At 71.9% G+C, this 57207-nt stretch carries 47 protein-coding genes, 1 pseudogene and 1 riboswitch (1 of these 49 only partly in view); of the genes and pseudogenes, 21 read left to right on the top strand and 27 right to left on the bottom strand.

Translation table 11 applies throughout. The features are described 5' to 3' along the window. Nucleotides 1-848, bottom strand: partial view of an alkaline phosphatase D family protein gene (locus ACH4DZ_RS04895; protein WP_398285526.1) — the 5' portion only. 826 nt of this gene lie to the left of the window's left edge; only the first 848 of its 1674 coding nucleotides appear in the window; it begins with the start codon at nt 846-848; the stop codon falls past the left edge of the window. A gap of 99 nt (nt 849-947) precedes the next feature. Continuing rightward, complete coding sequence (locus tag ACH4DZ_RS04890; RefSeq protein ID WP_398285525.1) at nt 948-1592, bottom strand: HNH endonuclease family protein; 645 nt, start codon at nt 1590-1592, stop codon at nt 948-950. A gap of 422 nt (nt 1593-2014) precedes the next feature. On the opposite strand from ACH4DZ_RS04890, the gene ACH4DZ_RS04885 reads away from it, so the two are divergent. Next, nucleotides 2015-2695: an HAD family hydrolase gene (locus ACH4DZ_RS04885; protein WP_398285524.1), complete on the top strand. Its 681-nt coding sequence runs from the start codon at nt 2015-2017 to the stop codon at nt 2693-2695. A 170-nt stretch (nt 2696-2865) separates the two neighbouring features. Here the strand turns inward: ACH4DZ_RS04885 and ACH4DZ_RS04880 are convergent, their stop codons facing one another. After that, entirely contained in the window at nt 2866-3834 is a 969-nt protein-coding gene (locus ACH4DZ_RS04880; protein WP_398285523.1) for a peptidoglycan-binding protein, read from the bottom strand. Between the two features lie 167 nt (nt 3835-4001). Here ACH4DZ_RS04880 and ACH4DZ_RS04875 point away from each other — a divergent pair, with 167 nt between their 5' ends. The 3 genes from ACH4DZ_RS04875 (at nt 4002) to ACH4DZ_RS04865 (ending at nt 7779) form a co-directional block, all read left to right on the top strand. Then, nucleotides 4002-6191: a DHA2 family efflux MFS transporter permease subunit gene (locus ACH4DZ_RS04875; RefSeq protein WP_398285522.1), complete on the top strand. Its 2190-nt coding sequence runs from the start codon at nt 4002-4004 to the stop codon at nt 6189-6191. A gap of 125 nt (nt 6192-6316) precedes the next feature. Then, entirely contained in the window at nt 6317-7006 is a 690-nt protein-coding gene (locus ACH4DZ_RS04870; protein WP_398285521.1) for a hypothetical protein, read from the top strand. Between the two features lie 5 nt (nt 7007-7011). Then, complete coding sequence (locus tag ACH4DZ_RS04865) at nt 7012-7779, top strand: hypothetical protein (RefSeq protein WP_398285520.1); 768 nt, start codon at nt 7012-7014, stop codon at nt 7777-7779. A 528-nt stretch (nt 7780-8307) separates the two neighbouring features. Here the strand turns inward: ACH4DZ_RS04865 and ACH4DZ_RS04860 are convergent. After that, nucleotides 8308-8712, bottom strand: a complete 405-nt coding sequence (locus tag ACH4DZ_RS04860; RefSeq protein ID WP_398285519.1) for a DUF1992 domain-containing protein — start codon at nt 8710-8712, stop codon at nt 8308-8310. A gap of 234 nt (nt 8713-8946) precedes the next feature. On the opposite strand from ACH4DZ_RS04860, the gene ACH4DZ_RS04855 reads away from it, so the two are divergent. Beyond that, the gene (locus tag ACH4DZ_RS04855; protein ID WP_398285518.1) at nt 8947-9351 is read left to right on the top strand and encodes a hypothetical protein; all 405 of its coding nucleotides are present in this window, start codon (nt 8947-8949) and stop codon (nt 9349-9351) included. A 94-nt stretch (nt 9352-9445) separates the two neighbouring features. Here the strand turns inward: ACH4DZ_RS04855 and ACH4DZ_RS04850 are convergent, their stop codons facing one another. After that, the gene (locus tag ACH4DZ_RS04850) at nt 9446-10117 is read right to left on the bottom strand and encodes an O-methyltransferase (RefSeq protein ID WP_398285517.1); all 672 of its coding nucleotides are present in this window, start codon (nt 10115-10117) and stop codon (nt 9446-9448) included. Between the two features lie 319 nt (nt 10118-10436). Between ACH4DZ_RS04850 and ACH4DZ_RS04845 the strand changes: the two genes are divergently transcribed. After that, nucleotides 10437-12572, top strand: a complete 2136-nt coding sequence (locus tag ACH4DZ_RS04845; protein ID WP_398285516.1) for a bifunctional glycosyltransferase 87/phosphatase PAP2 family protein — start codon at nt 10437-10439, stop codon at nt 12570-12572. On the opposite strand, the gene ACH4DZ_RS04840 is transcribed toward ACH4DZ_RS04845, so the two are convergent. Both ACH4DZ_RS04840 and ACH4DZ_RS04835 read right to left on the bottom strand, forming a co-directional pair. Continuing rightward, entirely contained in the window at nt 12526-14088 is a 1563-nt protein-coding gene (locus ACH4DZ_RS04840; RefSeq protein WP_398286202.1) for a hypothetical protein, read from the bottom strand. The two genes, ACH4DZ_RS04845 and ACH4DZ_RS04840, sit on opposite strands and share 47 nt — an antisense overlap. Nucleotides 14089-14343: 255 nt before the next feature. Further along, the gene (locus ACH4DZ_RS04835) at nt 14344-15588 is read right to left on the bottom strand and encodes a cytochrome P450 (protein ID WP_398286201.1); all 1245 of its coding nucleotides are present in this window, start codon (nt 15586-15588) and stop codon (nt 14344-14346) included. A 327-nt stretch (nt 15589-15915) separates the two neighbouring features. Between ACH4DZ_RS04835 and ACH4DZ_RS04830 the strand changes: the two genes are divergently transcribed. Beyond that, a complete protein-coding gene (locus ACH4DZ_RS04830; protein ID WP_398285515.1) occupies nt 15916-17085 on the top strand; it encodes a steroid 3-ketoacyl-CoA thiolase in 1170 nt (389 codons plus the stop codon). Nucleotides 17086-17234: 149 nt separating this feature from the next. Next, on the top strand, nt 17235-17747 hold the full coding sequence (locus ACH4DZ_RS04825; RefSeq protein WP_398285514.1) for a pyridoxamine 5'-phosphate oxidase family protein: 513 nt from the start codon (nt 17235-17237) through the stop codon (nt 17745-17747). Here the strand turns inward: ACH4DZ_RS04825 and ACH4DZ_RS04820 are convergent. After that, entirely contained in the window at nt 17730-18542 is an 813-nt protein-coding gene (locus tag ACH4DZ_RS04820) for an acyl carrier protein (protein WP_398285513.1), read from the bottom strand. The genes ACH4DZ_RS04825 and ACH4DZ_RS04820 overlap by 18 nt on opposite strands. 499 nt (nt 18543-19041) lie before the next feature. Between ACH4DZ_RS04820 and ACH4DZ_RS04815 the strand changes: the two genes are divergently transcribed. After that, nucleotides 19042-20217, top strand: coding sequence for a PucR family transcriptional regulator (locus ACH4DZ_RS04815; RefSeq protein WP_398285512.1), 1176 nt, complete (start codon nt 19042-19044; stop codon nt 20215-20217). Nucleotides 20218-20303: 86 nt separating this feature from the next. Here the strand turns inward: ACH4DZ_RS04815 and ACH4DZ_RS04810 are convergent, their stop codons facing one another. The 7 genes from ACH4DZ_RS04810 to ACH4DZ_RS04780 form a co-directional block, all read right to left on the bottom strand. After that, the gene (locus tag ACH4DZ_RS04810) at nt 20304-20729 is read right to left on the bottom strand and encodes a transglycosylase SLT domain-containing protein (RefSeq protein ID WP_398285510.1); all 426 of its coding nucleotides are present in this window, start codon (nt 20727-20729) and stop codon (nt 20304-20306) included. Between the two features lie 340 nt (nt 20730-21069). Further along, the gene (locus ACH4DZ_RS04805; RefSeq protein ID WP_398285509.1) at nt 21070-21951 is read right to left on the bottom strand and encodes an ECF transporter S component; all 882 of its coding nucleotides are present in this window, start codon (nt 21949-21951) and stop codon (nt 21070-21072) included. Continuing rightward, the gene (locus tag ACH4DZ_RS04800; RefSeq protein ID WP_398285508.1) at nt 21948-23702 is read right to left on the bottom strand and encodes an ABC transporter ATP-binding protein; all 1755 of its coding nucleotides are present in this window, start codon (nt 23700-23702) and stop codon (nt 21948-21950) included. Before ACH4DZ_RS04800 ends, ACH4DZ_RS04805 begins: the two co-directional genes overlap by 4 nt. Next, the gene (locus tag ACH4DZ_RS04795; protein ID WP_398285507.1) at nt 23699-24991 is read right to left on the bottom strand and encodes an energy-coupling factor transporter transmembrane component T; all 1293 of its coding nucleotides are present in this window, start codon (nt 24989-24991) and stop codon (nt 23699-23701) included. Before ACH4DZ_RS04795 ends, ACH4DZ_RS04800 begins: the two co-directional genes overlap by 4 nt. 16 nt (nt 24992-25007) lie before the next feature. Beyond that, nucleotides 25008-25715 carry an SCO2322 family protein gene (locus ACH4DZ_RS04790; RefSeq protein WP_398285506.1) on the bottom strand — a complete coding sequence of 236 codons (708 nt, stop codon included), beginning with the start codon at nt 25713-25715 and terminating at the stop codon, nt 25008-25010. Continuing rightward, entirely contained in the window at nt 25712-27082 is a 1371-nt protein-coding gene (locus ACH4DZ_RS04785; protein WP_398285505.1) for a prenyltransferase/squalene oxidase repeat-containing protein, read from the bottom strand. The genes ACH4DZ_RS04790 and ACH4DZ_RS04785 overlap by 4 nt, the downstream gene beginning before the upstream one ends. Nucleotides 27083-27255: 173 nt before the next feature. Next, nucleotides 27256-27334, bottom strand: a riboswitch (cobalamin riboswitch). Between the two features lie 302 nt (nt 27335-27636). Further along, nucleotides 27637-28641, bottom strand: a complete 1005-nt coding sequence (locus tag ACH4DZ_RS04780) for a PP2C family protein-serine/threonine phosphatase (protein WP_398285504.1) — start codon at nt 28639-28641, stop codon at nt 27637-27639. Nucleotides 28642-28905: 264 nt separating this feature from the next. Between ACH4DZ_RS04780 and ACH4DZ_RS04775 the strand changes: the two genes are divergently transcribed. Next, nucleotides 28906-31041, top strand: a complete 2136-nt coding sequence (locus tag ACH4DZ_RS04775; RefSeq protein ID WP_398285503.1) for an ATP-binding protein — start codon at nt 28906-28908, stop codon at nt 31039-31041. Nucleotides 31042-31048: 7 nt separating this feature from the next. Here the strand turns inward: ACH4DZ_RS04775 and ACH4DZ_RS04770 are convergent, their stop codons facing one another. Beyond that, a complete protein-coding gene (locus tag ACH4DZ_RS04770; protein WP_398285502.1) occupies nt 31049-32071 on the bottom strand; it encodes an MBL fold metallo-hydrolase in 1023 nt (340 codons plus the stop codon). 150 nt (nt 32072-32221) lie between these two features. Here ACH4DZ_RS04770 and ACH4DZ_RS04765 point away from each other — a divergent pair, with 150 nt between their 5' ends. The 3 genes from ACH4DZ_RS04765 (at nt 32222) to ACH4DZ_RS04755 (ending at nt 34698) form a co-directional block, all read left to right on the top strand. After that, a complete protein-coding gene (locus tag ACH4DZ_RS04765) occupies nt 32222-33679 on the top strand; it encodes an aldehyde dehydrogenase (protein WP_398286198.1) in 1458 nt (485 codons plus the stop codon). Between the two features lie 2 nt (nt 33680-33681). Continuing rightward, the gene (locus ACH4DZ_RS04760; RefSeq protein WP_398285501.1) at nt 33682-33915 is read left to right on the top strand and encodes a ferredoxin; all 234 of its coding nucleotides are present in this window, start codon (nt 33682-33684) and stop codon (nt 33913-33915) included. A 147-nt stretch (nt 33916-34062) separates the two neighbouring features. Further along, nucleotides 34063-34698 carry a hypothetical protein gene (locus ACH4DZ_RS04755; protein WP_398285500.1) on the top strand — a complete coding sequence of 212 codons (636 nt, stop codon included), beginning with the start codon at nt 34063-34065 and terminating at the stop codon, nt 34696-34698. A gap of 15 nt (nt 34699-34713) precedes the next feature. Here the strand turns inward: ACH4DZ_RS04755 and ACH4DZ_RS04750 are convergent, their stop codons facing one another. Then, on the bottom strand, nt 34714-35385 hold the full coding sequence (locus ACH4DZ_RS04750) for a TetR family transcriptional regulator (RefSeq protein WP_398285499.1): 672 nt from the start codon (nt 35383-35385) through the stop codon (nt 34714-34716). 231 nt (nt 35386-35616) lie between these two features. On the opposite strand from ACH4DZ_RS04750, the gene ACH4DZ_RS04745 reads away from it, so the two are divergent. From ACH4DZ_RS04745 to ACH4DZ_RS04735, 3 genes are read left to right on the top strand one after another with little or no spacing between them, the layout of a single operon-like run. After that, complete coding sequence (locus ACH4DZ_RS04745; RefSeq protein ID WP_398285498.1) at nt 35617-37053, top strand: glycosyltransferase family 4 protein; 1437 nt, start codon at nt 35617-35619, stop codon at nt 37051-37053. Beyond that, nucleotides 37047-37790 carry a class I SAM-dependent methyltransferase gene (locus tag ACH4DZ_RS04740; RefSeq protein ID WP_398285497.1) on the top strand — a complete coding sequence of 248 codons (744 nt, stop codon included), beginning with the start codon at nt 37047-37049 and terminating at the stop codon, nt 37788-37790. The genes ACH4DZ_RS04745 and ACH4DZ_RS04740 overlap by 7 nt, the downstream gene beginning before the upstream one ends. After that, a complete protein-coding gene (locus ACH4DZ_RS04735) occupies nt 37787-38857 on the top strand; it encodes a prenyltransferase (RefSeq protein WP_398285496.1) in 1071 nt (356 codons plus the stop codon). Before ACH4DZ_RS04740 ends, ACH4DZ_RS04735 begins: the two co-directional genes overlap by 4 nt. Nucleotides 38858-38888: 31 nt before the next feature. Here the strand turns inward: ACH4DZ_RS04735 and ACH4DZ_RS04730 are convergent, their stop codons facing one another. Next, complete coding sequence (locus ACH4DZ_RS04730) at nt 38889-39179, bottom strand: hypothetical protein (RefSeq protein WP_328496654.1); 291 nt, start codon at nt 39177-39179, stop codon at nt 38889-38891. Between the two features lie 300 nt (nt 39180-39479). Between ACH4DZ_RS04730 and ACH4DZ_RS04725 the strand changes: the two genes are divergently transcribed. From ACH4DZ_RS04725 to ACH4DZ_RS04715, 3 genes are read left to right on the top strand one after another with little or no spacing between them, the layout of a single operon-like run. Beyond that, the gene (locus ACH4DZ_RS04725) at nt 39480-40715 is read left to right on the top strand and encodes a hypothetical protein (RefSeq protein WP_398285495.1); all 1236 of its coding nucleotides are present in this window, start codon (nt 39480-39482) and stop codon (nt 40713-40715) included. After that, nucleotides 40712-42304 carry a substrate-binding domain-containing protein gene (locus ACH4DZ_RS04720; RefSeq protein WP_398285494.1) on the top strand — a complete coding sequence of 531 codons (1593 nt, stop codon included), beginning with the start codon at nt 40712-40714 and terminating at the stop codon, nt 42302-42304. The genes ACH4DZ_RS04725 and ACH4DZ_RS04720 overlap by 4 nt, the downstream gene beginning before the upstream one ends. Next, on the top strand, nt 42291-43094 hold the full coding sequence (locus ACH4DZ_RS04715; protein ID WP_398285493.1) for a hypothetical protein: 804 nt from the start codon (nt 42291-42293) through the stop codon (nt 43092-43094). The genes ACH4DZ_RS04720 and ACH4DZ_RS04715 overlap by 14 nt, the downstream gene beginning before the upstream one ends. A 395-nt stretch (nt 43095-43489) precedes the next feature. On the opposite strand, the gene ACH4DZ_RS04710 is transcribed toward ACH4DZ_RS04715, so the two are convergent. The 5 genes from ACH4DZ_RS04710 to ACH4DZ_RS04690 all read right to left on the bottom strand — a co-directional run bounded on the left by ACH4DZ_RS04710 (nt 43490) and on the right by ACH4DZ_RS04690 (nt 49971). Then, on the bottom strand, nt 43490-44497 hold the full coding sequence (locus ACH4DZ_RS04710) for an LLM class F420-dependent oxidoreductase (protein ID WP_398285492.1): 1008 nt from the start codon (nt 44495-44497) through the stop codon (nt 43490-43492). Between the two features lie 126 nt (nt 44498-44623). Next, complete coding sequence (locus ACH4DZ_RS04705; protein WP_398285491.1) at nt 44624-45490, bottom strand: hypothetical protein; 867 nt, start codon at nt 45488-45490, stop codon at nt 44624-44626. Nucleotides 45491-45648: 158 nt separating this feature from the next. Further along, the gene (locus ACH4DZ_RS04700) at nt 45649-46629 is read right to left on the bottom strand and encodes an N-acetylmuramoyl-L-alanine amidase (protein ID WP_398285489.1); all 981 of its coding nucleotides are present in this window, start codon (nt 46627-46629) and stop codon (nt 45649-45651) included. 98 nt (nt 46630-46727) lie between these two features. Further along, entirely contained in the window at nt 46728-47402 is a 675-nt protein-coding gene (locus ACH4DZ_RS04695) for a class I SAM-dependent methyltransferase (RefSeq protein ID WP_398285487.1), read from the bottom strand. A gap of 811 nt (nt 47403-48213) precedes the next feature. Further along, nucleotides 48214-49971 carry an MFS transporter gene (locus ACH4DZ_RS04690; RefSeq protein ID WP_398285486.1) on the bottom strand — a complete coding sequence of 586 codons (1758 nt, stop codon included), beginning with the start codon at nt 49969-49971 and terminating at the stop codon, nt 48214-48216. Nucleotides 49972-50230: 259 nt separating this feature from the next. Here ACH4DZ_RS04690 and ACH4DZ_RS04685 point away from each other — a divergent pair, with 259 nt between their 5' ends. Next, entirely contained in the window at nt 50231-51427 is a 1197-nt protein-coding gene (locus tag ACH4DZ_RS04685) for a lipid-transfer protein (protein WP_398285485.1), read from the top strand. Nucleotides 51428-51546: 119 nt separating this feature from the next. Beyond that, nucleotides 51547-53052 (top strand): MFS transporter, encoded by a 1506-nt coding sequence (locus tag ACH4DZ_RS04680; protein WP_398285484.1) that lies wholly within the window; start codon nt 51547-51549, stop codon nt 53050-53052. A gap of 239 nt (nt 53053-53291) precedes the next feature. On the opposite strand, the gene ACH4DZ_RS04675 is transcribed toward ACH4DZ_RS04680, so the two are convergent. The 4 genes and pseudogenes from ACH4DZ_RS04675 to ACH4DZ_RS04660 all read right to left on the bottom strand — a co-directional run bounded on the left by ACH4DZ_RS04675 (nt 53292) and on the right by ACH4DZ_RS04660 (nt 57128). Further along, nucleotides 53292-53924 carry a response regulator gene (locus ACH4DZ_RS04675; protein WP_398286197.1) on the bottom strand — a complete coding sequence of 211 codons (633 nt, stop codon included), beginning with the start codon at nt 53922-53924 and terminating at the stop codon, nt 53292-53294. A gap of 127 nt (nt 53925-54051) precedes the next feature. After that, nucleotides 54052-55302: a sensor histidine kinase gene (locus ACH4DZ_RS04670; protein WP_398285483.1), complete on the bottom strand. Its 1251-nt coding sequence runs from the start codon at nt 55300-55302 to the stop codon at nt 54052-54054. 109 nt (nt 55303-55411) lie between these two features. Beyond that, nucleotides 55412-56131 carry an ABC transporter permease gene (locus ACH4DZ_RS04665; RefSeq protein WP_398286196.1) on the bottom strand — a complete coding sequence of 240 codons (720 nt, stop codon included), beginning with the start codon at nt 56129-56131 and terminating at the stop codon, nt 55412-55414. Nucleotides 56132-56133: 2 nt separating this feature from the next. Then, a pseudogene (locus ACH4DZ_RS04660) lies at nt 56134-57128 on the bottom strand (ABC transporter ATP-binding protein). Between the last annotated feature and the right edge of the window lie 79 nt (nt 57129-57207).

The raw sequence follows: 57207 nt of genomic DNA, 5'->3' as shown, positions 1-57207 counted from the left end.
GCGAAGGCGCGCAGGGCGTCCGTGCCGTCGGGCGTGCCGCGGACCTCCTCGTACAGCGGGTCCTCGGCGAGGCGGTCGGGGGAGAGGTTGCCGAGGTGCTGGTGGACCCAGTACGACATCAGGCCGCTGAGCACGCGCTCACGCCACCAGGGGGTGTCCCGCATGTCGGAGACCCAGGCCTCGCTGGTGTTCCAGTCGTCGATGACGTCGTGGTCGTCGAAGATCATGCAGCTGGGCACGGTGGAGAGCAGCCAGCGGACCTCGGGGTCGAGCCACGATTCGTAGTAGAGGTGCGTGTACTCCTCGTAGTCCGCGACCTCGGCGCCGGGCGGCTGGTCCAGGCCGCGGCGGGTCTGCAGCCAGTGGCGGGTGGCCTTGGACACCTCGTCCGCGTACACCTGGTCGCCCAGCAGCAGGAGGACGTCCGGGCGCTCGCCCTGCGGGTCCGCGGCGATCCGGGCCGCGAGGGTGTCCAGGGCGTCCGGGCCGACCGGGTCCTTCTCGCCCTCGGGCGGTGAGGCCCAGCGGCAGGAGCCGAAGGCGACGCGCACGGTCTCGTGGTCGTCCACGGGGGCGTGGATGGCCGAGGGCGGGAAGGGGGAGTCGGGGAGGGGCCAGACCCGCTCCCCGTCGAACAGCACCTCGTACGCGGTGGTCGTGCCCGGTGTCAGTCCGGTGACCGGGACCAGGGCGTAGTGGTGGCCCGACACCTGGAAGGTACGGGACTCACCGCCCGAGCCGTCCGCACAGCGCACCTCGGCGGTGGCCGGACGGCTCGCCTCGACCCATACGGTCGCGGACGAGCCGTCGACATACCTCAGCAGTGGACCCAGGCGCAGGCTCGCCACGTGATCACCCTCCTCCGTCGCCCCGTACGGTACGGAACGACGGAGGCCGGTGGGGAGGTTCCGGCGAGAGATCGCGTGAGAAACGGGTCCCGGGTCAGGTCAGCAGCCGCTGAGGACCGAGGTGAGCCTGCTCTTCTCCGCGGAGTCGACGGAGAGGTCGTAGTAGTACTTCACCTGGACCCAGGCACGGACGTACGTGCAGGCGTAGGCCGTGCGGGACGGCATCCACTCGGCCGGGTCCTGGTCGCTCTTCGACTGGTTCACGTTGTCCGTGACGGCGATGAGCTGCGGGCGGGTCAGGTCGTTGGCGAAGGCCTGGCGCTGGGCGGTGGTCCAGCTGTCGGCGCCGGAGTCCCATGCCTCGGCCAGCGGCACGAGGTGGTCGATGTCGAGGTCGGAGGCGGCGGTCCAGGTGGCGCCGTCGTAGACGGAGTACCAGGAGCCGCTGGTGGCCGCGCAGGCGGAGCTGGTGACGACGTTCGTACCGTCACGCTTCAGCACGGTCTCGCGGGTGTTGCAGGTGCCGCTGATGGTGATCCAGTGCGGGAAGAGGTCGCGGTCGTACCCGGTGCGGTCCTCGGTCGACACGGTGAGCGAGGCGAGGTAGGTGCGGGCCGTGGCGGCGCTGACCGGGGTGGGCAGGGCGGCGGAGGCGGCCGGGCCGTTGAAAAGCCCGACCATGGCTATCAAACCGGCGAAGGCGGCCACTAGACTCAGCCGTCGACGCGCGTAGACCTTCGGCATGCGAACTCCCTAGGGGTGGGGGGAAGTTGACCTGCGAGCGACTGAATGCTCGCGGGGGTCGGTTTCCGGGAGGTGTGCGTCAGGTGAGAAGTTAGTGACGTGTTCATGACACGACAAGGGGCCGAGCGGGATTCGGTGGGATTCAGCGGGGGTTCGCGGGGTTCCGGTGGGGTTCGGTGGGGTCTCGGCGGGGCTTCGGGGTTTCGGGTGACTTGTTCGCTTTGTTCCGCACTTGCGTGGAGCTGGTGCGGGGTGGGGGCGGAACGGGTGCGCGGGGTGGGTAGCGGGATTACCGTTTTGTTTTGTACCGTGGATGAACAAAGTGGTCCCCGCTCGCACTCCCTGACCGGCGGGCGGGGCCACCTTGTCTCTCGGAGGCGTGCGGGGTCCCACCTCCGCGCCTTGATTCCACGCTTTGGAGCATGCCGATGACGGCCTCGACCGTGTTGACCGCCCGCGCCCTGCTGCTGGACATGGACGGCACCCTCGTCAACTCGGACGCCGTCGTCGAGCGCGTCTGGCGCCGCTGGGCCGACCGGCACGGGCTCGACGGGGGCGAGGTCATGAAGGTCGTCCACGGGCGGCAGGGGTACGCGTCGATGGCCGTGCTGCTGCCGAGCCGGCCCATGGAGCAGAACTACGCCGACAACGCGCGCATGCTCGCCGAGGAGACCGCCGACATGGACGGGGTCGTGGCGATCGAGGGGGCGGCGGAGTTTCTGGCGTCCTTGCGGGAGCTGGGGGTGCCGCACGCGCTCGTCACGTCGGCGGATGTGGGGCTGTCCGCCGCGCGGATGGGGGCGGCGGGGCTTGCGCTGCCCGGTGTGCGGATCACCGCGGAGTCCGTGGGGGCGAGCAAGCCGGATCCTGAGGGGTTCTTGAAGGGGGCGGCGGAGTTGGGGGTCGCGCCTGGGGAGTGTGTGGTGTTCGAGGACTCGGGGGCGGGGATCTCGGCGGGGCGCTCCGCGGGGATGCGGGTGGTGGGGGTTGGGCCTCGGGCCGGGGTTCATCGGCCTGATGCGGTTGTTCGGGATCTTCGGGGGGTTTCGGTTGAGGGGTTGGAGGGTGGGGGTGTGCGGTTGCGGTTGCGGGTGGGGCGTTGAGTGTTGGGTGCGGGTCGGTGGGGGCTGGTCGCGCAGTTCCCCGCGCCCCTAAAAACAGCAAGACTGCGCCGTTCCCCGCGCCCCCGGAGGGCGACAAGATCGCGCCGTTCCCCGCGCCCCCGGAGGGCAAGGCTCGGCCCTTTCCGGGCTTCCCCGTGGTTGGGGTGGGGTCAGGGTTCTGTTGTTTCTGATTCCAGGCGGGCGCGGGTTTTTTCGGTGTAGACGCCCTTGTCGTCGTCTATGCCCCGGGTGAACTGGTAGTTGCGTACCGCGTTCTCGGTGCGGTTGTCGTAGTCGCCGTCCGCGTCGCCCACGTAGAGGGCCAACTGCTTGAGGCGCAGCTGTAGTTCGGTGACCTCGGGGCCCTCGTCGCCGCGGCGCAGCACCGCCGGGCCCGTCTTGTCCGTCGGGTCGGCGGACGTCGGGGCGGTGCTGACCGAGTTCTCGGGCGAGGGTGCCTGTGTCGTGGCGGACGTCCTGGTCGGGGTGGCCAACGCGCTCGGCGACTCCGACGTCGAGGGCGTCGGGCTCTCGCTCGCCGACGCGGACGCCGAGGCCGACTCCGACGCCGACGGTGACTCGGAGTCCGACGGGGACGGCTCGTCCACCGCCGTGTCCGGCACGCTCGCACGTATGCCGTCCGGGGCCGCGCCGTTCCGCGACGGCGACTCGTACGAGAACAGTCCGCTCGCGAACCCGGCCGCCGCGACCACGACCGCTGTGGCGCCGGCTCCCACGAGCACGAAACGACGTCGGCGGCCCGTGTTCTCGGGGATGTCCGAGAGGGCCGCGGGGTCGCCGTAACCGCCGTCGTGGTCGTGGGCGCCGGGGAAGTCGTCGGACGGGGCGCGCTGGAGAGGGATCGAGACGGTCGCCCGGTCGTCCGGTCCGTGCCCGGCCCCCGGCGTCGGAGCCTGCCGGCCACTACCGGGGTCGGCGGCGGAGCCCTCCGCGTGCACTTCCAGGTCCACGTAGGGGCGTATGCGCAGCGGGTCGAAGTCCTCCGCGGCCGCCGTCTCGGCGGACCGGGTCTCCAGGAGTTCGTCCGCCGCTCTGCGGGCGCAGCCGCATGTCGGGGAGCCCCCGGACTCCCTGGGTGCCCCGCATTCCGGGCATATATGACCGCTCCGGTCGCTCACGTCGTGGATCCTTCCCCGTACGAACTCCAGCGATTATGCAGACCCCCTCCACACAATCTCCCGGTTACCCCCGGAATCCCGAACTCCTGGCCGGATTCAACAGGCCATAACCGGTCACACCGACCACGATGGAAGAGGAACGGGATTCTCGTGGCCGGGAGGTCTTCATGGCCGAGGATGCGCACGGCAGGGACGGTAGGGACGGTAGGGGCAGTCAAGACGGCCGGAGCGACAGGGGTGGCGGGGGGCGGAGGGGTGGTGGGGGCGTACCCGCGGCGCCCCCCGACTTTCCTCAGCCCCGGCATCCTCGGGACCACTCGCGCGGTGCCACCGCAGTTCCGGAGCACGCGCAGGGCGGTGTCCTCCTCTCCATCGGGGCGCTGCTCCTGGGGCTGCTGCTCGCCGCGCTCGACCAGACCATCGTCTCGACCGCGCTGCCGACCATCGTCAGCGATCTCGGCGGGCTGGACCATCTGTCGTGGGTCGTCACGGCGTATCTGCTGGCTTCCACGGCCGCCACCCCGCTCTGGGGCAAGCTCGGCGACCAGTACGGGCGCAAGAAGCTGTTCCAGGTCGCCGTCGTGATCTTCCTGATCGGCTCGGCGCTGTGCGGCATGGCGCAGAACATGCCCCAGCTGATCGCCTTCCGCGCGCTCCAGGGCCTCGGCGGCGGCGGGCTCATCGTGCTGTCGATGGCGATCGTCGGCGACATCGTGCCGCCCCGGGAGAGGGGCAGGTACCAGGGGCTGTTCGGCGCGGTATTCGGCGCGACCAGTGTCCTCGGGCCCCTGCTCGGCGGGCTGTTCACCGAGCACCTGAGCTGGCGCTGGGTCTTCTACATCAACCTGCCCGTCGGGATCGTCGCGCTCGCGGTCATCGCCACCGTCCTGCACATCCCGGTCCGCTCCCGGCAGCACACGATCGACTACCTCGGTACGTTCCTGATCGCGGCCGTCGCCACCTGCCTGGTCCTCGTCGCCTCGCTCGGCGGCAACACCTGGGGCTGGGGCTCGCCGCAGATCATCGGCCTCGCGGTCCTGGGCGCCGTACTCGCCGTGCTGTTCGTGGCCGTCGAGCGCCGCGCCGCCGAACCCGTGCTCCCGCTGAAACTGTTCGGGATCCGCACCTTCACCCTCGCCGCGGTGATCAGCTTCGTCGTCGGCTTCGCGATGTTCGGAGCGATGACGTACCTGCCGACGTTCCTGCAGGTCGTCCAGGGTGTGTCGCCCACCATGTCGGGCGTGCACATGCTGCCGATGGTGGCCGGACTGCTGATCTCCTCGACGGTCTCCGGGCAGATCGTCAGCCGTACGGGCCGCTGGAAGGTGTTCCCCATCGCGGGCACCGCCGTCACGGCCCTCGGACTGCTGCTCCTCCACCGGCTCGACGTGGACAGCTCCACGGCCGAGATGAGCTTGTATTTCCTTGTCTTCGGCCTCGGACTCGGCCTGGTCATGCAGGTCCTCGTCCTGATCGTGCAGAACGCAGTCTCGTACGAGGACCTGGGCGTCGCGACCTCCGGCGCCACCTTCTTCCGGTCCATCGGGGCCTCGTTCGGCGTGGCCATCTTCGGCTCGGTCTTCACGAGCCGGCTGAGCGGCGAACTCGCCGACGTGCTGCGCGGGCAGGAACTGCCGGCGGGCCTGGGCGCCGACGCGCTGAAGTCCGACCCGAAGATCATCAGCGAACTGCCGGCCGCGCTCCGGCCACCCGTCGTCGAGGCGTACGCCGTCTCCATCACGGACGTCTTCCTGTACGCGGCCCCGGTCGCCGTCGTCGGCTTCGTGCTCGCCTGGTTCCTGCGCGAGGACAGGCTGCGGGGCTCGGTGACGGCGCCCGACGCCACCCAGACGCTCGCCAGCAACCCCGTGGAGCGTTCCTCGTACGACGAGGTGTGCCGCGCGCTGTCCGTGCTGGGCACCCGGGAGGGGCGGCGGCAGATCTACGAGAAGATCACCGCCCGCGCCGGGTACGACCTGCTGCCCGCCGCGAGCTGGCTGCTGCTGCGCATCAGGCGCTACGGCTGGGCCGAGCCCGCCGCCCTCGCCGAACGCAGCGGGGTGCCCCTGCAGATCGTCATCGAGGCCGCACGCCAGGTGGAGGAGCGGCGTCTCGGCGTACGGGAGGGGCTGGACCTCGTTCTCACCGAGGAGGGGCGTGAGGTGGCCGAGAAGCTGGCCGCGGCCCGGGAGGAGTCCCTCGCCGAACTCCTCGGCGACTGGTGGGGCCCGGACCGGCCCACCGACCTCTCCCAGCTCGTGACGGAACTGAACTCCGAGTTGTGCGGCTCCGATGCCGAGCGGCCCTACACCGAGCCGGTGGTGAAACCGGTCGGGCGGACGTGGCTCGCCAAGTGAGGTGACCTGGGCCCTACTTGGGGGCCCTCATGACGTGGATCCGGCCATGGGCCGTTTGTTAGCCGAAGTCCGGGCAACCCGACGGAGGAAGCGGCCCGCTGGGCCCAGAACCCGGAAGGCAATCCATGTCCACAGGCGTGATCATCGTTCTGATCGTGATCGTGGTGGCCGTTGTCGCCGCCGTGATCGCTCGGCTCGTGATGGCCCGCGGGGCGGGCGGCGGGCAGAGCCTGAAGCGGCGCTTCGGGCCCGAGTACGACCGGGCACTCGCCCGGCACGACGGCGACTCCCAGGCCGCCGAGCGTGAGCTTGAGGAGCGGGTGCAGCGGCACGGGTCGCTGCGCGAGCAGCCGCTGGAGCCCGCGGCGCTCGACCGCTACACGGTCCGCTGGACCGCGATCCAGGAGCAGTTCGTCGACTCGCCGCGCGACGCCGTCGTAGAGGCGGACCGGCTGCTCGGTGAGGTGGCGGGCGCGCGCGGCTTCCCGGCGGGCGACCGTTACGAGGAGCAGCTCTCCGCGCTCTCCGTGCACCACGCGCACCACGTGAACGGCTACCGCCGTGTCCACCTGGCCGCGCACCCGAACGGGGCCGGCGCCGACCGGGCCGACACGGAGGAGCTGCGTGAGTCCCTGGTCGAGGCCCGCGCGCTCTTCGACGCCCTGACCACCTCCGCGCGCGACGACAGGGCGCAGCTGCGGAAGGCCGACAGGGACGGCGGCGAGGAAGCGGCCGAGACCACTCGAACCGACAGCTCCCGCGGGCGTTCGCACGCGCCGTGGGCGCTCAACAGGCGCCATGTGAAGGGGAGTTGAGACGTATGCCGGACAACACCGCGGCAGGACCGTCCAAGGATCGGCAGGACGAGCGCGATGAGCGGGGCAATGTGACCAGGACGCCGGGAACGGGCGGCGCGGCGCACGGCGGCGGGTCCGCGGCCGGGCGGCTGACGGGCAACTCGGGCACGGCGGCGGGCGCGGCGGGCACGGCGGGGCCCGAGGCCTCGACGCGGGCAGGCTCCGCCGCGCGTGACGATGTGCTCGGCGGCCGGGACACGGCGGCCCAGGAGCGTGTGCGGGACGGCCAGGACACGGTGGTCGGCGGGCGGATTCCGGGCGCCGGCCCGCGTACGCCGGAGCAGGACCGCTCACCGGCGCGTGAGGGCGTCGCCGGGAAGGCCGTCGGCGGCACCGGCAAGGCGGCTCCGGTCGGCGGCCGGAGCGGCGCGTCCCGTGAGGGCGTCCTCGGCGCCGAGGCGCGGGTGAACGCCGGGACCGGGACCGGGACCGGGCCAGGGACCGGCGCGAGCACCGGCGGGCGGCTCATGCCGCACGACGAGGGCGACAAGTGGTCGCTGCGACTGCAGCACGCGGTCGCCGGGTTCGTCGACGGGCCCCGCGGCTCGGTCGAGGAGGCTGACCAGGTGCTCCAGGAGGTCGCCGAACGGTTCACCGCCGCCGTCACCGAGCGACGGCGCGCCCTGAGCACGTCCTGGCAGAGTTCCGCCGACGACAAGGCCGATACGGAGCAGTTGCGGCTGGCCCTGAAGGACTACCGCGAACTGACGGAACGACTGCTGAAGATCTGAGCACGGCTGCGTCCGCGCAACTCGCGTACGCGGTAGGCAAGTTGCGATGAGCTGAACGAATGTATGAGGCCCCACCCGGGCGACACGCCGGGCGGGGCCTCACACATGAACGCAGACGCGCCCCGGACCTGGAGAACTGGGACCCGGGCCCGTGCCGGCAACTCACGCCCGCCCGAGAAGCCGCCGACCGGTCGAACCCGTGGGGGCGACGCGGGGGCAAGCGACGGCTACGGCGTCCGTACCTCGCCGCCGACCGCCGACCGCCGACCGCTGACCGCTTGCGCGGCAGCGGGCGTGATGGCGGCAGTCGGGCGGCCCGCAAGGGTGCCGCGGGGGCGCGCGACGGCGGTGATACGCCGAACTCGCCGGTGGCCGGTCCAGCCGGTCGGCGGCGGCGGCGTGGCAGCGGGCGTGGTGGCGCCGGGCGGCCCGCAAGGGCGACAGCGTGTGTGACGGCGACGGTCGGGCGTCAGCGGGCGCGTGGTGGTGGCGGGCGGTCGGTGGCCCGACCGGCGTGGCCGTCGGGCGTCAGGTTGTGTGGTGTTTGTGCCAGGCGTGGACGATTTCCTCCACGTCGTACGGCTTCAGGCCCAGTGGTGGGCCCGGCGGCGGCTTGAACATCATTTCGCGGATCTTCGCGTTGATCTCCGTGACGATGCGCCGCACCACCCGCTCCGACGGCGCCGCGGCGGCCTGCTCCAGCGCGTCCTCCGCCTCCTTGCGCAGCGCCAGCGTGGGAGGCAGCACGGACATGCCCTCGCGGGCCATCTTCTGCTCGATCCACCACAGTTCGTCGTACGACGTGTCGGGGCCGCTCGGCAACGGCTCACCCGCGCCGACGAGTTCGGCGAACTCGCCGCGTGCCTCCGCCGCGCGGATCTGCCGGTCGACCCAGGACTCGAAGCCGACCCCGGGAGGTTTGCGCTCGGTCATGCGTCCAGTGTGCCGGAAGCCGTGCCGGAGGCCGCGCGGGGCCGGCGAGCGGTATGCGGCTGTGCCGCACGGTATGGACTGTGCGGAGCGGTATGTGATTGTGCCGGACGTCGTACGTCTTGGCGCTCTATCATTCGGCGGCGATACGTCGCCGGGCGTCGAACACGTCCCGGCGCGGGACAATCGGAACGTCGGAACGCGGAACGCGGAACGCGCGGGAACGAAGGAGCGCACGTGCTCGAACTCACCATGGCCTCGGTGTCCGGGACGGACGCCGGCGCGACGGCCGGAATGCAGATGGCCGACGCGCCGAGCGAGCCGGGCGCCGTGCTGCGGGTGGGGCGCGACCGGGGCGCGTGCCGCCTCGCGACGCCCGACGACTGGCTGTTCGTCTCGCGGGTCCACCTGGAGTTCCTGTGCGGGCCCGAGGGGACCTGGCAGGTGACCTGGCTGCGGGGCACGCACGACGACCCGTCGTCCGAGGTGCGGTTCTCGCTGGTGGGCGGAGGCGGCGGAGTCCAGCAGCCGCTGCCGTACGGCGGGACGGCGACGCTGCCCATGGGCGGTTCGGGCGAGCTGGTCATCCACGACCGCACGGGCCCGCGCAGCGTGAACGTGGGCTTCTACCACGAGGTCTGACCCCCCGGGTCCGGGTACGGCGAACCTCCGCTCGCGGCGCCCACGAACAGGCGGCGCCTGCGAACGAACAGGCGGCGCTCACGAACAGCGGCGCCTACGGAAGGACGCGCGCCAGCGCGAACCCGTCGTACCCCTTCACTCCCACCGTCTGGATCGCCGTCGCGCTCACCTTGGGGTGCGCGGCGAACAGGTCGAGCGCTTCGCGGGTGCCGCGCACACTCGGGTCGTCACTCGTGGCGTCGGTGACGGCCCCCTCGCGGACGACGTTGTCGAGGATGATCAGGCTGCCCGGCCGGGTGAGCTTCAGGGCCCACTCCACATAGCGCGGGTTGTTCACCTTGTCCGCGTCGATGAAGACCACGTCGAAGGGCGCGGGGTCCTCGTCGGCCAGCGTCTGCAGGCCGATCAGGGCCGGCCCCACCCGGACCTCGGTGATCTTGTCCAGGCCGGCGCGGGCGAGGTTGTGCCGGGCCACCTCGGCGTGTTGTTCGCTGTACTCCAGGGTGATCAGGCGCCCGTCCTCGGGCAGGGCGCGGGCCAGCCAGATGGTGCTGTAGCCGCCGAGTGTGCCGATCTCCAGGATGCGGGTCGCGCCCTGGATCACGGCGAGCAGATGCAGCAGCTTGCCCTGGTTCGGGGCGACGTTGATCTGCGGAAGTCCGGCGGCGTCGCTGTCGCGCAGCGCCTCGGTCAGGGCGGCGTCCGGCGGGGCGAGGAGCCCGGTGAAGTAGTCGTCCACGTCGTGCCAGAGCTGCGGCTCGGTCATGCGGTAAACCTTTCGTCTGTCTAGTTAGGTGCGCTAACTAGTTCCGTAGCCGAATATAGCCGGTTACCAGCACGTCGGGTGGTTGTATTCCCGTCACGGCCTCGCGTGGCGGCATGCCGAGGACTCTCTTCAGCCTTACAACACCTCCATCGGGACAAAAGAATGGAGGACGTCAGGTGAAGAGGGGGTTGCCCGCGTCTCACATCGGGGGTGGTGCGAGCCTCTTAGAGTTCGAGCAGGAAACAGACGCACGGGACCCCAGGGACTGATGGGGCTCATGGGGCGTAGAGGACGAACGGGGCGGGAGGGCCGACGGCACGTGGCAAATGTGGAGCACGGCGGACGACCAGGTGATCCCTTCGGGGCGACGGCGCCCGAGGCGGCCAGGGCGCGACTGGGCATGGTCCGCGCGGGCCTGTGGCTGGTCGCCGCCGTCCTGGCCGTCCGCCAGGTCGCCGTCGTCCTGAGTACGCCCAAGGGCGAGCGCCTGACGGATCTGGAGACCTGGGTCGGACCCGACGGCGTGCTGCATGTGAACGGTTCGCTGTACGACTCGACGCGCTTCACGGGCACACCCTTCGGCGGACTCGTCCTCAAGCCCCTCACCAAGGCGGCCGAGCAGGCCCTCGGCTGGGGCTGGACCTTCGGCACGCTGCTGCTGGTGGTCGCCCTCGGCCTGGTCGCCGCCCGCGCCCTCCCCCAACCGGTCAGCCGCCGCACGGCCCTCCTGGCCGCCCCCGTAGCGATCAGCCTGCTGATGCTGTCGCTCCCCGTGCGCAACACCCTGTATCTCGGCCAGACCAGCATCATCCCGGTCCTGCTCGTGCTCCTCGGCTGTTTCGCCGTACGCGGGGAACAGGCGAGCGGGGTGCTGATCGGCGTCGCCGCGGCCCTGCAGCCCACCGTCCTGCTGTTCGCGCCGCTCCTGTGGTTCACCGGCCGCCGCCGGGCCGCCGTCTCCTCCGCGCTCACCTTCGCCGCGCTCACCGCGCTCGCGTGGTCGGCGATGCCGCACGACTCGTACACGTACTGGGTGCATCACCTGGCCGGGGTCGGGCTCGGGCGGCCCGCCGACGATCTCGCCAACCAGTCCCTGCACGGGGCGCTGCTGCGGCTCGGTGTCGAGGGGCCGCTGGAGATCGGCCTCTTCCTGGCGCTCGGCACCGCCGTCGCCGTGCTCGGCCTGCGCCGCGCCGTGCGCTACGCCCGCGACGGACAGCTGCTGCTCGCCGTCGCGGTCACCGGCTGCGTCGCCGTCGCCGTCGCGCCGACCACCTGGCAGCACCAGCTGCTGTGGGTCCTGCTCGCACTGGTCGGCCGCGTCGGCAAGAAGGCGGGCGACCGTTACGTGTGGCCGGTCGCCGTCATCCTGGTGATGACCCTCCCCGCCAAGATGATGCTGCCGAACATGGCGTCCCTCTACCCGCTGCGCGACAACGTCGTGCTGCTCGCCGCCCTCGCCGCCGCGACCGTGGTTCCGTTTCTGTCCCGTACGTCGGAGTACTACCGGTCGCCCCTCCCGACCGAGTACGCGCGGCCGGTACCCACCCGGTGGAAGCGCGTCCCCCTCCTGCCCTTCCTGCGCCGGGTCCTCACCCGGCCGAATCTGCTCCTCGAACTGCTGCTGATCCGCGTCGGCTACTCCGCGTACCAGCAGGTCAGGCTCGCGGCGACCGGCGGCACCAACACCGGTGGCCGGGCCACCGCCGAACAGCACGGCGAGCAGATCCACTCGATCGAGAAGTTCCTCTTCATCGACATCGAGCACTGGGTCAACCACACGGTCGTGCGGATCGGCTGGCTGGAGGACTTCTTCAACTTCTACTACACGTCGTTCCACTTCGTGGTCCCGCTGACCGTGCTCGGCGTCCTGTACGCCCGCCGGCCCGCCGAGTACCGCTGGGCCCGCTCGGCGCTCGGCTTCGCCACGCTGTTCGCGCTCATCGGGTTCTGGCTCTATCCGCTGGCTCCGCCGCGGCTGATGCCCGGCCTCGGCTTCATCGACACCGTGCACGGTGTACAGGACTTCTCCCAGCCGGACTACGGCACGCTGACCGCGCTCACCAACCAGTACGCGGCGATGCCCTCGCTGCACTTCGGCTGGTCGCTGTGGTGCGGGCTCGTCATCGCGATCCTCGCCCCCAGGTGGTGGATGAAGGGACTCGGTCTGCTGCACCCGCTGTTCACGGTCTCCGCGATCGTGGCGACCGGCAACCACTGGGTGCTGGACGCGGTGGGCGGCGCGGCCGTCGTCGGCGCCGGCTTCGGGCTGACCTATCTGCTCCAGGGGCCCAGGCCCCGGCCGCTCGCCCTGACGAAGGCGGCGGAAGGAGCCTCCGGGAAAGCCGGAAACGCAGAGAAGGGCGGGGAGGCCCTGAAGGGCGAGAAGGCCGGGGACGCGGTGGCGGTCAGCACCGCGGGGCCGGGCCCGGCGAAGGGCCGTACCCCGAGCTGATCCGGTACTCGCCCGGCCCGGTCACCGTCAGCCGCGTGAACTCGCCCTCCTTTTCGAGGCAGCCCCCCTCGGCGTACAGCCAGGGCGAGAACGCGACCCGCACGGTCACCGGGCCGGGGCGCGGGACCCGCACCACGACCGCCGCGCTGTCGGCCCGTATCACCGAGGCGGGCGCCGACACCAGCGGTACCGCCCCGCGCACCCGGTAGACCCGCCAGTTCGGGTCGCGCCACACCGGCTCCAGCCACGGTGTGCCGTTCCTGACCAGGCGCGCCTCGTCCTCCGCGAAGCCGTCCGGCTTCCCCGCGGGCAGCACCACGAAGCCGACGGCCCACCGGTCGAGCCAGGCCCGGTAGGTCCTCTCCGAGAACGTCCCGTCGTAGAAGAGCCGGCCGCGCTCCATGTCCAGCTGCCGGTTCCAGCCGCGGGCCAGGTTCACGTGCGGGGCCAGCGCGGTGGCCTCGCGGTGGTTGCGGGCCGGGACCACCTCGACGCGCGTACGGTCCGCGCCGAGCCGGTCCAGGGCCTGCACGACGCTGGTGGTGTCGTGGGCCCAGGCGGGCACCACCGTCGACACCGCCAGATCGTCGACGGTCTTCTTGCCGACCCAGCCCACGGAGAACACCAGCGCCATGGCCAGCGCGACGCGCCGTCCCGCCCGGGCGGGCCCCGGCCCCGGCACCGCGAGCAGCGCGGCCAGCAGCGCGGCCGGGGCGAACAGCTCCGCCAGCCGCTCCACGTTCGTGCCCACCGGCGAGGGCACCAGGTACGTGAGGACCGTCCCCGCCGCGTACACGACCGCGCCGCGGCGCAGCACCCGCCAGCCAAGCGGGGCCAGCGTCAGCACGACGAGCGCGATCAGGACCGGTGGCCAGATCCGGGCGGCGGGCATCAACTGCTCGCCGGTGAACGGGAAGAGCAGGGTCGTCGCACCCACCACCACGACCGGCGGAACGATCAGCGCGGCGGCCCGCGCCCGGTCCCGTACGAGGGCGTGGCCGGCCCCCGCGACGACCAGGAACAGGCCCGCGACCGGGCTGGCCATGGTCGCCAGCGCCGCGTACGCGCACGCCGGCGGCAGGCGCCGCTCCCGGGTCAGCAGCACACAGGCGGCGAGTCCGAGGGCGACCCCGAGCGCGAACGTCGTACGCCCCGACGCGACGTTGCACCACAGGGCGAGCGACGCGAGCAGCGCCGGGCCCAGGGGGCGGCGGATCCCCGTACGGACGATGAGGGCCGCGGCCAGCCAGGCGGCCAGCAGCCCGGCCGCCACGGTGACCGTCCGCACGCCGAAGGCGGCCATCAGATAGGGCGAGATCAGGCTGTAGTTGGCGGTGTGCATCCCGCCGTACCAGAACAGGCTGTACGCCGATCCGCCGTGCCGGGACGCGAAGTCGGCCCAGGCCTCCTGCGCGGCCAGATCGCCGCCGCCGGTGGCCAGGAACAGCCACCACACCACATACAGCGGGACGGTCGGGAGGGTGGCGAGGAGCGGTACGCGGTGCCGTGTCCACACCGGCTCCCGAACCGGTCGGAGGCCCCGCTTCCGGGCGGTCCGCGCGCCCTCCTGCTCGACGGGGGACAGTTCGGCTGGGACCACGGCTCGGCGTTTCCGTTCGAAGTCTTCGAAGGTGTGGGTTGGCTGTGCCACCTGTGAAGACGCGTAACGGGGCAAAATCGTTCACCGGCCGGAGGAATCCTCCGGCCGTTCACTCGGTCGAGTCCTCGGTCGACCCCACAGCCGACCCGCAGCCGACCCGCAGTCGACGCCTCAGTCGACGCCGACCTGCAGTTCCTTCACGCCGTTGATCCAGGCCGAGCGCAGTCGGCGCGGGTCGCCGACCAGGCGCACCCCGGGCATCGCGTCGGCGATCGCGTTGAAGATGAGGTCGATCTCCAGGGTGGCCAGGGATTTGCCGAGGCAGAAGTGCGGGCCGCCGCCCCCGAAGCCGAGGTGCGGGTTCGGGTCGCGGTCGATGTCGAAGACCTCCGGCGTGTCGAAGACCTCCGGGTCGTTGTTGGCGGACGAGTAGAAGAGGCCGACGCGGTCGCCCTTCCTGATCAGCTTGCCGCCCAGTTCGGTGTCCTGGGTCGCGGTGCGCTGGAAGGCGACGATGGGCGTGGCCCAGCGGACGATCTCCTCCGCGGCGGTCGCCGGGCGCTCCCGCTTGTAGAGGTCCCACTGGTCGGGGTGGGTGAGGAAGGCGTGCATGCCGTGCGTGATGGCGTTGCGGGTCGTCTCGTTGCCCGCGACGGCCAGCATCAGTACGAAGAAGCCGAACTCGTCGGAGGCGAGGTTGCCCTCGTCCTCGGCGGCGACCAGCGTGGTGACGATGTCCTTGGCGGGGCACTGCTTGCGGTCGGCCGACATGTTCATCGCGTAGGCGAGGATCTCGGTGGCGGCCTCCTGGCCGATCTCCTCGGTGATCGCGTACTCCGGGTCGTCGTACGCGATCATCTTGTTGGACCAGTCGAAGATCTTGGAGCGGTCGTCCTGCGGGATGCCGATGAGTTCCGCGATCGCCTGGAGGGGCAGTTCGCTGGCCACCTCGGTGACGAAGTCGAAGGAGCCGCCGGGGCCGGCGTTCGCGAGGGCGGTCGCGACGATCCGGCTCGCGCGGCTGTGCAGGTTCTCCTCCAGGGCGCGGATGGCGCGCGGGGTGAAGCCGCGCTGGACGATCTGGCGGACCCGGGTGTGCTCGGGCGGGTCCATGTTGAGCAGGATCAGCCGCTGGGCGTCGATCGCGTCCCGTTCCATGTGCGGGCCGAAGCGGATGATCGCGGTGTTGAGGGTGGAGGAGAACAACTCGGGGTGCGTGGAGACGTACCTGACGTCGGTGTGCCGGGTGACGGCCCAGTAGCCCTCGTCCTGGAAGCCGGCGGCATTGGCCGGCTGCGGGATCCAGCGGACCGGTTCGGCCTGACGCAGCTCGGCGAACTCCGGGAGGGGCACGCGGTGGTGCAGCACATCGGGGTCGGTGAAATCGAACCCGTCGGGCAGCGCTGGACAGGGCATCGGCAACTCCAGGTCGTGAAGTCCAGGTCGTACGACGGTCAGGTTCTGACGGTCCATCAGGCACCGGGAATTGCCGTGAAGGTAGTAACGGGTTCTACAAGAGGCAAGGGGCGCGGCACCCCGAATCTCGATGCGTGCTTCGTTCCCGTGCGGGGCTGCTTCGGTACTGGGTACGCCGAGTTCGCGACTTCGGGAGCTGCACGACCCTTGCGGTGGCGGACGCCGGGTCAGCAGACTGCGTACAGAACTAGAACGCGTACTAGTTCAGCGTGGCGGGTGGGCCGGGACGCCCGCGCCGCGCGGGTGACCCGAGGAGAGGAACTCCCCATGGCCGCGGAACCCGTGATCGTCGAAGCCGTACGCACCCCCATCGGCAAGCGCGGTGGCGCGCTCGCCCATCTGCATCCCGCCTATCTGCTGGGCGAGACCTACCGTGAACTCCTCGGCCGTACCGGCATCCACGCGGACTGCGTCGAGCAGATCGTCGGCGGCACGGTGACGCACGCCGGTGAGCAGTCCATGAACCCCGCCCGCACGGCCTGGCTGACGATGGGACTGCCGTACGAGACGGCGGCGACCACGGTCGACTGCCAGTGCGGTTCCTCGCAGCAGGCCTCGCACATGGTCGCCAACATGGTCGCGGCCGGGGTGATCGACGTCGGCATCTCGTGCGGCGTCGAAGCCATGTCGCGGGTGCCGCTGGGCTCCGGGTCCAAGCACGGACCGGGCAAGCCGTTCCCCGACGAGTCGAACGTGGACCTGCCGAACCAGTTCGAGGCGGCCGAGCGGATCGCGCGCCGTCGTGGGCTGACGCGCGGACACGTGGACTCGCTGGGGCTCGTTTCGCAGGAGCGGGCCGCCGCCGCCTGGTCCGAGGAGCGGTTCAAGCGCGAGACCTTCGCCGTGCAGGTGCCCACCACGGAGGACGAGCAGCGCGCCGGGCAGGGCATGTGGCGGCTCGTCGACCGGGACGAGGGACTGCGCGACACCTCCATGGAGGCCCTCGCGAAACTCAAGCCGGTCATGCCCACGGCCGTCCACACGGCCGGCAACTCCTCCCAGATCTCCGACGGCGCCTGCGCCATCATGTGGGCGTCGAAACGGATGGCGCGGGCGCTGAAGCTGCGCCCCCGCGCCCGGATCGTCGCCCAGGCGCTGGTCGGCTCCGACCCGCACTTCCACCTCGACGGACCGATCGACGCGACGAACGCCGTCCTGGGCAAGGCCGGGATGTCCCTGAAGGACATCGACCTCGTCGAGATCAACGAGGCCTTCGCGTCAGTGGTGTTGAGCTGGACCCAGGTCTTCGGGCAGGACCTGACGAAGGTGAACGTGAACGGCGGCGCGATCGCGCTCGGGCATCCGGTCGGGGCGACGGGGGCGCGGCTCATCACCACGGCACTCCATGAACTGGAGCGCAGGGACAAGGAGTTCGCACTCGTCGTGATGTGCGCGGGCGGGGCGTTGTCGACGGGGACGATCATTCAGCGGCTCTGACGGGAACATTGACAGCGGCTGATCGGGTGAGGGGCTTTCGACCCGGCCGGCCACCCTGGGTGCGGGTGCGGGCCGAGGGATCGTCGGTCGCTGGGACTAGGTCCCGCGCCCCATGCGGGCCGCGGAACTGCTGGCTAGGTTCGACAACCATGGGGATCATGGGAACGGAACCTCGCCGGACGCCGGAACGCAGGCGCGACACGCTGGAACGCCTCGGTGCGGAGCGGGACGTCTGGGTGTCGACGGCTCATCCGGATCACGGGCCGCACCAGGTGCCTCTGTGGTTCCTGTGGGACGGACGAGCGCTCTGGATGTGCACCGGCGCGACCTCCGTGACCGCGCGGAACGTCCGTGCGGAGCCGCGTGTGCGCCTGGCGCTGCCGGACACCTTCGATGTGGTGCTTCTCCAGGGGGAGGCGGAGTGCTTCCCCGAGCACGAGGTGCCTTCGGACGCGGCGGAGGCGTTCGCCGGCAAGTTCGGCTGGGACCCGCGCGCCGAGGAGGGGTCCTTTGTGTATGTACGCGTGACGCCGAGGACCGTGCGCGCCTGGCGCGGCGAGCCGGAACTGCGCGGCAGGGTCGTCATGCGCGACGGGACATGGCTGGGTCACCCCCGCCGGCGCGAGGGTGACCCGCCGGACGCCCTAGCGCCGCGGCAGTGAGGTGTTGGTGATCGGGAGCGACCGGCTCGCGCCGGACACGTACATGTCCCTCGAGGCCGTGCGCAGTGTGAACGTGTCGTCGTAGTCGCGGACCCGCACGAGCATCATGAAGGCACCGTCGGCCCTGGTGGTCGTCCGCACGCGGTACTGGCTCTCCCGGTAGGTCTGCAGGAAGACCTCGGTGTCACCGGGCTCGACCCCTTCGGGGAGGGTGACCCTGCCCTGGACGATGAGGATGTCGCCCGCCTTCAGTCTCTTCCTGTTGACCGTGTAAGTGACGGAGCTGGACCTGGCGTCGGCGGTCACGGTGGTGTCCGCGAAGTAGCCGTCCTGCGGGGTGTCGAGGTCGCCGTCCTCGTCGTAGAGAGCCGTGATCCGCACCCCCTGCTGGACGTTGAGCAGGCTGCTCGCGCCCACGTGGTCGATGTCGACGTCCGGGATCGTGAACCTGCCGTCGGCGTCGCTGACCGGCCTGCCCAGTTCGCGCGGCTCGTAGTAGGTGGGGTCGATCGGGTCGCCCCACGGGTTCCAGGTGGTGAAGCGGACGACTTCCTCGACGGTGACGGGGATGTGGGGCGCCGGGGTGCCGTCCGCCTTGGTGACGGTGCCGGTGACGTCGACGCGGCGGTTGTCGTAGTCGGTGGTGGCCGGGTCGGTGCTCACGGTCAGCACGTAGGCGTCGCCGGGAGCGGCGTCCGCGGACTTCGCGGAGGCGGCGGGCGCGGACAGGGCTCCGGCGGTGAGCAGGAGCGCGGCGACGGCGGCGAGCCGCGTCGGCAGGTACTTCCTGGGCACAGGTCAACTCCGAGTTCGGTCGGGACTGCGAGATCGGGACTGCGGGATCGGGACTGAAGGAGTCGCGCCGGGCGGCACCGGTTCCGCCACGGCGCAGGTGTGCGACGCACCGGGTTCGACCGGCCGGGCGGAACGGGAGTTGTACCTGAGCGGTGCCCGTTACGCGGCTGTGGCAGGAGGGTGATTCGTGCGGGTTTCGGGTTCACCTGGATGTCGGCCGCAGGACGCCGGGAGTGCCCCGGGGGGAGCGGGGTCGGGGGCGGGATCGGGAGTCGGGACGGGGCCGGCGGGGCCGGCGCGGTGCGCGCAGGGCCACTGTGAACTGGCCATCATGAACTGGCCACCGTGAAACCGGGGGACGCTCGGGCACCGGGGACGAAATCCAACAGGCGTGTTCCTGCGAATGCCCAGTGGCGGCAGCGACGTACATGGCTGACATGGGCATGACCTGCCGCCGGACGCCACGGCAGGAGCCACGTGAGCCTACGGAGGAGCGATCGTGCGGGATATATTCGACATCCTGGAGAGCCAGGTCACGGCGAACGCCTCGAACGCCGTCGAGATGTACGCGAAAGAACTCCCCGAATACCAGCGGGCGCAGGGCGAGCCGCGACTCCACGACGCGATCATGGAATTCGCGGTCACCATCCGCCGCCGCACCATCTCCCTCGCCCGGGAGGGAGATCCGCTCTCGGACGAGGATCTCTCCCTCATCTCGTCGATCGGACAGGACCGCGGGGTGAAGGGGTTCTCCGAGTCGTCCCAGCAGAACGCCCTCACGCTGCACACCAGCGCCATGCTGCGGGAGATCAGCGAGGCGCCCGCCACGCACGACATGGACGGCCTGCTGCGCATGGTCACCTGGTTCTCGGCGCAGGCCGGAACGGCTCGTGGCGCCTATATGTTCGGATTCGAGAAGGGGCGCTCCCGTGCGCTGTCGGCGGTGGCGCGGGTCCAGTCGTGCGCGAAAATGCTGCTGGCCGACGATCCCGCGGCCCCCGACGTCAGCCGGAACCTGGGCCTGCCCACTCCTGGCCGCTACGCCGTCACCGTGCTGCGGTTCCCGGCGTCACGCTCCCTGCCGGACAGCGGGACGCGTGCCGCGCTGCTCGAACCGTTCCTCCTGGGTCATCGGGTGCCCATGCTCTGGCGGCGGCCGGAGGAGTTCGTCGCGCTGGTCCCGGCCGATGACACGGACCCGGCCGCGGTGGACCGGCACGTCCTCTCCCTCGCCCAGGACTTCGCGGCGGCCGTCGCACTGCCGTGCGCCGTCGGCACGGCCACCGGAGCGGTCTCCGCGCTGGCCGAGACCGCGCAGAGGGCCAGACTGGTCAGCAGGGCCGCGCCCGTCACCAGTCCCCCCGACCGCGCCTGCACGGCCGCCGACGTCTTCGTCGAGATGGGGCTGGTCCAACTGCCCCAGCTCGACGACTGGTTACGCGACCTCACAGGACGCCTGGCGGAGGGCCCCGACCTCGTGGCGACGCTGGACGCCTACTACCGCGCCGACATGAACCGGCTGCGGGCCTCCGCCGCGCTGCACGTCCACCCCCGCACCCTGGACTACCGGCTGCGCCGGGTGCGGGCCCTGACCGACGTGGACCCCGGCTCCACCAAGGGGGTCCGCCTCCTCAGCGCCGCCGTCACCCGGGTGCGGGCCGGCGCCTGGGGCTGACTGCGCCGCGCGGTGGCGCATGGCGAAGGCGGCGGCCCGGGGATCGGGGCCGCCGCCTTCGCGTACGGGGGGTGGTGCGGGTCGGCTCAGTACCAGCCGTTCGCCTGCCAGAAGTTCCAGGCGCCGACCGGGCTGCCGTAGCGGGAGTTCATGTAGTCGAGGCCCCACTTGATCTGGGTCTTCGCGCTGGTCTTCCAGTCGGAGCCCGCGGAGGACATCTTCGAGGCGGGCAGGGCCTGGACCAGGCCGTAGGCGCCGGAGGAGGAGTTCGTGGCGTCGACGTCCCAGCCGCTCTCGTGCTCGACGATCTTCGAGAACGCCTTGTACTGGGCGTCGTCGTGGATCATCTTCTGCGCGATCGTCCTGGCCGACGCGGAGGAGGCCACCGTGGGGGTCGCGGCCTGGGCGGGGCCCGACGCGAGGACCATGCCGGCGGTGGCGGCCGCCACGGCGGCGCCGGTGAGGGCCTTCTTCGGGGTGGCGACGAGACGGATGCGGGTGGAGAAGGACACGGAGAACCTTTTCTTCGGGGACGGGGCGGTCGCTCGTACGCCCTGACCTCAGCCCTGGCATGCGGTGGCGCCGAGGCCCTGAGGGGCACGTCGGCGCCTTGCGACTCCACCAATGAACCAGGCCGGGAGTGCGTCCGCAATGCCCCCTTTTGCTAGTTGTGGTCGTATCCGCCGCGAAAGGTCCCTCTGTGAGGTGGCTCTCAATCCGCAGGTCAGAGGCCATAAGGCCGTGGGCATGACAAGAGCCGCGCCCTACGGTCGCCCGTAGTAGAGGACCAAGGTCCTGTGGGCCGCCTCACGAGGTGCGCACGGTACGCGTGACCGCACGTAGTTGCGGCTTCTACAGCGTGCGGCCGGGAGGTGTGACGGGCGCCGCACCGCCGTGGTCGGCGTCGGGGCCGCCGAACGTGACCGGCGTCTCGAAAGCCGCCCTGCGCGTGGCCCGGCGGAGCGCCTTGAGGACCGTCGCGCCGAGAGTGAGGGTCAGGACGACCGTCACCGTCGCCCGGCCCAGGTCCCAGCCGAGCGAGGTGGCCAGGCAGTACGCGACGAACCGGGCCAGGTTGGTGTGCACGGCGTCGTGCGCGTCGAAGGCCACGTTCGACGACAGCGCGTCCATGAAGGGCCAGCCGGCCAGGTTCATCGACGTGCCGTACGCGAAGGCCGCCACGAAGCCGTACGCGGCCAGCATCGCCAGCTCGCCCCGGCCGCGCAGCCGGTCCGGGCCCGGAAGCAGCCCCGCGCCCATCGTGAACCAGCCCATGGACAGCATCTGGAACGGCATCCACGGCCCCACCCCGCCCGTGAGCAGGGCGGACGCGAACATCGTGACCGACCCGAGCACGAAGCCGAACCCCGGCCCGAGGACCCGCCCGCTCAGCACCATCAGGAAGAACATCGGCTCGATGCCCGCCGTACCCGCCCCGATCGGCCGCAGCGCGGCCCCGGTCGCGGCCAGCACCCCGAGCATGGCCACGGCCTTGGGGCCAAGACCCGACTCGGAGATCGTCGCCGCGACGACGCCGACCAGCAGCACGAGCAGCCCCGCGAACAGCCAGGGCGCGTCCTTCGAGTGGGCCCCCACCTGCGAGGTCGGCCCGCTGAAGAAGGGCCAGGTCAGCGCGGCGATCCCGATGGCACCGACCAGGACGAGGGCGGCGACGGAACGCGGGCCCAGCCGGATGGGGCGGGCCTGGGGCTGGGCGTGGGGGCGGCTGCTCATGAACGCGCGCCCCCCGTCGGTCCGGACGCGCTCAGCGCCTCGCGTACCTGGGAGACCGTGAGCCACTTCTGCGGGGAGAGGACCTTGGTGACCTGCGGGGCGAACGACGGGGAAGCGACGACGACCTCCGCCGTCGGACCGTCGGCGACGGGTTCGCCGTCCGCGAGGATGACGACCCGGTGGGAGAGTTCGGCGGCCAGCTCCACGTCGTGGGTGGCCAGGACGATGGCGTGCCCTTCGGCCGCGAGGGCTCGCAGCAGCGTGACCAGACGGGACTTGGCCGCGTAGTCGAGACCCCGGGTCGGCTCGTCGAGGAGGATCAGGGGCGGCCGGGCCGTCAGCACGACCGCCAGGGCCAGCGTGAGCCGCTGCCCCTCCGACAGGTCGCGCGGATGCGTGTCGTCCTCGATGCCCGGCAGCAGCTCGGACACCAGGGCCCGGCAGGTGCCCGCCCCGGCCCCCGCGTCGGAGTCCGCCGCCGCGCACTCCCCGGCCACCGTGTCCGCGTACAGCAGATCCCGGGGCTCCTGCGGTACGAGGCCGACGTGACGGATGAGGTCACCGGGCGCCGTGCGATGGGGCTGGAGCCCGCCCACGCGGACCGAACCCGCCGAAGGGGGGACGAGGCCGACGAGGGCGGAGAGCAATGTCGTCTTGCCCGCGCCGTTGCGGCCCATGAGCGCGACGGTCTCGCCGGGGGCGACGGACAGGGTGACGTCGTGGAGTACTTCGGTGCGGCCACGGCGGACGGCGAGGCCGGTGACCACCGCCGGGTGGGCGGTGAGGGGGGCCTCGGGCGGGCGCTTGCGGAAGAGCCGGGGGCGGCGGGCGGGTGCCGCGCCGCCCTCCACCGATGGCACGGAGGCGGAGGCCGAGGCAGGGGCGGAGGTGGGGGTGGGTACGGGGTCGAGGGCGCCCGATCCCTTGTACGGGAGTCCCTGCAGGCGGTTGCGCAGCGGTCCCGCCCTCCGGCGGGCGTCCCGGACCGTGAGGGGCAGGGGGGACCAGCCGTCGAGCCGGCCCAGGGCCACCACCGGTGGGTGGACCGGCGACACGGCCATGACCTCGGCCGGTGTGCCCAGCAGCAAGGGGGCGCCGGGGGAGGGGAGGAGGGCGACCCGGTCGGCGTACTGCACGACGCGTTCCAGGCGGTGTTCGGCCATGAGGACCGTCGTGCCGAGGTCGTGGACGAGGCGTTGGAGGACGGCGAGGACCTCTTCCGCGGCGGCCGGGTCGAGGGCCGAGGTCGGTTCGTCGAGGACCAGGACCTCGGGGTGCGGGGTGAGGACCGAGCCGATCGCGACCCGCTGCCGCTGTCCGCCGGAGAGCGTGGAGAGGGGGCGGTCGCGCAGGTCGGCCAGTCCCAGCAGGTCCAGGGTCTCCTCGACCCGGCGGCGCATCACGTCCGGCGCGAGGCCCAACGACTCCATTCCGTACGCGAGTTCGTCCTCGACCGTGTCCGTGACGAAGTGCGAGAGCGGGTCCTGGCCCACCGTGCCGACCACGTCGGCCAGTTCACGGGGTCTGTGCGTGCGGGTGTCGCGGCCCGCGACCGTCACGCGTCCGCGCAGGGTGCCGCCCGTGAAGTGCGGGACCAGGCCGTTCACGGCGCCGAGCAGCGTCGACTTGCCGACTCCGGAGGGGCCGACCAGCAGTACCAACTCCCCCTCGGGGACGCTGAGTTCGATGTTACGGACAGTGGGCTCCGGTGCCCCGTCGTACGTCACGGAGACATCCTCGAAGCGGATCATGAGGGCTCCTTGCGGGGGTTCTGGAGAGCGGGGACTGGGGCGGGGGCCGGGGCCGGGGCGACGAAGGCGGGGAGGAGGCCGAGGAGGATCGCTGCGGCGGGCCACAGCGGAAGGGTCGGCGCGGTGAGGGGGACGACACCGGGGTGCAGGGCCGCGTAGGCGTACGCGTCGGATGAGGCGTACAGGATGAGGAGTGCGGCGACGGCCGCACCGGACGCGGCGACCAGCCAGGCGCGCACGCCCCAAATGTCCGGCCGGTACCGGGTGCGCAGTGAACGGCGTCCGCCCAGCCACAGGCCGCCGAGGGCGGCGGCGAGTCCGGCGAGCAGCACGGGCAGACCGTAGGTGCCGCCCTCCGCGGTGAGCAGGCCGTACGTGCCCGCGCAGACCCCGACCAGGCCGCCGAGCGTCAGGACGGCGGTGGTACGGCGTACGCCCGGGGGCACCTCGGCGGAACGGCCGTATCCCCGCGCGTCCATCGCCGCCGCGAGGGCCACCGAACGCTCCAACGCGCCCTCCAGGACCGGCAGTCCGACCTGCAGCAGCCCGCGCAGACCGTGGTCGGGACGGCCGCGCAGCCGCCGGGCCGCGCGCAGCCGCTGGACGTCCGCGATCAGGTTCGGGGCGAAGGTGAGGGCGACCACGACGGCGACTCCCGCCTCGTACAAGGCGCCTGGGAGCGATTTGAGCAGACGGGCCGGGTTGGCCAGGGCGTTCGCGGCGCCCACGCAGATGAGGAGCGTGGCGAGTTTCAGGCCGTCGTAGAAGGCGAAGACCAGTCCCTCGGCGGTGACCCGGCCGCCGACGCGGATGCCCTGCGCCCAGTCGGGGAGGGGGAGTTCGGGGAGGGCGACGAGGGTGTGGGTGCCCGGGACAGGCGAGCCCAGGAGGACGGCGAAGGCCAGCCGGATGCCGAGCACGGCGAGCGCAAGCTTCACGAACGCGCCGTAGGAACGGGCCCAGGGAGCCTCCGTCCGGCGCGCCGCCACCACGTAACCGGCGACGCCGACGAGGAGGGCGAGGAGGAGCGGGTTGGTGGTGCGGGACGCGGCGGTTCCGAGGCCCAGGGCCCAGATCCACCAGGCACCGGGGTGGATGGCGTTGGTACGGGTCGCGCGGGGGGCGCGGAGACGGGGGCGTGTCCGGGCGGTGCCGGCGTTGCGTGCGGTGCCGGCGCTGCGTGCGTTGCCCGCGCTGCCGGTGTGCGACGCGGTGAGGCCGGGATCGCGGTCCTGGTCCTGGTTCTGGACCTGGCCCTGGTCCTGGCCGGTGTTTTCGCCAGTGGTCATCGTCTGTGTCCCGTCGTCAGCCGCGGCGACGGCGGGCCTGCCAGGTCGCGGCCGCGCCCAGTACGGCCACGGCGGCGATCCCGGCCACCAGGCCCACCGACGGTCCCCCGTCCTCGTCCCCGCCCCCGTCGCCGTTCCCGGGTTCGCTCGCTCCGCGGGGCGACGGGGAAGCCGTGGGGTTGGCGTCCGACCCGGCGCCGTCCGGCACGGCCTCGCCGCAGCCCGTGCGGGGGTAGCCCGCGATGGCGCACAGCAGGGCGTTCGTGTCGTAGCGCAGGGGCTTGGCGACGGCGGCGAGGGCGTCCGCGGTCGTCGCGTCCTCGTCGACGCGGGCGCAGGCCGTGCGCGGGCTCGGGTCCGGCGGTGTCGAACCGGCCGGCGCGTCCCCGGCCGTACCGAAGTCGAGGACGAGCGCGACCCGCTTGGCACCCTCCCGCGCGGGAGTCTTCGCGCAGATCGCCGCGAAACCGCTCTCCCCGCGGGGCTTCGCCGAGTGCTTCGTGTCCTCGCTCACCGAGAACCGGAAGCCCTGGACGTCTCCGTCGGACGGCCGCGCGGTCGACGGGCCCTGGGTCGCGTACACCCAGGTGCCGCCGGTGGAATCGCGGTCCCAGAAGGACCAGTAGCGATAGCCGACCGCCTGGGCCTGCCCCGCCGTGCCGAGTACGGCGAGCAGGAGGCCCAGGACCAGCAGGGCGAGCAGGGCCGGGCGGTTGAGGGTCACGGCTGCCGCTGCTTCTTGGTACGGCTGCTGAGAAGGAAACCGACCCCGATGCCGCCGACCAGGCCGACCCCGACGATCCACCAGACGCTGACCCCGCCGTCGTCCTCGCTCGCGTCCTGCGTGGCCTGCTTGTCGTCCTTGCTGTTCTTGTTCGCGGGTTCTGCTGCCGGGCCGGTCGCGCCGAGCTGCTTCACCAGGTCGGCGCCGCCGAAGTCGCGCGGGTCCGTCCCCGTGGCGTGCGCCGCGAAGATCAGCTGCGCGTACGCGGCCGGGCCGCTCTCCGCCGCCCAGGAACCGGAGTTCTTCTTCAGCCAGGCCAGCGGCTTCCCGGCGTCGGCCGTCCGGCCCGCCGCCGCGAGCGCGACGACCGTGTCGGCGGTGTTGCCGTAGTCGGGCTGGTCCTCGGCGCCCGCGAGGGCGGACTCCAGGTGACCGGTCTCGGCGACCGCGCCGGCGAGGTACGCGGCGCCGTTGGCCGCCGCCTGCTCCGCGGTGGGGGAGTCGCCGGCGGCGCACTCGGCGTCCTTGCCTGTGCCGGAGGGCGTGGCGGACCGTTCGTCGTCCTCGGGGTCCGTCGTCAGGCCCTCGCCGAGTGCGCCGAGCACGCCCGCGGCCGTGGCGTCGGCGTTCGCCGCGAGCTTGCCCTTCTTGTCGGGCTGGAAGGCGAAGGCGCCGCCGCCGTTCCCGCTGTCCTTGCCGTTCTCGCCGCCTTCGCCGCAGGGGAGGGCGAGGCCGAGCAGGGCCTCGTACGGCGTCCGGTCGTCCTTCGACCGCAGGTCCTGCGTGTCGGTGTCCGTGGCCTCCAGGGCCCCGATCACTACGGACGTCGAGTTGGTGTCGCTGGCGCCGCCGGGGAGGTAGCCCCAGCCGCCGTCCTCGTTCTGCACGGACTTCAGCCACTTCACGGCCGCGGCTGTCGTGTCCGTCGTGTCCGTCGTGTCCGTCGTGTCCGGCGCGTCCGCCGCTCCGGTCCCGGTCCCGGTGTCGTCGGCGTCGAGCGCGGCCAGGGCCTGGAGCGCGGCGCCGGTGCTGTTCGTGTCGGTCTGCGTCTTGGCGTCGCACTTCGTGGCCGGGTCCGCGCGGTACGCCGCGAAGCCGCCGTTCGCGCACTGCTGTCCGGTGAGCCAGTCGACGGCCTTCGCCGCGGGCCGCACGCCCACGGTGTGCTGGGCGAGCAGCGCCAGCGACTGCCGCCAGACACCGTCGTACGTGGGGTCGGTGCTGCCGTACAGGCCGGAGGGAAGCGTCAGGGAGGGGGAGGGGGACGGGGACGCGGTGGGTGACTCGTCGGCGAGGGCGGCCGGCGCGAACGCCGTGCCGATCACGGCGGTGGCGGCCAGTACCGCGGCGCTGCGGCGGACAAACATGATCGGCGGGTGCCTCTCTGTACTCAGCGGTTCGCCGACGGGGGTGCCCCTTCGGCTCTCCCGGTGCGGGAGGGAGCCGGGCAGCCCGGAGCCCCGGGCGGCTCGGCTCCGTATGCCTCGACGGTGCCGGTCACCGGCGGTCCCGGTGACGCGAGCCGGTCACGTTCCGTGCGGGGCAATCCGGCTTGCCGCCCGGTGGGAGCGGGGCGGCACACGGCTGCGGGTCAGCGCCGGATTTGCACCGGCTTCCCCCCGTACGAGTGTGATGGCGACCCGCTCACTGTACCGGCCCGTCGGAATGCGGGTGCCGGGCGGTGGGGGCTGGTCGCGCAGTTCCCCGCGCCCCTTATGGGGTGGCCTGGTGGTGGTGTATCCGCGGGCCGGTGGGGGTTGGCCGCGCCGTTCCCCGTGCCCCTGAAGGCGAAAAGATTGCGCCGTTCCCCGCGCCCCTAAAAGCCAGAAGACTGCGCCGTTCCCCGCGCCCCTAAAGCGACAAGACTGCGCCGTTCCCCGCGCCCCTGAAGGCGACAAGATTGCGCCGTTCCCCGCGCCCCTTATGGGGCCTTTTGGTGGGCCGGGGTGGGGAGGTGGGTGGGCTGGCAGAGGATTAGGGCCAGGTCGTCCGTGGGGGGTGTGATCGTGTGGGTGAGGAGGCGGGTGTACAGGGTGTTCAGGGCCTCGTCGGGGAGGGGGTCGCGCAGGGCGCGGGTCGCTTCCGTGAGGAAGGGGAAGAGCGTGCCGTCGGGGGCGCGTGCCTCCGTCAGGCCGTCGGTGTAGAGGAGAAGGCGGTCGCCCGGCTGAAGGCGTACGCGGTACTGGAGGGGGTCGGGGCGTAGCCCCAACGGCAGTGTGGTGACGGCCGGTTCGAGCAGTTCGACCCGCTGGCCGGAGCGCAGCGGCGCGGGATGGCCGCAGTTGACCAGCCGTACCTCGCCCGGTGCGAACTCCGCGAGGAGCGCGGTGACGAAGTCCTCCGGTCCCAGGTCCGGCGCGAGACGTTCGTCCAGGCCGGTGGCGAGGGACGGCAGGTCCCGCGCGGTGTGGGCGAGTTCGCGGAAGCCGGCCACCGTCTCGGCGGTCAGCCGGATGGCCTCCAGGCCGTGTCCGCGCACGTCACCGACGAGCACCCGCAGGCCGAAGGGAGTCACGGCGACGTCGTACAGGTCTCCGCCGAGCGTCGACTCGCGGACCGCGCAGTGATAGCGCGTGGAGACGTGCGTGCCGGCGAGGTTCCGGGAGAGCGGCCGCACGATGGCCTCCTGCGTCATCCGCGCGACCTCGCGCACCTCGGCGAGCCGCGCGAGGAGCCGGTCCCGCTGCCGCACGGCGTGCACGGTGAGCCCGCAGCCGAGCAGCAGTTGCGTGAGAGTGACGGCGGGCGGGACCCGGTCCAGCAGGAGTGCGGGGACGGCGATGAGCACGCAGATCGCCGAAGGCGCCAGGAGCCGCCCCTCGGAGAGCTTGCGGAGGTCGCGGGACGCGCCGCACCGGGAAGGCCGGCCGGGGTCGCGCGAGCGTCGCCGTCGGCCGGGTCGCGCCTCCTTGCTGTCGCGGGTCATCCGCTCGCTCCACCCTTTCGCCGCCCCTCGCGACGGTCTTCGCGCGACGGTCTCCGAATATCCCCTTCCGCTCCCGCACCGACAGCGAGTTGATCGGATCTCGGCGCAATGTGTCCGCAAATGACGGTGTGGGTCCGAGTTCGTCCGGGGCTCGGGGGAGCGGTTCGAAGTGGCCCGCCGGCCGCGTCACACTGGCCGGGTTGCGCGATCCCGCGGGGCTCGCTCGTATGCCGTGCAGGGGACCGCGCGGAGAGGGGCGTTGCCGTGCCGCAGAACACGACGGCCGGGGGGCGGCCGGGCAATCTGCCGCCGGAGACCCGGAGCTTCGTCGGCCGAAGGCGGGAACTGGCCCGGCTCGAAGAGCTGTTGGGTCCGACGGACGGAGGAAACGGAAGACGCCTGGTGACGCTCGTCGGGACCGGCGGCGTCGGCAAGACGCGCCTCGCGCTGAGCGCCGCCCGCCGCGCCTCGCACCGGTACCCGGACGGCGTCTGGTTCGTGGAACTCTCGCCGCTGCGCGCCCAGGGCCTGGTGGGGTTCGCCGTCGTGGAGGCGCTGCGGCTCGCCGACCGGTCGACGTCCCCGGTGACCGAGGTGCTCGCCGACTGGCTCGCGGACAAGGAGGCGCTGATCGTTCTCGACTCCTGCGAACACGTGCTCCCCGACTGCGCCGACCTCGTCCGCGCCCTGCTGCCCGCCGCGCCCGGCGTGCGGTTCCTGGCCACCAGCCGGGAACACCTCGGCCCTTCGTGCGAACTCCGCGTGGAGATCGACCCGCTGCCGGTGCAGGACGCAGAGGCGCCCGGTGGCCAGGGAGCAGGACGGCCGGGTGACGCGCTGGACCTGTTCGCCCAGCGGGCCGCCGAGGCGTGTTCCGGCTTCGTGCTCGACGAGGACTCGGCCGGCCCGGCCGCCGCCGTCTGCCGTCGGCTGGACGGCATTCCGCTGGCCATCGAACTGGCCGCCGCCCGCCTCGGCGAACTCTCCCTCGGCGAACTCGACGAACGGCTCGGCGAGCGGCTGCCGTCCCCGCTCGACCTCCTCGCGGCGGGACTCGACGAGGGGCCGCTGCGGCACCGCACCCTGCGCACGGCCATCGGCTGGAGCCATGAACTGTGCGCCCCCGTGGAGAGGTTGCTGTGGGCGCGGCTCTCCGTGTTCACCGGCGGCTTCGACCTGGCCGCCGCCGAGGACGTCTGCTCGGGCGGCCCCCTGCCCGCCGGACGGATCGCGGCCCTGCTCGAACGGCTCGTCGAGCAGTCGATCGTGCTGCGCCACCGCACGGACGCCCGGCGCTTCCAACTCCTCGACAGCGTCCGGGATTTCGGCGGCGACTGGCTGCGCGCACTCGGTGAGGAGCGGACCCTGCGGCTGCGTCACCTCGACCACTACCGCAACCTCGCGCGCGGCGGCTGCACGGAGTGGAACACCGGCCGCCAGCTGTCGTGGTGCGAGCGCGTGATCGCCGAACACGCCAATCTCCGTACCGCCATGGACTGCGCGCTGTCCGAGCGCGACGGCCCCACCGCCCTGCGCACGGCGGCCGACATGGGCTTCCTGTGGCGCCACTGCGGCTATCTGCGGGACGCGCGGCACTGTCTCGACCAGGTGCTCACCGCCGACCCGGCGCCCGGCCCCGACCTCGTACAGGCCCTGTGGGCGAGGGCCGCGGTGGCCCTCCTCCAGGGCGACCTGGACAGCGCCGAACGCTGGGCCGCGGTGTGCACGGCGGCGGCCGTGGAACAGGGCGACGCGGTGGCGGTCGTCGGCGCCGCGTACGTCACCGGCGGGCATCTGCTCCTGCGCGGGCGGCTCGGCGAAGCGCTGGTGGTCCTGGCCGCGGCCGACCCGCTTCCCGTCCGCGACGACTGGCTGGGCTCCGCGCAGCTCCAGGTGCGGCTCGCGCTCTCGATGACCCACCTGCTGCGCGGGGAGCCGGCCGTCGCCAGGGCCGTCGCCGACGAGGTCCGCGCGGAGAGCACGCGGCGCGGCGAGCGCTGGGCGGGCGCCTTCGCCGACTGCTTCCTCGCCCACATCGACCTGGCCGAGGGCGACCCGGCCGCGGCGGCGCGCAACGCCCGTACGGCCGTCGTGGCGCACTCTCTGCTGAACAGCACGCTCGGTGTCGCCCACACCCTCGACATCCTGGCCTCGGCGGTGGTGGCGACCGGTGACGGGCAGCGCGCGGCCCGGCTCCTCGCGGTCGGCCAGCGCATCTGGGAACGCCTCGGCAGCGCCCAGCTGCAGTCACCGGACCTGATGTCCGCCCGCCGTGCCTGTGAGGACCTGGTCCGCGCGAAGATCGGAACCGAGGCCTACACGCGGGCGTACGCGGAAGGGCTGGCCATGTCGTACGAGCGCGGCATCGCCTACGCGGTGGAGGACGTCCGAGGCGACTGACGAAGCGTCAAACGACCCTGTACGTCAGTGGATCGCTGCCCGGCACCGGCTCCGCGCGGCCCAGTTTCACCAGGCGGCGCAGATGGGCCTCCGCCTCCGAGACGGCGATGTTCCTGGAGCCGTACGGGATGTCGGCCCAGGGGCGGTTCCACTCCATCCGCCGCGCGACCTGCCACACGGTGAGCGGGGTGGAGAGCAGGGTGAGGAGACCGGTGAGGCGTTCCTCGTGGTGGTCCAGCAACTCCCGCACGCGGGACGGGGCGTCGGTGAAGGCGTGCAGATGGGCCGGGAGCACCTCGGCAGGTTCGAGGCTCCCGATCCGCTCCAGGGAGTCGAGGTAGTCGCCGAGCGGATCGGGCTCGCTGTCGTCGTCCGGGTCCTCGTACAGCCCGATGTGCGGGGTGATCCTCGGCAGGAGGTGGTCCCCGGAGAACAGCCGCCCGTTGCCCGGCAGTTGGGCGGGGTGGCGCTCCTCCAGGTGGAGGCAGACATGGCCGGGCGTGTGGCCCGGGGTCCAGACCGCGCGCAGGCGCCGGCCGGCGAGGTCCAGGAGTTCGCCGGGGACGATCTCCCGGTCGGGGAGCGCGGGGGAGAGGCCGGGGAGCCGCGAGCGGGCGGTGCGCAGCGGTGCCACATGCTCCTCGGGCGCACCCGCGGCGGTCAGCTTGCCCGCCATGTACGTGAACCAGCGGCCGGGCCTGGTCTCGCGGGTCCGCCGCACGATGGCGATGTCGGCGGCGTGCATGGCCACCCACGCGCCCGACGCCTCGCGCACCTTGGCCGACAGGCCGTGGTGGTCCGGGTGGTGGTGGGTGATCACCACGCCGTGGATCTCCCCGACGGCCGTCCCGCAGGCGAGGAGCCCCTCGGTGAGCGCGTCCCAGGAGGCCGGATCGTCCCAGCCCGTGTCGATCAGCACCGGTCCGCGGTCGGTGTCCACGACGTACACCAGTGTGTTCCCGAGGGGGTTGTCCGGGATGGGGACCTCGACGGACCGTACGCCCCCGCCGTGATCGGTCACCTGTGGCATGGGCTCCCCTGTCGCCGACTCCCGGTCACTATAACTAGAACCGGTTCCCATGGGAGTGCTGTGCGCTCCGTGGACTCCTCCAAGTGGAACTGGTATCAGTTTCAGTGTCTGATGCACCGTCAGGGAATGTCCTCGGAGAGGCAGTCGGTCATGACCGAACTCGTGGAACACGCACAGCTGTTCATCGGTGGAGAGCTGACCGCTCCCAGCGGCCGGGACGTCATCGAGGTGGTCTCCCCGCACACCGAGGAGGTCATCGGCCGGGTGCCGCACGCCTCGCGGGAGGACGTGGACCGGGCCGTCGCGGCGGCGCGCACCGCCTTCGACGAGGGGCCCTGGCCGCGGATGTCCCTCGACGAGCGCGTCGAGGTGGTCACCCGGATCAAGGACGCGATCGCCGTACGGCACGAGGAGATCGCCCGGGTCATCTCCTCCGAGAACGGCTCCCCGTACTCCTGGAGCGTCCTCGCGCAGGCGCTCGGCGCGATGATGGTGTGGGACGCGGCGATCACGGTCGCGCGGGGCTTCACGTACGAGGAGACGCGCGACGGAGTGCTCGGGAAGATCCTCGTACGGCGCGAGCCGGTCGGGGTCGTCGCGGCGGTCGTCCCGTGGAACGTGCCGCAGTTCGTGGCGGCGGCCAAGCTCGCGCCCGCGCTGCTGACCGGCTGCACGGTGGTGCTCAAGCCGTCGCCCGAGTCGCCGCTGGACGCGTACATACTCGGCGAGATCACCAAGGAGGCCGGGCTGCCGGAGGGCGTCCTGTCGATCCTGCCGGCGGACCGCGAGGTGAGCGAGTACCTCGTCGGGCATCCCGGGATCGACAAGGTCTCCTTCACGGGGTCGGTCGCCGCGGGCCGGCGGGTCATGGAGGTCGCCTCGCGCAACCTCACCCGCGTGACACTGGAGTTGGGCGGGAAGTCGGCGGCCGTGGTCCTGCCGGACGCGGACATCGAGACCTCGGTGCCGGGCATCGTCTCGGCGGCCTGGATGAACAACGGCCAGGCGTGTGTCGCCCAGACCCGCATCCTGCTGCCGCGCTCGCGCTACGACGAGTTCGCGGAGGCGTTCACGGCGGCGGCGAGCGCGCTGGTGGTCGGCGACCCGCTGGATCCCGCGACCCAGGTCGGCCCGCTGGTCGCGCGGCGGCAGCAGCAGCGCAACCTCGACTACATCCGCATCGGCCAGGAGGAGGGCGCCAAGATCCTCACCGGCGGTGGGCGGCCGGCCGGTATGGACCGGGGCTGGTACGTCGAGCCCACGCTCTTCGGAGACGTCGACAACTCCATGCGGATCGCCCGCGAGGAGATCTTCGGGCCGGTGATCTGCCTGCTCCCGTACGGGGACGAGGAGGAGGCGGTGAAGATCGCCAACGACTCCGACTACGGGCTGAGCGGGAGTGTGTGGACGGGGGATGTGGCGCGGGGCATCGACGTGGCCCGGCGGGTGCGTACCGGGACGTACTCCGTGAACACCTTCAGTCTCGACATGCTCGGTCCGTTCGGCGGCTACAAGGACTCGGGGCTGGGGCGGGAGTTCGGGCCCGAGGGGTACGGCGAGTACCTGGAGCACAAGATGATCCACCTGCCGGCCGGCTGGGAGGCCTGAGGATGGGGGACCGCTGGCACGTGGAGGTCGACCGGTCGCTCTGCATCGGCTCGGCCCAGTGCACGCACCTCGCCCCCGCGGCCTTCCGCCTCGACTCCGCGATGCAGTCCCACCCCACGGAGGCCGGGACGGACGCCAACGAGAAGATTCTGGAGGCGGCGGAGGGATGCCCCGTGGAGGCGATCATGATCACTCTGCTGGGCGGCGGGGAGACGGTGTTTCCGCCCGACGAGTGAGCGGGTTCCGGCCGACCGATGAGTGAGCCGGCTCCGGCCGCCCGGGGCATCTGAACTCCCCTCGGGTGAACGACGCAGGAGGTCTGTGGGAAACTCCGCGTCACGTCCCCGGGCCCCTTGCCCGGGGACGTCGTACAGGGGGCGACGATGCGTGCAGTGGCGCTGACGGCGGGTGCCGTGGTGACGGCCGTACTACTGGCGGGGTGCGGCGGCGGAACCGGTGACGGCGGCGCCAAGTCGCGCCAAGCCAAAGGCAGTTCCGTGTCCGCCTCGCCGACGGAGGAGATGCGGCTGAGCCGCGCCGCGGTGCGGCGCAACATACGGGTGGTGGTCGCCGCCGGCGGCTTCGACGGTGTCGACGACAGTGCCGGGACGTCCGCCCGATGCAGGGTGATCGCCACCGTGCGCACGGACGGCCGGCCGAAGACTGCCGCCGTCTCGAAGGTGGTGGCCGATCTCAAGGGCAGAGGCTGGGAGCAGGTGTTCCGCAAACCGGAGGACGGCGGCGTCACCTGGTTCCTGACGAGGGCGAACTGGGGCATGTACGTCTTCCTGAGCGCCCCGTCCGCGGAGGACCCGGACGCCCCGCTGTTCACCCTCTCCGCCATGCGACTCGACTGCTCCTCCGTGACGACCAGGGCGTTTCTTTTGGATCAGCCCGGGTCCGCGGCGCCCGGCACGGCACCTCGCGGCGTTGTCGCACGACCCGAGTACGCCCAGTACGCGGATCATGCTCCGCCTTGCGATGCACCGCACCGGACACCGCGGCCTGATCCGACCTGATCCAAAAGAAACGCCCTAGCCCCTCTCCCTGACCTCCGGCAGGTCGATGACCTCCGGCAGGTCGATCAGACGGCACACCGTCTCGATGTCGATCTTGACCTGGGCGATCGAGGCGCGGCCGGAGAGCCAGGTGATCAGGGCCGAGTGCCAGGTGTGCTCGATCACGCGGACGGCGGAGAGCTGGGCGGGGGTCGGATCGTCGAGGCCCATCGCGTCAAGGATGATCACCGTCGTCTGGCGGGAGACCTGGTCGACCTCCGGACTGACGCTGCGGTCGGCGAACGTGAGCGCGCGGACCATCGCGTCCGCGAGATGCGGCTCGCGCTGCAGCGCGCGGAACGCCCGCATCAGCGTCTCCGCCACCCGCTCCGCCGCCGTGTCGCCCGACGGCGGCTTCTTGCGGAGCGTGCCGTGCATATGGGCCAGCTGGTCCTGCATGGTCGCGACCAGCAGATGCACCTTCGACGGGAAGTAGCGGTAGAGCGTGCCCAGGGCCACCTGGGACGACTCCGCGACCTCCCGCATCTGTACCGCGTCGAAGCCGCCCCGGCTCGCCAGCTGCGCGCTGGAGTGCAGGATCCGCCGCCGTCGCGCCTCCTGGCGCTCGGTGAGCGGGGGAGTGACCGGCTGCGCGGCCCGTACGGGCGGCTGCGCGGCCTTCGCCGCAGTCTTGGCTTCCGCAGGCATGGATCCCGTTCCGTGACGTTCGTACAACAGAGGGCGGTGGGGCGGGCGGGGGCGGGTCGGGTGACAGCAGAGTAGAGGTCCCGCCGTGGCGTGAATCACCCGATCCACCGCTCACAGGAGGGCTACCTGCCGGTAGATTCAATGCTCCCTGAACGATCAAGTCTGAAACTTGTTCTAGATTACCGTCCCGAAGTAATCTCGCGGGAACGTGCTGGAAGAAGGGGGCCGAGAGTGACCCATGAGGCCATGGAGGCAGGCCTCCACGCGGGCTCGGCCGCCGACGCCGACCGACCGCTGCGCATCGCGCTCCTCACCTATAAGGGGAACCCGTTCTGCGGCGGCCAGGGTGTCTACGTACGGCACCTCTCGCGCGAGCTCGCCCGGCTGGGCCACCACGTCGAGGTGATCGGCTCGCAGCCCTACCCGGTGCTCGACGAGGGCGAGGGCCTGGACGGGCTCTCCCTCACCGAGCTGCCCAGTCTCGACCTGTACCGCTCCCCCGACCCTTTTCGTACCCCGAAGCGCGGCGAGTTCCGCGACTGGATCGACGCCGTCGAGGTCGGCACGATGTGGACCGGGGGCTTCCCCGAGCCGCTGACGTTCTCGCTGCGTGCCCGCCGCCATCTGCGGGCCCGGCGCGGCGACTTCGACGTCGTGCACGACAACCAGACGCTGGGGTACGGGTTGCTGGGGGACGTGGGTGCGCCGCTGGTCACCACCATCCACCATCCCATCACCGTGGACCGGCAGTTGGAGCTGGACGCCGCCGGGAGCCGCCGCAAACGGGCGTCCGTGCGCCGCTGGTACGCGTTCACGCGGATGCAGAAGCGTGTCGCGCGCCGCCTGCCGTCCGTGCTGACCGTCTCCGGCACGTCCCGCCAGGAGATCGTCGACCACCTCGGCGTACGCGACGAGCGGATCCATGTCGTGCACATCGGTGCCGACGCCGACCTCTTCTCGCCCGATCCGTCCGTGCCGAAGGTGCCGGGCCGGATCGTCACGACCTCCAGCGCGGACGTCCCTCTCAAGGGGCTCGTCTTCCTCGTCGAGGCGCTCGCCAAGGTCCGCACCGAGCATCCCGCCGCCCACCTCGTCGTCGTCGGCCGACGGGCCGAGGACGGGCCGGTCGCCCAGCTCATCGAGCGGTACGGGCTCGAAGACGCCGTCGAGTTCGTGAAGGGCATCTCCGACGCGGAACTCGTCGACCTCGTCCGGTCCGCCGAGGTCGCCTGCGTGCCCTCCCTGTACGAGGGCTTCTCGCTGCCCGCCGCCGAGGCGATGGCGACCGGTACGCCGCTGGTGGCCACCACCGGCGGGGCCATCCCCGAGGTCGCGGGGCCCGACGGCGAGACCTGCCTGGCCGTTCCGCCCGGCGACGCGGGGGCGCTGGCCGCCGGCCTGAGCAGGGTGTTGGGCGACCCGGACCTACGCGAGCGGCTCGGTGCGGCCGGGCGTGCGCGCGTACTGGAAAGGTTCACGTGGGCCCGCGCCGCGGAAGGGACGGTAGCCCGCTACCGCGAGGCGATCGCGAACCCCCACCGCTCCGCGCCGGGGGCGCACAGCCGCTCCGCGGCAGAACGACAGAGCCGCTCCGCGGCCTCCCAGGGGGCGGCCCCCGCCGTCACCCCCGTGGACACCCCGAACCGTGAAAGCAGGACCACGTGCTGACCGTCGACTTCTCCCGGTTTCCGCTTGCCCCGGGGGACCGAGTGCTGGATCTCGGGTGCGGGGCGGGACGCCACGCCTTCGAGTGCTACCGGCGCGGCGCCCAGGTCGTCGCGCTGGACCAGAACGCTGAGGAGATCCGCGAGGTCGCCAAGTGGTTCGCCGCGATGAAGGAGGCGGGCGAGGCACCGGAGGGCGCCACCGCCACCGCGATGGAGGGCGACGCGCTGCGGCTGCCCTTCCCCGACGAGTCGTTCGACGTCGTCATCATCTCCGAGGTGATGGAACACATCCCCGACGACAAGGGCGTACTCGCCGAGATGGTCCGGGTGCTCAGGCCCGGCGGGCGGATAGCGATCACCGTGCCGCGCTACGGGCCCGAGAAGGTCTGCTGGTCGCTGTCGGACGCGTACCACGAGGTCGAGGGCGGCCACATCCGCATCTACAAGGCGGACGAACTGCTCGGCAAGATCCGCGAGGCGGGCCTGCGGCCGTACGGCACGCACCACGCCCACGCCCTGCACAGCCCCTACTGGTGGCTGAAGTGCGCGTTCGGCGTCGACAACGACAAGGCGCTGCCGGTACGGGCGTACCACAAGCTCCTCGTCTGGGACATCATGAAGAAGCCCCTCGCCACCCGGGTCGCCGAGCAGGCGCTCAACCCGCTGATCGGCAAGAGCTTCGTGGCGTACGCGACCAAGCCGCACCTGCCCGCCGCCACCCTCACGGACGTTTCGTGACGACTCCGCGCACCGAACACCTCGTCCTGACAGGGGTGCTCACCGCGGAAGAGGCCGCGCAGACCGTCCGGGGCATCCTGGCCGTACAGCGCGCGGACGGTGCCATCCCGTGGTTCCGCGGTCACCATCTCGACCCGTGGGACCATACCGAGGCCGCCATGGCCCTGGACGCGGCCGGCGAGCACGAGGCCGCCGGGCGGGCGTACGAGTGGCTGGCCCGCCACCAGAACGAGGACGGCTCCTGGTACGCGGCCTACGCGGACGGGGACGCGGCCGACGTCACCGACCGCGGGCGCGAGACCAACTTCTGCGCGTACATAGCCGTCGGCGTGTGGCACCACTACCTCGCGACCGGCGACGACACCTTCCTCGACCGCATGTGGCCGTCGGTGTGCGCGGCGGTGGAGTTCGTTCTCGGACTCCAGCGGCCGGGCGGCCAGATCGGCTGGAAGCGCGAGGACGACGGGCGGGCCGTCGAGGACGCGCTGCTGACCGGGAGTTCGTCCGTCCACCACGCGCTGCGCTGCGCGCTCGCCATCGCCGAGGAGCGCGAAGAGCCGCAGCCCGACTGGGAGTTGGCGGTGGGCGCGCTGCGCCACGCGATCCGCCGGCATCCGGAGCGGTTCCTCGACAAGGACCGCTACTCGATGGACTGGTACTACCCGGTGCTGGGCGGCGCGCTGACGGGCGCCGAGGCGAAGGAGCGCATCGAGCGGGACTGGGACCGGTTCGTGGTCCCGGATCTCGGCGTGCGCTGCGTGGTGCCCAACCCGTGGGTGACGGGCGGCGAATCGGCCGAACTCGCCCTGGCCCTGTGGGCCGTGGGCGAGTCCGACCGCGCCCTGGAGATACTGCAGTCGATCCAGCACCTGCGCGACCCGGCGACGGGCCTGTACTGGACGGGTTACGTCTTCGACTCCAGGGCGATCTGGCCCGAGGAACTCACCTCGTGGACGGCGGGCTCCCTGCTCCTCGCCGTAGCCGCACTGGGCGGTGACGAGGCGACGTGCGCGGTCTTCGGCGGCGACCGCCTGCCGTTCGGACTGGACCCCGACTGCTGCCGGTAGCGGTCCAGTCGCGTACGCGGCCCGGAGTGGATCAGCTGCGTACGCGGTTGGCTATCGCGTGCCCGATGAAGAGGTAGACGACGGCCGCGAGACCGTAGCCGGCGACGACCCGTGCCCACTGCTCGTCGAACGTGAACAGGTCGTGCGACCAGCCGGCGAGCCAGCGTGCGGAGTCATGGATGAACTGGACGAACGAATTGCCCTGGTTGGCGTCCAGTAGGTACATGAGGATCCAGAGGCCGAGAATGAAGGCCATGATGTCGGCAACGATGGCGACGACCCTGCCGGCTGAGTTGGAACCGTTGCGATATCGAGGGGACATGTCATGCGGGTAGCCCTTGAATCCCGTATGAAACCTCGGGGTTCGGCGAAGAGCGCGTGACGGTCGTGTCCTGACCCTCCTCATGATGGTTCGTCAGCCTTTATCCTGGGCTCCAACTGCCGTTGGCCGTGAGGTGGTTCGGCGGTCAGCGCAGTCACCGACGATCCTGCCCCACAGTAGGGGGAGACGCCGGTGTCCGCGAACAGAGCCGAGAGACCCGCAAGTCCAACAAGTCCAGCAAGAGCCGTACGGTCCGCAGGATCCGCGCGACCCGCCCGGCCCGATCCGTCCACCGGACCGGTGCGCCCCGCGGACGAACCCCGGCTCGCGGTCGGCGGGCCCGTCCGGAGCCGGCTGCGCCGCACGCTGGCCCTCGCGCTGCCCGTCCCCGTCGTCGGCCTCGTCCTGCTCCTGGCCTCCGGCCATCTGACGCTGCCGCTCGACCGGATCGTCACCATCGAGGCGAAGATGGCCTCCAAGCGGGACTTCTTCGAGAATCCCGAGGTCCGGCGCATCCTCATGAAGCACGGCTTCCGGGTGCACATCACGCGCATGGGCTCCCGGGACATCGCCACGCAGGACGTCGCGGGGTACGACGTCGTCTTCCCCTCCGGGCAGCCCGCCGCGGACCTGATCACCCGGCAACGCGCGAAGGCCGGCCACCCCGTCCTCACCTACCGGCCCTTCGTCAGCCCCATCGTCCTCGCCACGTACCGGGAGTACGCCGAGACGCTGAAGGACGCGGACATCGCCAGGCCTCAGCCGGTCGGCACCTCCGGTGGCTCCTCCGAGCCGCTGTACTACACGCTCGACATGGACAAGTTCCTGCGGCAGACGAAGCAGGGCAAGCGATGGGACGACCTGGGCATCGAGAAGCACGGCGTCCACAACGGCAACAAGATCCTCGCCCAGACCTCCGACGTCTGCGACTCCAACTCCGGCGGCACCTACCTCGGCCTCGTCTCCTTCGTGTGGCACGGCAACGACGCCCCCGGCAACGGCGAGGACGCCGACAGGTACGCCCGTGACATCAAGGAACTGCTCATCGAACAGGGACTGCCGGGCTCCGAGCGTGCCGAGACCTATCTGTCCGTGGACGGCAAGGGCATCGCGCCGATCTCGGTGATCTACGAGCACCAGTTCCTGGCCCACCAGATCCGGTACGAGGCCGAGCACGGCACGCCGGACGACGGACGCGTCCTGCTCTACCCGTCGACCCGGTTCGTCACCGAACCCCAGCTCGTCGCCCTCACCGAGGACGGCGAACGACTCGGCGAACTGGTCACCGAGGATCCCGAACTCCAGCACAAGGCGATGGAGTTGGGCTTCCGGGTGCGGGACGCCACCAGTGACTCGACCAGCGACCAGCTGGCGGCCTTCCTGGCGGACCGCGGTATCCAGGTGCCGGTCACCTCGGCCGACGACACCAAGGCCGTCCTTCCCCGCCTGCCCCTGCTGGAGCGGATGATCCAGACGGTCGGCGAGTGCCCGCCCACGCAGTCCTCCTCGCAGTCGTCGCGGAAGGGCATCAAGTGAGGGGCTCCTTGGGCAACCTGACGTTGTGTCTGACGCTGACGGCTGCCCTGGCCATGACCGCCGCCTGCTCCGGCGGCGACGAGGACCGGACCACCCTGCGCGTCCTCGCCGGCCCCGATCTCGCCGTACTGGAGCCGCTGCTCGACGAGTTGCGGTCCGATACGGGGGTCGAGCTGGAGATGGACTACCAGGCCGACGCCGACACCGGCGAGGCGCTGGCCGCCGCCGGAAAACGCCGTGGCGGCCACGAGGCCGCCTGGCTCTCCACCGACCGCTCCTTCCAGCTGCGCCACAAGGGCACCGCCCGGGGGCTGCTGCGCACCCCGACCATGCTCTCGCCGGTCGTGGTGGGCCTGCGCCCGGACGCGGCACGCGCACTCCACGCCAAGTCCCCCGACGACGGCCTCAGTTGGGCCGACCTCGCGGACGCCGCCGCCACCGGCACCGTGCGCTTCGGCATGGCCGACCCGCGGCGGACGGGGACCGGCCTCGCCGCACTCGTCGGCGTCGCCACCGCGGCGGCCGGCACCGGCGGCGCCCTGCGCGAGGCCGACGTCTCCTGCGACCGTCTGCGCGGCTTCCGCTCCGGTCAGCGGATCACCGCCGACTCCACCCGCGACCTGCTCGACGACTTCGTCGACCACCCCGGCACGGCGAACGCGCTCATCACCTACGAGTCCGACCTCCTCGCCCTCAACTCCGGCGGCCGGCTGGACGAGAAGCTGGAGATCGTGCGCCCCAAGGACGGCACGGTCCTGGCCGACTTCCCGCTGCTTCTCCTCGACCCGGGCCGACGGGCCGCCTACGACAAGGTCGTGGAGTGGCTCCGGCAGGACTCCGTACAGCGGAAGATCATGCGGACGGCACTGCGGCGCCCGGTGAACCCGTCGGTCGCCAGGGAGGGGCAGCTACGGGCACCGGTCGGCAACGCGCTCTACTTCCCCGACGGTCCGGACGTCCTGGAGCGCCTCCTCGACGACTACGGAGACCCCGCCCACCGCGTGGCGGACCAGGTGGTCTTCCTGCTCGACTTCTCCGGCTCGATGCGCGGGGAACGCATGGCGGAGCTGCGCGAGGCCTTCGCCGACCTCAGCGGCGCGGACTCCTCGGCGACGGGCGCCTTCGCCCGCTTCCACCTGGGCGAGCGGCTGACCGTCGTACGGTTCGGCGGACAGGTCCTGGAGGAGCGGACCGTCACCGTCCGGGGAGAACGGGACCTGCGGACACTCGCCGACGTCGTCGCACGCGGCGACTACGGCGACGCGACCGCCGTCTGGACCGCGCTGGACCACGGCTACCGCACGGCGTCCTCCGCGGTGGCCGACGAACCCGGACGGTCCGTGTCCATCGTGCTGATGACGGACGGCGAGAACAACGCGGGCATCGCGTACGAGGAGTTCGTACGCCGTTACGAGGCGCGGTCCGCCGGGACCCGTACCGCGGTCCATACCTACCCCGTGCACTTCGGGGAGGCGGACGCCGTGGCCCTCCGGCGCGCCGCCGCGAAGACGGGCGGTCGCATGGTGGACGCGGACGCGCGGGGATCGTCCCTTTCCGAGGCATTCAAGGAGATCCGTGGCTGTCGTTGACGCGCAGTGGTGGGGTGTGTGGTGGCCGTGGATGACGGTGTGGCTCGTCACCGCCGCCGGTCTGGTGGCGCTCGGTGCCGTGCTGGTGCGGCATGTGCGCGGACGGGGACGGGGACGCGGACGCGGACGGGGGAGCGTGGGGCAGCGGTCCGCGTACAGCGTCTGCTTCTACCTGGACGAGAAGGCGGTGATGGACCTCTACCGGATCGGCAACTACAGCGCGGCGCTGGAACAGGCCGTCGAGCACCGCACCAACGTCAACACCAGTGTGGGGGTGTGGGGCAGGCTGCTGCCGTGGACCGTCAAGGCGAACCGGGACGTCACGCAGGAGAAGTTCAGCAGCTACGTGGCCAGGAGTGAGCCGATCTCCGTGATCGGGATGCTGCTGGACGCCTTCGAGCGGGCCGATGTCATCGTCCACGCGGATCTGCGCACCGGGGACGTCGTCCCGAACCGCGCGCTCGCCGAGGCGCTCGGCGCCGGGGCCGGCCGGGGTGGGGTCGCGTTGAGCGACATCGAGGAGTTCGTGTCGCTCAGGGGCCGCTTCCTGGTGGAGCCGGAGCCGGAGCGGGAGCCGGAGTCCGGGGCGACGGAGGGGATCGTGCTGCGGGCCCCGTACGGTGACGATCCCGAGCGGCCCGCGCATGTCCGGGTCACCTGCGCGGCGGGCGGTCTGCGCAACGAACGCCTTGCCGACGGGACGTTCCAGGCGCGCTGCCTCGGCAAGATGACCGGCTGGCGGCCGGACACCCGCGAGGTCACCCTGGAAGCGATAGCCATATTCCGCTGACGGGTCCCACGGGGGCGGGGGGCGGGGCAGATGTCGTACCTGCACGCAGGTGGGGGCTGACCGCGCAGTTTCCCCGCGCCCCTTGACGGGCGTTCCGCCCGGGGCGGCCGGGTCTTGTCTGCACGCGCGTGGGGGCTGGCCGCGCAGTTCCCCGCGCCCCTTGAGGGGCGTTCCGCCCGGGGGGTTGGGTTTTGTCTGCGCGTGTGTGGGGGTTGGCCGCGCAGTTCCCCGCGCCCCTGACGGGGCCAGCCGAAGGCGTCGGTTTTTTTGGGGGCGCGGGGAACTGCGCGAGCAACCACGACGCACCCGCAGACGACAGCGTGCCCCCGTCTTTCAGGGGCGCGGGGAACTGCGCGGTCAGGTGGCGGTTGGCTGCAGGCGGAGAAGCGGAGCGGTCAGTTCAGGTCGGCCAGCGTGCGCAGCGTGCGCGGGTCCGGAGACAGGAGCAGCAGATCCGTCACCGGACCCTTGCGCCACAGCTCCAACCGCTCGGCGATCCGGGCACGCGGCCCGATCAGCGAGATCTCGTCCGCGAACACGTCCGGCACGGCAAGGACCGCCTCCTCCCGCCGCCCCGCCAGGAACAGCTCCTGCACCCGCCGGGCCTCCTCCTCGAAACCCATCCGCGCCATCAGATCGGCATGGAAGTTGCGCGCGGCGTGTCCCATGCCCCCGATGTAGAAGCCCAGCATCGCCTTCACCGGCAGCAACCCCTCGGCGACGTCGTCGCAGACCTTCGCCCGGGCCATCGGAGCGACGAGGAAACCCTCGGGCGCCGCGCCCAGCGAAGCCTCGTACACATCCGTCCGCATCGGCGACCAGTACAACGGCAGCCAGCCGTCCGCGATCCGGGTCGTCTGGGCGATGTTCTTCGGCCCCTCGGCCCCCAGGAGCACGGGCAGCCGGGACCGGAGTGGGTGCGTGATCGGCTTGAGGGCCTTGCCGAGCCCCGTGCCGTCGGCGCCCCGGTACGGGTGCGAGTGGAAGCGGCCGTCCAGTTCGACCGGGCCCTCGCGCCTCAGGACCTGGCGTACGACATCGACGTACTCCCGGGTCGCCGTGAGCGGTGACTTCGGGAACGGCCGCCCGTACCAGCCCTCGACGACCTGCGGTCCTGACAGCCCGAGGCCGAGCATCACGCGCCCGCCCGACAGGTGGTCCAGCGTGAGCGCGTGCATCGCCGTCGTGGTGGGGGAGCGGGCCGCCATCTGGGCAACCGCCGTACCCAGTTTGATCCTTGAGGTCTGTGCGGCGATCCAGGTGAGAGGGGTGAAGGCGTCCGAACCCCAGGACTCGGCGGTCCACACCGAGTCGTAGCCGAGCCGCTCCGCCTCAAGGGCGAGGGGCACATGGTCCGCCGAGGGGCCGCGACCCCAGTAACCGAGGGCGAGTCCGAGCCGCATACACCACTCCTGACGGTCCGTCAGATGCCAGTTCGACGGGCCGACTGTACGGGAACGGCCCCCCGCCCGGAAGGGCTCCGAGGAGCACCCTGGGCGGAGGGCCGTGACGGACCGGCGGTGACGGGGTCAGCCGCGCTGGATCCCGGACGTGTCCTGCAGTACACCGCGGCGGCCGTCCTGCGTCTGGGCCACCAGGCTCGGACCGCGCTGCTCGACGGCCAAGTACCAGGTGCCCGGCGCCAGTTCGGCGATCGGGGTGGGCGAACCGTCCTCCGCGAACAGCGGACGGGCCACCGGCACCGCGAACCAGAACGGGGCGAAGTCCCCGGCGGGCTGCTGCGCCTGCGGAGCCTGCGCCTGGTGGGGCTGCTGCGGCTGGGGCTGACCGGGCTGGGCGCCGAACGGCTGACCCTGCTGCTGCGGCTGGCCGGGCTGTCCGGGCTGGCCGCCGAAGGACGGGCCCGGCTGCTGGGCGCCCGGGTAGCCGTAACCACCCTGCGGCTGACCGCCGTAGGGCTGCGGTGCGGCAGGCTTCGGGGGCGGCAGCAGCGCGCCCTTGAGGGCCGGGACCAGCGGGGTGGCGACCGCGGCACCGGCGAGCACCAGGGTGGCGATGAAGCTGAGGATGAGGCCGGTGCCGCTGCCGATGGCGTCGCTGCCACCGTTGTTGTCGAAGCCGCCGGCCGGGTCGAAGATGTTCCCGAGGGCGCTCCAGGCGGCGAACACCGTGAAGGCGACACCGAACGGGCCGAGGTCGAGACCGGCGACCTTCGGCGCCTGCGGCAGGCCGCGGGCGACGACGATCAGCGCCGCGCCGATGATGCCGGCCAGGGTGACGCTCAGGAGGACCGGGCCACTGCCCCAGGCGTTCGGGATGTCGGCGCTGTCGGGGGCCCCGTCGATCGAGTAGATGTCGAGGAACGACGCGATCAACAGCAGAACCGCTGCTCCGATCACCACGCCGTCGCCTCGACTGAGGGAGCGGATATTCACTTCAGGTCCTTCGTCAGTCGTCTCGTCATCGGTAGAGGCGTCGCCGTCACCACGTCGTCGTCCGGCCGTGGTGTGAAGCGAAGGGGTGGCCCCTTATCGTAGGGAGGACACTATCGCCCGCCCTACACGGGTGTCCGCCCGGATGTCCCCTCTGATCGCTACCCGCGCAGGAAACTCACGATTCCCTCAGAGATTCCCTGCGCCGCCTTCTGCCGCCAGGCGCCGCTGGTCAGCTGCGCGGAGTCCTTGGTGTCGCGCATGTTGCCGCACTCGATGAACACCTTCGGAACCGTTGACAGATTGAGACCGCCGAGGTCTTTGCGCACATCGAGGCCGGTGCCGTCACCGATGTAGTTGGAGGGCGGGCCGCCGGTGGTGCGCAGGAAGCCGCCGGCGATGCGTTCGCCCAGCGCGCGGGACGAGGCCACGATGGGGCGGGTGTCGGCGGCGCCGGAGTGCACCGAGCCCGGCAGGATCACATGGAAGCCGCGGTTGCCGGCCGCCGAGCCGTCCGCGTGGATCGACACGACGGCGTCCGCCTCGGCCTTGTTGCCGATCTCGGCCCGCTCGTCCACGCACGGGCCCCAGGCGCGGTCGTCGTCCTGGGTGAACTTCACCGTGGCGCCCTCCTTCTTGAGGATGGTGCGCAGCCGGTGCGAGACGTCGAGGGTGAACTCGGCTTCGGTGTAACCGGCGTTGGTCGACGTACCCGTCGTGTCGCACTCCTTCCAGTTCGTCCCGATGTTCACCTTGCGGTTGATGTCGGACGGGTGCCGGAAGTTGCCCGGGTTGTGACCGGGGTCGATGACGACGACCTTGCCCCGGAGGGGCCCGGAGCCGGCGGGGGCGGAGGCCGAGGAGCCGGACTCCTCGCCGCCGCCCGACTGGCCGGTGCCGCCGGTCCGCTCCTTGCCGTCCTCCGAGGGGCCCGGCAGCTCGGACGCGCGCGCGGACGCGCCCGCCGAGGCCGACGTCTGTGCGGCCGCCGAGCCGTCCCCGTCGGAGTCGCCGACCGCCTGCCACACCAGCCAGCCCACCAGGGCCCCCGGCACGAGCGCGGCGACGGCGACGGTCAGGGGGGCGCGCAAGGGGTGGCGCGGGGGGCGTGGGGGTTCGAAGTCCGGGCCTACGTATGACACGGCCAACACCTTACGGGTCGACCGGCCGGTGTGCGGGCAATGAGGGGCCGGGAGGGAGGCAGGGAACGGGCAGGGAGGGGGGCCGGGGTGGCTCTCGCTCAGCTCCCTTTGCCCGTACGGCTGCCCGTACGGCTGCCCGTACGGCGCAGCACCCGCAGGGAGTCCGTCGCCGAGACCTCCGTGAACGCGCCGGACTCCAGCGCCCGCAGATACACGCGGTACGGCGCCTGCCCGGTGAACTCGTCCACCGGGTCGGGGAACACGTCGTGGATGAGCAGCAGCCCGCCCTCGGCGACGTGGGGCGCCCAGCCCTCGTAGTCGCCGCTCGCGTGCTCGTCGGTGTGGCCGCCGTCGATGAAGACGAGTCCGAGGGGGGAGTTCCAGAAGGCGGCGATCTGCGGGGAGCGGCCGACGACCGCGACCACGTGGTCCTCCAGGCCGGCCCTGTGGAGCGTACGGCGGAAGGTCGGAAGGGTGTCCATACGGCCGAGCTCCGGGTCGACCGTGGAGGGGTCGTGGTACTCCCAGCCGGGCTGCTGCTCCTCGCTGCCGCGGTGGTGGTCGACGGTGATCGCCGTGACACCGGCCTCGCGGGCCGCGTCGGCGAGCAGGATCGTGGAGCGGCCGCAGTACGTGCCGACCTCCAGCAGGGGCAGGCCGAGCCGTCCCGCTTCGACGGCGGCCCCGTACAGGGCGAGCCCTTCCCTCACGGGCATGAACCCCTTGGCCCCCTCGAACGCGGCGAGTACTTCGGGCGCGGGTGCCGGGGGCATGGAGTTCCTCCAGGTCTTCACGTACAGGGTGTGCGTGCCCGCCATGGTGCCGCACGCCCGCGGCAGCGCCGCCCGGGGGGCGGGGAGCGGGGGGAAACGGAGCGGCGACCCCCGCCGTGCCTGCACCCGACGGTCCGCCCGGCAGGGCGCTTTCAGGGGCGCGGGGAACGGCGCGGCGAGCCACGACGCGCCTGCACCCGACGACCTGCCTGGCGGGGCGCTTTTAGGGACGCGGGGAACGGCGCGGCGAGCCACGACGCGCCTGCACCCGACGGCCTGCCTGGCCCGGCGCTTTTAGGGGCGCGAGGAACTGCGCGGCGAGCCCCGACGGGCCCGCAGCCGACGGTGTGCCCGGCGCAGCCCCCAAGGGGCGCGGGGAACTGCGCGGCGAGCCCCGACGGGCCCGCAGCCGACGGTGTGCCCGGCGCAGCCCCCAAGGGGCGCGGGGAACTGCGCGGCCAGCCACGACGGTCCCGCAGCCGGCGATGGCCCTGGGCTTCGGCTGCGGGCCCGCTGTGGCTGAGCGCGCAGTTCCCCGCGCCCCTGAAGGCGCCCGCCGGGCTGCCCCGTCGGGGCGGATTGCGGCTGCACGTGCGTCGTGGCTGAGCGCGCAGTTCCCCGCGCCCCTGAAGGCGCCCGCCGGGCTGCCCCGTCGGGCCGGATCGCGGCTGCACGTGCGTCGTGGCCGGGCGCGCAGTTCCCCGCGCCCCTGGCGGGCGCCCTTCGGGCTGCCCTGCCCGGGGGGTCGGCTGCACGTGCGTCGTGGCTGGCCGCGCAGTTCCCCGCGCCCCCGGCGGGCGGGTGCTGCGCGCTATGCCAATACCGCGGCGCCCGGAAGCGCGAGGTCCACCTCGATCGACCGCTCGCCGCCGGGGTGGCTCGCTCCGGAGGCCAGCGGGCCGTGGCCGCCCGCCGTGACGGCCAGTACGTACGCCCCCTGCGCCGGTACGGCGAGCACGTAGCCGCCGTCGGGCGCGGACAGCGTCGCCCCCGCCTGCCGCCCCCGCCGGTCGATCAGCGTGACCTTGGCCCGCGCGACCGGCTCACCGTCGGAGGTGAGGACACGGCCGCGGAACCCGGTCGCGACCGGGCTCGCCGTCTCGGACCCGGGCTCGGACAGAGGGTCGCTGGAAGCGACCAGATGCGGCTTCGCCGGGTCGGCAACCGCCCGCCGCCCCGGCAGGAACGCCGCGAACACCAGCCCGAGCAGCACCGCACCCGTAGCGATCATGAACGACACCCGGAAGCCGTGCATCGTGGGAACCGCGACACCGCCCACCTGGTCCGCGGTGTTCGCCAGCACCATGCCGATCACGGCACTCGACACGGACGTACCGATCGAGCGCATCAACGTGTTGAGCCCGTTGGCCGCACCCGTCTCCGACGCCGGCACGGCACCGATGATCAGCGCGGGCAGCGAGGAGTACGCGAGACCGATGCCCGCGCCCAGGACCACCGCGATGACGATGGTCTGCCAGGCGGCGCTCATCAGGCCGAGCCCGGCCCCGTACCCGACCGCGATGATCAGCATGCCGGTCATCAGGGTGACCTTGGGGCCGTACTTGGCGGAGATACGGGCGTACACCGGCGCCGTGAACATCATGGTCAGGCCGAGCGGCGCCACGCACAGACCCGCAACGACCATGGACTGGCCTAGGCCGTAACCGGTCGACGCGGGCAGCTGCAGCAGCTGGGGCAGGACGAGGGAGACGGCGTAGAAGGCGACACCGACCATGATCGAGGCGAGGTTGGTGAAGAGCACCGCGGGCCGGGCCGTGGTGCGCAGGTCGACCAGCGGAGCCTTGACGCGCAGTTCCATCACGCCCCACAGCAGAAGGACGGCCACCGCCGCGCCGAACAGGCCGAGCGTCGTGGCGGACGTCCAGCCCCAGTCGCTGCCCTTGGTGATCGGCAGGAGGAAGAGGACGAGGCCGGCGGAGAGTCCGAGCGCGCCCAGGACGTCGAAGGTGCCCACGGCACGCATCGGCGACTCGGGTACGAAGATCAGGGTGAGCACGATCGAGACGACGCCGAGGCCCGCCGAGCCGAAGAACAGCGCGTGCCAGTCGGCGTGCTGCGCCACCAGGGCCGCGACCGGCAGCGCGAGTCCGCCGCCGACTCCGATCGAGGAGCTCATCAGGGCCATCGCCGAGCCGAGCTTCTCTCGCGGCAGCCCGTCGCGCATCAGGCCGATGCCGAGCGGGATGGCGCCCATCGCGAAGCCCTGCAGGGCCCGGCCGACGATCATCACGAGCAGTTCGCTGGTGAAACCGGCGACGAGCGAGCCCACCACCATGACGGCGAGGCTGGCTATCAGCATGCGCCGCTTGCCGTAGAGGTCACCGAGGCGGCCCATGATCGGCGTGGACACGGCGCCCGCGAGCAGGGTCGAGGTCATGACCCAGGTGGCGTTGCCGGGGGAGGTGCCCAGCAGCTCCGGCAGGTCCTTGATGACCGGCACGAGCAGGGTCTGCATCACCGCGACAACGATGCCCGCGAAGGCCAGTACCGGGACGATTCCGCTGCCGCTCGACCTTCGGGTGCGCGGGTCCGTCGTTGTCCGGGTCATACGTGCGGCCTCCAGAGGCATGAGACAAGTAGATAGGTGCAGGTGCAGGTGCAGGTGCGGGTACAGGTAGGTGCAGGGTGAACCCCGTGCGCCCAGGCAACTATTCCGTTGCTTCGAGCCGCTAACGAATTCTTGACCTTCTCATTACATCGGCCCCCGAACATCTCCCCCCCCCCGCGAACATCGCCCCCTGAGCTTCCATCCGACTGGAACGTGTTCTAGTCTCCGGCCGCACCAGACCCGGACCGTGGGGAGAGCCATGAGGACGAAGGCGTACGTCGTCGGTGTGGGCATGACCAGGTTCGAGAAGCCGGAGACGCGGGACCGGCAGTACTGGGACATGGCGCGGGAGGCGGGCACCGGCGCCCTCACCGACGCCGGGATCCCGTACGACGCGGTGGAGCAGGTCCCCGTCGGCTTCTGCTTCCAGGCCTCCACGGCCGGGCAGCGGGCCGCGTACGAACTCGGCCTGACCGGTGTGCCCGTCTACAACGTGAACAACAACTGCGCGACCGGCGCCACCACGCTGATGCTCGCGCGGCAGTTCGTCGAGGGCGGCGCGAGCGACTGCGTACTGGCGCTGGGGTTCGAGAAGATGGCGCGCGGTGCGCTGGGCGCGGGGGCCGACGGGGGCGACTTCGCGACCTCACCCGTCGCCCGCCACTACGCCGTCATGGCGGCCCGGCACGGCTTCGGGACGACCCCGCCCACCGCCCAGATCTTCGGGAACGCGGCGCGCGAGCACATGGAGAGGTACGGCACGACGGAGGCGCAGCTCGCGGCCGTGGGCGCCAAGAACCACCGGCACTCGGCGAACAACCCGTACGCGCAGTTCCAGGACGTGTACACGGTCGACGAGGTCCTCGCCGCGCGTACCGTCCACTCCCCGCTGACCAAGCTCCAGTGCTCGCCCACCTCGGACGGGGCGTCCGCCGCCGTCGTCGTGTCGGAGCGTTTCGTCGAGCGGCACGGGCTGGGGGAGCGGGCCGTGGAGATCGTCGCGCAGGCGATGGCCACGGACACGGAGGAGTCGTTCGCCTCCGGGTCGTGCGTCGACGTCGTCGGGCAGCCGATGTCACGGGCCGCCGCCCGGCAGGTGTACGAGAGCGCCGGGCTCGGCATCGAGGACGTCGACGTCGTGGAACTGCACGACTGTTTCTCCATCAACGAACTGCTGACCTACGAGGCCCTCGGCATGTGCGGGCCCGGCGAGTCCGGCAAGCTCGTGGAGTCGGGCGCCACGACGTACGGCGGGCGGTGGGTGGTGAACCCCTCGGGAGGGCTCATCTCGAAGGGGCATCCGCTGGGGGCCACCGGCATCGCGCAGGTCGCCGAGCTGACGTGGCAGCTGCGGGGCGAGGCGCAGGCACGGCAGGTGGCGGACGCGCGCGTGGGGCTCGCCCACAACATCGGGCTCGGGGGCGCGGCGGTGGTGACACTGCTCAGGCGCGCCTGAGCGGATCCCGTACGTGCGGCCGGGCGGCCCTCAGTCGGACGGGAGGCCGGACCTAGGTCCTGCGGCGGACCGGCCGTGCGGCGAAAATCTGATGTACGGGGCAGGAAGCCGCTGCGACCATGACCTCTATGCCCCCGCACAGAGCCGCCGCAGCCGCAACCGCAGAGATACCCGTGTCCCGGCGCCCCGCGCCGCCCACCTGGGTGGTGGTGGTCGCCCTGGCCTGCGCGGGCCAGTTCCTCGTCGTCCTCGACGTGTCGGTCGTCAACGTGGCGTTGCCGTCGATGCGGGCCGACCTGGGGCTGAGCGCGCCGGGCCTCCAATGGGTCGTCAACGCCTACACGATCGCCTTCGCCGGTTTCATGCTCCTCGGCGGCCGGGCGGGCGACCTGTACGGGCGCAAGCGGATGTTCCTGGTCGGGCTGGCGCTCTTCACGCTGGCCTCGCTGGCGGGCGGGCTCGCGCAGGCCGAGTGGCAGTTGCTGGCCGCGCGGGCCGTACAGGGTCTCGGCGCGGCCGTGCTCGCCCCCTCGACGCTGACGATCCTGACCTCGGCCGTGCCCGAGGGACCTCCACGGGCGCGTGCCATCGCGACCTGGACCGCGGTCGGCGGAGGCGGCGGCGCGGCGGGCGGGCTCGTCGGCGGACTCCTCGTCGACGCGCTGAACTGGCGCTGGGTCCTGCTGATCAACGTGCCCGTCGGTGCCGTGGTGCTGGCCGGCGCCCTGTTCTGGCTCGCCGAGAGCCGCGTCGGCGGCAGCCGGCGGCTCGACCTGCCGGGTGCCGTACTGGTCACCTCGGGCCTCGCGACCCTCGCGTACGGGATCGTGCAGACCGAGGCCGAGGGGTGGGCGTCGGCCGCGACGCTGGTCCCGCTGGTCGGCGGGGCCGTCCTGATCGGGCTCTTCCTGCTCGTCGAGGCGCGGACCAAGGCACCGCTGATGCCGCTGAAGCTGTTCCGGTTGAGATCCGTCTCCTCGGCGAACGCGGCGATGTTCCTGTGCGGCTCGGCGATGTTCTGCATGTGGTTCTTCATGACGCTCTACGCGCAGAACGTGCTGGGCTACACGCCTCTGGAGGCCGGTTCGGCTCTCGTGCCCAGCTCGCTCGCGGTGATCCTGGGCTCGAAGGTCGCGCCCAGGTTCATGCGGGCCGTCGGGGCGCGCAATGTCGCGGTGATCGGGGCGGTGGTGGCGGCGGTCGGGTTCGGCTGGCAGTCGAGGATGACCGCCGACGGGGCGTACGTCACCACGATCATGCTGCCCGGGGTCCTGATGATGCTCGGTGCGGGGCTCTCCGCGACTCCGCTCGCCGCGCTGGCCACGTCGGGGGCGGAGGTGGGGGACGCGGGACTGGTCTCGGGCCTGGTGAACACCTCCCGCACGATGGGGGGTTCGCTTGGCCTGTCCGTGATGGCGACGATCGCCGCGGCGCGGACGGGTGGGGAGCCCTTGCCGGGGGCGTTGACGGAGGGGTATGCGCTGGTGTTCCGGACGGGGTGCGGGGTGTTGCTGGGCGGGGCGCTGCTGATGTGGCTGTGGCTGCCGGACGGCTCCGCCGGGGGACGTTCCCGAGTACGGCCACGTCGCAGCCGGCCACGCAGTTCCCCGCGCCCCCGCCTCTAGGGACGCGGGGAACGGCGCGCTCAGCCCCCACGCACCGGCACCCGACAACGCATGTCGAAGGCCGGGCTGCGCCTTTGCCTTCAGGGGCGCGAGGAACTGCGCGGCCAGCCCCAACGCACCGGCACCCGACAACGCATGCCGAAAGCAGGGCTGCGCCTTTGCCCCCAAGGGGCGCGGGGAACGGCGCGGCCAGCCACGACCCACCCGCACCCGACAACGCGGCACCCGTGCCAAAAGGCCTACAGCCACCCCTGGTGGCGAGCCTCCCGCATCGCCTCCATGCGGTTGCGCGTCGCCGTCTTGCCGATCGCGGAGCTGAGGTAGTTGCGGACGGTCGACTCGGAAAGATGCAGCGTGGACGCGATGTCGGCGACCGTAGCCCCGTCCGCCGAAGCCTTCAGCACATCGCACTCGCGGGCGGTGAGCGGATTGGGCCCGGCGCCCAGCGCGGCTGCCGCGAGCGCCGGGTCGATGACGGTCTCCCCGGTCAGCACCCGGCGGATCGCCCGCGCCAGCTCCTCCACGGGCCCGTCCTTGACGAGGAACCCCGCGGCGCCCGCCTCCATGGCCCGCCGCAGATAACCGGGCCGGCCGAAGGTGGTGAGGATCAGCACCCGGCAGTCGGGCGTCTCCTCCCGCAACAGCGCGGCGGCGTCGAGACCGCTGATGCCCGGCAGCTCGATGTCCAGCAGCGCGACATCGGGCCGTGACTCCAGAGCCGCTCCCACGATGGCGTCCCCCGTCCCGACCTGCGCCACCACCTCGATGTCGGCCTCCAGCCCGAGGAGCAGCGCCAACGCGCCCCGCATCATCCCCTGATCCTCGGCGAGCAACACACGAATGGACTTGGCAGGCCGATGATCCCGGGGCATCTCGTTCACACCCCAACATTAGGCGCCCCGGCCCCAACATTCAGGGGCGCAGCCCCCAAGGGGCGCGGGGAACTGCGCGCTCAGCCCCCACGCACCCGCACCCAAAAACCACCCCCGCCCCCCACCCTCAGGCGGCAGCCACCCCCACCGCCTCCCCCGGAAGCTCCGCCATCACCACGAACCCACCCCGAACCCCCGGCCCCGCCTCCAGCAAACCCCCCGCCGCCGCAAGCCGCTCGGTCAGCCCCTTGAGCCCGGTCCCACCAATACCCGTCCCACCAATACCCGTCCCCCCGATGCCCGTCCCCTCGATACCGGGCAAAACAGCCGGCGAGGCCCCCGCGGACACACCCCCACCGTCGTCCGAGACCCGCACCCGAACCCGCTCCGACCCCCCGTCCACCGTGATCGAACAGCGGCGAGCGCCACTGTGCCGCACGGCATTGGTGACGGCCTCCCGCACGACCCACCCCAGCAGTGCCTCCGCCCGCGCGGACAACGGCGGCCCCGACTGCCGTACGACCGGTTCGATCCCCGCCGCCAGCAGCGCCGACCGCGCCCGGTCCAGATCCGTGGCCAGACTGCCCTCGCGATAGCCCGTGACCGCCTCACGGATCTCGGTGAGCGCCTGCCGGCCGACCGACTCGATGTCGGAGACCTGGACGAGCGCCGCGTCCAGGTCCCGGTGGGCGAGGCGCCGGGCCGCCTCCGACTTCACGACGATGACGGAGAGCGTGTGGCCGAGCAGATCGTGCAGGTCGCGGGAGAAGCGCAGACGCTCCTTCTCGACGGCCTGGTGGGCCAACTCCTCCCGCGCGGCCCGCAGTTCACGTACGGCGTCCGACAGGGACAGGATCGCGGCGGTCACCATGGTGGACAGGAACGTGCCGTACGCGACGTTCACCGCGCCCCAGCCGTCCCGCACCCCCGCCACGACACCGGCGAGCACACTCAGGCCGATACCGGTCCTGCCGAGCCACGGCCCCCGGACGATCGCGCCCGCGGCCAGCCCGAGCAGTGGGAAGAAGAGGAGCCAGCTGCCCCCGTACAGGCCGCCGAGGAGGCAGGTCACCACGCCCAGTGCGATCAGCGCGCCCCGGGTGGAGCGGGCCTCGCGGGCCTCCTTGGTGAAGGCGCGGAACACCACATGGATGTAGAGGGAGTTGAAGACGAGGAGTCCGATGCCGCCGATCCAGGGGTTCGGGGTCCTGCCCTGGAAGAGGTTGGAGAAGGCGCCCATTCCCATCAGGAGCCAGGGCAGCAGCGCGAAACCGCTGGGCGGCGGGCCCAGGTGCTCGGGGAGCCTCCCGGTCCTGTGCCCGGCCCGCTCCTCCCGCCGGGCGGCCATCCGGCAACTGACGCTCCGCAACCAGGACATCTCCCCAGCCCCCGTTCCTGTACCCGTTCCTGACCCTGACCCTGACCTGTACCTGACCCTGTACCTGTTCCCGATTCCGTTCCCGTGCCAGTTCCCGTGCCAGGTTCCGTCAGACGGTCCGCGCGGTCCTGCGGTACGAGACCACAGCGTACGAGCCGAAGAGCAGCAGCCAGCCGGTCAGCACCAGCACGGCTCCGAGCGCGGGCGCCCGCCCGTCGGCGACGGCCGTACCGAGCTGCGCGAAGCGGTTCGTGGGTGTGTAGGACGACAACGACCGCAGCCAGCCGGGGAACAGGGCCAGCGGGAACCACAGCCCGCCGACCACCGCGAGCGTCAGATTGCACACCATGTTCACCACGCCGGTGGCCTGCGCGGTCAGCCGGTAGCCGTTGCCGAGTCCGAGCAGGGTGAAGGGGACCGAGCCGAGCCACAGCGACAGCGCGATCACCGCCCACTTCCAGGCGTCCAGCCGTACGCCGTTGACCAGGCCGCCCGCCGCGAGGACCGCCACGATCGCGGGCAGGACCGTCACCGCGCCGGTCAGCGCACGCCCGGCGACCACCTGGCGCGGACTCATCGGAGTGATCCGCAGCTGTCGCAGCCAGCCGATCGAGCGGTCCTCGGCGACCCCGCCGCCGGTGTTCAGGGCCGAGCCCATCGCACCGTACGCGGCCATACCGATCATGGAAGCGGTCTTCCAGTCGCCGTCGGCGCCGCCACCGAGGTTCGTGAACAGCAGATACATCACCACCGGCATCACGACCCCGCCGATCATGAAACCGACGTCACGCAGCGTCCGGCGCACTTCGAGCCGCAGATAGTCGAGCACCATCACACCGCCTCCAGGGAAGCGAACCGGGCCACCGTGTCGGAGGGGGTGCCGGAGGGGGTGGCGGTCAGGGCCAGGAACGCGTCGTCCAGCGAGGCCGGAGCGACCTCCAGGCCCCGTATCGCACCTCGTTCGGCCAGCGCGATCACCGTCGCGTCCGGATCGTCGGTCCGCAGCCGGGCCCGGTCCCCGCGGACCTCCACGGAGACCACGCCGGGCAGCAGGGACAGCCCGTCCGTACCGGCGCCCGCGAGGTCGAAGGCGGCACCCGCGAGGTCGAAGCCGACGAGACTGCCGCCCGCGGCCCGCCTGAGCTGGTCGCCGGTGCCGTCGGCGACGATCCGCCCGTGGTCGACGACCACGATCCGGTCGGCGTTGGCGTCCGCCTCCTCCAGGTAGTGCGTGGAGAAGAGGACCGTGTGGCCGTGGCGCGCGTACGCCCGCATCGAGTCCCAGAAGGCGTGCCGGGCCTCCACGTCCAGTGCGGCGGTCGGTTCGTCGAGCACGAGCAGCGAGGGGTTCCCGACGAGGGCGACCGCGAACCGCACCCGCTGTGCCTGGCCACCGGAGAGCCGGTCGAAGCGCCGCTCGGCCAGTTCGCCGATGCCCGCCAGCGCCAGCGCCTCCCCGACGGGCATCGGCGCGGGACAGGTACGGGCCACGAACCCGACCAGCTCACCCACCGTCACCCGCGGCACGGGCCGCCCGTCCTGCAGCATGGCACCGACCCGGCCGGCCCGTACGGCGTGCTCCGGAGCGGCGCCGAAGAGGCGGATGGTGCCCTCGTCGGGCTCGTCCAGGCCCAGCAGGAGGGAGAGCGCGGTGGACTTGCCCGCGCCGTTGCGGCCGAGCAGCGCGACCGTCTCGCCGCGGGCGATCTCCAGGTCGAGACACCGTCCACGGCCCGTACCGCACCGAAGACCTTGACCGCCCCGCTGAGGGAAACGGCCGCCCCCGCCCCCGTCGTCCTGGTACTCGTACTAGGTCGTGTCTTCAATTGATCTTGAGTAGTGGATCATGGTCGGGTGATACGTCGACATGAACTGTCCGATGAGGAGTGGGAGTTCCTCCGTCCG

Origin of the sequence: Streptomyces sp. NPDC017991, from assembly GCF_044328075.1 — a bacterium.
In the GTDB taxonomy this organism is placed as follows: Bacteria; Actinomycetota; Actinomycetes; order Streptomycetales; family Streptomycetaceae; genus Streptomyces.
This window is presented reverse-complemented; position numbering and strand designations above follow the sequence as displayed.

Bases quoted from the DNA above. Each gene is read 5' to 3' on its own strand.
- ACH4DZ_RS04890 (WP_398285525.1), bottom strand. From the start codon at position 1,592: ATGCCGAAGGTCTACGCGCGTCGACGGCTGAGTCTAGTGGCCGCCTTC.
- ACH4DZ_RS04885 (WP_398285524.1), top strand. From the start codon at position 2,015: ATGCCGATGACGGCCTCGACCGTGTTGACCGCCCGCGCCCTGCTGCTG.
- ACH4DZ_RS04875 (WP_398285522.1), top strand. From the start codon at position 4,002: ATGGCCGAGGATGCGCACGGCAGGGACGGTAGGGACGGTAGGGGCAGT.
- ACH4DZ_RS04870 (WP_398285521.1), top strand. From the start codon at position 6,317: ATGTCCACAGGCGTGATCATCGTTCTGATCGTGATCGTGGTGGCCGTT.
- ACH4DZ_RS04865 (WP_398285520.1), top strand. From the start codon at position 7,012: ATGCCGGACAACACCGCGGCAGGACCGTCCAAGGATCGGCAGGACGAG.
- ACH4DZ_RS04860 (WP_398285519.1), bottom strand. From the start codon at position 8,712: ATGACCGAGCGCAAACCTCCCGGGGTCGGCTTCGAGTCCTGGGTCGAC.
- ACH4DZ_RS04850 (WP_398285517.1), bottom strand. From the start codon at position 10,117: ATGACCGAGCCGCAGCTCTGGCACGACGTGGACGACTACTTCACCGGG.
- ACH4DZ_RS04835 (WP_398286201.1), bottom strand. From the start codon at position 15,588: ATGCCCTGTCCAGCGCTGCCCGACGGGTTCGATTTCACCGACCCCGAT.
- ACH4DZ_RS04830 (WP_398285515.1), top strand. From the start codon at position 15,916: ATGGCCGCGGAACCCGTGATCGTCGAAGCCGTACGCACCCCCATCGGC.
- ACH4DZ_RS04825 (WP_398285514.1), top strand. From the start codon at position 17,235: ATGGGGATCATGGGAACGGAACCTCGCCGGACGCCGGAACGCAGGCGC.
- ACH4DZ_RS04805 (WP_398285509.1), bottom strand. From the start codon at position 21,951: ATGAGCAGCCGCCCCCACGCCCAGCCCCAGGCCCGCCCCATCCGGCTG.
- ACH4DZ_RS04800 (WP_398285508.1), bottom strand. From the start codon at position 23,702: ATGATCCGCTTCGAGGATGTCTCCGTGACGTACGACGGGGCACCGGAG.
- ACH4DZ_RS04795 (WP_398285507.1), bottom strand. From the start codon at position 24,991: ATGACCACTGGCGAAAACACCGGCCAGGACCAGGGCCAGGTCCAGAAC.
- ACH4DZ_RS04785 (WP_398285505.1), bottom strand. From the start codon at position 27,082: ATGTTTGTCCGCCGCAGCGCCGCGGTACTGGCCGCCACCGCCGTGATC.
- ACH4DZ_RS04780 (WP_398285504.1), bottom strand. From the start codon at position 28,641: ATGACCCGCGACAGCAAGGAGGCGCGACCCGGCCGACGGCGACGCTCG.
- ACH4DZ_RS04770 (WP_398285502.1), bottom strand. From the start codon at position 32,071: ATGCCACAGGTGACCGATCACGGCGGGGGCGTACGGTCCGTCGAGGTC.
- ACH4DZ_RS04765 (WP_398286198.1), top strand. From the start codon at position 32,222: ATGACCGAACTCGTGGAACACGCACAGCTGTTCATCGGTGGAGAGCTG.
- ACH4DZ_RS04760 (WP_398285501.1), top strand. From the start codon at position 33,682: ATGGGGGACCGCTGGCACGTGGAGGTCGACCGGTCGCTCTGCATCGGC.
- ACH4DZ_RS04755 (WP_398285500.1), top strand. From the start codon at position 34,063: ATGCGTGCAGTGGCGCTGACGGCGGGTGCCGTGGTGACGGCCGTACTA.
- ACH4DZ_RS04750 (WP_398285499.1), bottom strand. From the start codon at position 35,385: ATGCCTGCGGAAGCCAAGACTGCGGCGAAGGCCGCGCAGCCGCCCGTA.
- ACH4DZ_RS04730 (WP_328496654.1), bottom strand. From the start codon at position 39,179: ATGTCCCCTCGATATCGCAACGGTTCCAACTCAGCCGGCAGGGTCGTC.
- ACH4DZ_RS04710 (WP_398285492.1), bottom strand. From the start codon at position 44,497: ATGCGGCTCGGACTCGCCCTCGGTTACTGGGGTCGCGGCCCCTCGGCG.
- ACH4DZ_RS04695 (WP_398285487.1), bottom strand. From the start codon at position 47,402: ATGCCCCCGGCACCCGCGCCCGAAGTACTCGCCGCGTTCGAGGGGGCC.
- ACH4DZ_RS04690 (WP_398285486.1), bottom strand. From the start codon at position 49,971: ATGACCCGGACAACGACGGACCCGCGCACCCGAAGGTCGAGCGGCAGC.
- ACH4DZ_RS04685 (WP_398285485.1), top strand. From the start codon at position 50,231: ATGAGGACGAAGGCGTACGTCGTCGGTGTGGGCATGACCAGGTTCGAG.
- ACH4DZ_RS04680 (WP_398285484.1), top strand. From the start codon at position 51,547: ATGACCTCTATGCCCCCGCACAGAGCCGCCGCAGCCGCAACCGCAGAG.
- ACH4DZ_RS04675 (WP_398286197.1), bottom strand. From the start codon at position 53,924: ATGCCCCGGGATCATCGGCCTGCCAAGTCCATTCGTGTGTTGCTCGCC.
- ACH4DZ_RS04670 (WP_398285483.1), bottom strand. From the start codon at position 55,302: ATGTCCTGGTTGCGGAGCGTCAGTTGCCGGATGGCCGCCCGGCGGGAG.